Origin of the sequence: Yersinia hibernica (genome assembly GCF_004124235.1) — a bacterium.
GTDB lineage: Bacteria > Pseudomonadota > Gammaproteobacteria > Enterobacterales > Enterobacteriaceae > Yersinia > Yersinia hibernica.
Genome location: NZ_CP032487.1, coordinates 1,093,772 through 1,151,442 on the forward strand (window position 1 = coordinate 1,093,772; position 57,671 = coordinate 1,151,442).

The following is a 57,671-nucleotide window of genomic DNA, read 5'->3' on the forward strand; positions in this document are numbered from 1 at the left end:
TTGATGATCCGGTTATTGGTGAACTGTCGAACCGTTTTGGGCCTGAGGCCTTTGTTGTTCAAGCCACCCGTACCGGGATGCCCGTGGTATGGATCAAGCGTGAACAATTACTGGAAGTAATGTCATTCCTGAGAAAACAACCGAAGCCGTATGTCATGCTGTTTGACCTGCATGGCGTCGATGAGCGCCTTCGGACTCACCGCCAGGGGCTTCCTGCTGCGGATTTCTCTGTTTTCTATCATCTGCTTTCTATCGAGCGCAACCGCGACATTATGCTGAAAGTGGCACTGTCTGAAAAAGACATGCACGTGCCCACAGCAACCAAGATTTTCCCTAATGCCAACTGGTATGAGCGTGAAACGTGGGAAATGTTCGGTATTACCTTTGATGGCCACCCGCACCTGACGCGCATTATGATGCCGCAGAGCTGGGAAGGTCATCCGCTGCGTAAAGATTACCCCGCGCGAGCCACGGAATTCGATCCCTTTGTGCTGACCAAGCAGAAAGAAGATTTGGAAATGGAGTCACTGACCTTCAAACCAGAAGATTGGGGCATGAAACGCGGAACCGAAAACGAGGACTTCATGTTCTTGAACCTCGGCCCGAACCACCCCTCCTCACACGGTGCATTCCGTATCGTGCTGCAGCTTGATGGTGAAGAGATTGTCGACTGTGTGCCAGATGTGGGTTATCACCACCGTGGCGCGGAGAAAATGGGTGAGCGCCAGTCCTGGCACAGCTACATTCCTTATACCGACCGTATTGAATACCTTGGTGGTTGCGTTAATGAGATGCCTTACGTGCTGGCAGTTGAAAAACTGGCCGGTATTGAAGTGCCGGATCGCGTTAAAACCATCCGCGTCATGCTGTCTGAATTATTCCGCATTAACAGTCACTTACTGTACATCAGTACTTTCATCCAGGACGTCGGCGCCATGACCCCGGTGTTCTTCGCCTTTACTGACCGGCAGAAAGTGTACGACTTAGTGGAAGCTATCACCGGTTTTCGTATGCACCCGGCTTGGTTCCGTATCGGTGGTGTGGCGCACGATTTGCCACGCGGCTGGGAACGCCTGCTGCGCGACTTCCTTGACTGGATGCCAAAACGTCTGGATTCCTACGTTAAAGCGGCGTTACAGAACAGTATCCTGAAAGGGCGTTCGGTCGGTGTGGCCGCCTATAATGCTAAAGAAGCATTGGAGTGGGGTGTGACCGGTGCGGGCCTGCGTGCGACGGGGGTTGAGTTTGACGTGCGTAAATGGCGTCCTTACTCCGGTTATGAGAACTTCGATTTCGAAGTGCCCGTCGGTAACAACGGTGACTGCTATGACCGTGTGATGCTGAAAGTGGAAGAGTTGCGCCAAAGTCTGCGCATTCTGGAGCAATGCTATAAAAATATGCCAGAAGGCCCATTCAAGGCCGACCACCCACTGACGACGCCGCCACCGAAAGAACGTACGCTGCAACATATTGAAACGTTAATCACTCACTTCCTGCAAGTTTCATGGGGCCCAGTGATGCCAGCTAACGAATCATTCCAGATGATTGAAGCGACCAAAGGGATCAACAGCTACTATCTGACCAGTGACGCCAGCACTATGAGCTATCGCACCCGGATACGTACTCCAAGCTATGCCCATTTACAGCAGATCCCATCGGTTATCCGTGGCAGCTTGGTATCTGACCTGATCGTCTATCTGGGCAGTATCGATTTTGTAATGTCTGATGTGGACCGCTAATTATGAGCAATCAAAAAGAGACTCAGGTAAGTAACGAAAGCCAAGATGTGGCGAACCTGGCAGTCAATGCGCACCAACCGGCGACCACGACTGAAGCTTTCGAATTGAGCGCTGAAGAACGTGATGCTATCGAGCATGAAAAGCACCATTATGAAGATGCTCGTGCCGCGTCAATCGAAGCACTGAAAATTGTGCAGAAGAAGCGCGGCTGGGTACCGGATGGCGCGATTCATGCCATTGCTGAAGTGCTGGGCATCCCGGCCAGTGATGTTGAGGGGGTTGCCACCTTCTACAGTCAGATCTTCCGTCAACCGGTCGGGCGTCATGTTATCCGCTACTGTGACAGTGTGGTGTGCCATATCACCGGTTATCAGGGGATCCAGGCGGCGATTTCGAAAAAACTCAGTATTCAGCCAGGCCAGACGACCTTTGATGGCCGCTTTACGCTGCTGCCAACCTGCTGTCTGGGGAACTGTGACCGCGGCCCGACCATGATGATCGACGACGATACCCACAGCTACCTGAAACCTGAAGATATTGAGAAGTTACTGGAGCAATATCCATGACAACAACTTCAGGTTTGACCAAAGAAATCGTCCGCACACCGGAAATGCACCCGCTGACTTGGCGTTTGCGTGATGATAAACAGCCGGTGTGGCTGGATGAGTATCGCAGCAAAACCGGGTACCAAGGTGCGGAAAAAGCGTTAAAAGGCATGGCACCACCGGATGTTGTTAGCTTAGTCAAAGACGCTGGCCTGAAAGGGCGTGGCGGTGCTGGCTTCTCCACTGGATTGAAGTGGAGTCTAATGCCCAAAGACGAAAGCATGAATATCCGTTATCTGCTGTGTAACGCCGATGAGATGGAACCGGGCACCTATAAAGACCGCCTGCTGATGGAACAATTGCCGCATTTGCTGGTGGAAGGGATGCTTATCAGTGCTTTCGCGCTGAAAGCCTACCGCGGCTACATCTTCCTGCGCGGTGAATATATTGAAGCGGCCGCTAACTTGCGCCGTGCCATTGCTGAGGCCAATGAAGCTGGCTTGCTGGGCAAAAATATCATGGGCAGCGGCTTTGATTTTGAGCTGATTGTGCATACCGGCGCGGGCCGTTATATCTGCGGTGAAGAAACGGCGCTGATTAATTCGCTGGAAGGCCGCCGTGCCAATCCGCGCTCCAAGCCACCTTTCCCAGCCTCTTCAGGGGTGTGGGGCAAGCCAACTTGCGTCAATAACGTTGAAACGCTGTGTAACGTTCCCGCCATTCTTGAGCATGGGGTGGAGTGGTATCAGGGGATCACCGCCGGTAAAAGTAACGATGCCGGTACCAAACTCATGGGCTTCTCTGGCCGGGTGAAAAATCCGGGCCTGTGGGAATTGCCGTTTGGTATCAGCGCCCGTGAAATTCTGGAAGATTACGCCGGTGGTATGCGCGATGGCCTGAAATTCAAAGCCTGGCAGCCGGGTGGGGCGGGTACTGACTTCCTGACCGCCGACCATCTGGATTTACCGATGGACTTCGAGAATATCGCCAAAGCAGGCAGCCGTTTAGGAACTGCGCTGGCGATGGCGGTAGACCACGAAATCGGTATGGTGCCGCTGGTGCGAAATTTGGAAGAGTTTTTTGCCCGTGAATCCTGTGGTTGGTGTACACCTTGTCGCGATGGTTTGCCATGGAGCGTGAAGATCCTGCGCGCGTTGGAGCGTGGCGAAGGTCAGCCGGGCGACATCGAGACGCTGGAGCAACTGTGCCGCTTCTTAGGGCCGGGCAAAACCTTCTGTGCTCACGCGCCGGGCGCGGTTGAACCACTGCAAAGTGCGATTAAATATTTCCGGGAAGAATTCGAAGCCGGGATCGCAACTAAAGACTATGGCAACACCCGAGCCATAGCCGGTATTCAGCCAAACCTATTAAAAGCGCGCTGGTAGCAGCATTGACGCCCTTGTTGTGTGCAGCAAGGGCCAGAATTTTTGATTAACGCTTGTCAACGAACCGTTTTAAAGTCGCCGAGTCAGATTTTGACGCGGTTCTAACACAAGCCACTTGGAAGCATGCTGATATGGCTACGATTCATGTAGACGGCAAAGAATACGACGTAAACGGGGCCGACAACCTGTTACAAGCTTGTCTCTCCCTGGGACTCGATATTCCTTACTTTTGCTGGCATCCGGCGCTGGGAAGCGTCGGCGCTTGCCGCCAATGTGCGGTAAAGCAATACCAAAACGCGGACGACACGCGTGGGCGTTTGGTGATGTCCTGTATGACGCCGGCCACCGATGGAACCTTTATTTCCATTGATGACGGTGAAGCCAAAGCGTTCCGTGAGAGTGTGGTTGAATGGTTGATGACCAACCACCCGCACGATTGCCCGGTCTGTGAAGAAGGGGGGAACTGTCACCTGCAAGATATGACAGTGATGACCGGCCACAGCTTCCGCCGCTATCGCTTTAGCAAACGGACGCATCAAAATCAGGATCTCGGCCCGTTCATCTCCCATGAAATGAACCGCTGTATCGCCTGTTACCGCTGCGTGCGTTACTACAAAGATTACGCGGATGGCACTGACTTTGGTGTCTACGGCGCACACGATAATGTCTATTTTGGCCGCACCGAGAGTGGCACGCTGGAAAGCGAATTCTCCGGTAACTTGGTCGAAGTGTGCCCGACCGGTGTATTCACCGACAAAACCCATTCCGAGCGTTATAACCGTAAGTGGGATATGCAATTCGCGCCGAGTATCTGCCAACAGTGCAGTGTGGGCTGTAATACCAGCCCGGGCGAGCGCTATGGTGAGTTACGCCGCATCGAAAACCGCTATAACGGCACGGTAAACCACTACTTTATGTGTGACCGTGGCCGCTTTGGTTATGGCTATGTCAATCGCAAAGACCGCCCGCGTCAGCCACAGCAGCTGCGTGGTAATGACTGGATCCACCTGAACGCCGAACAAGCGATGCAAGGTGCGGCAGATATTTTGCGTCAGGCGAAGAAAACCATCGGTATCGGTTCACCGCGTGCCAGCTTGGAAAGCAACTTCGCGCTGCGTGAGTTGGTGGGGGCTGAAAACTTCTATACCGGCATCGCTGCCAGTGAGCAACAGCGCCTGCAACTGATGCTGAAAGTGCTGCGTGAGGGCGGTATTTACACGCCAGCATTACGCGAAATTGAAAGCTACGACGCCGTGCTGATTCTGGGGGAAGATTTGACCCAAACTGGCGCCCGCATCGCGCTGTCAGTTCGCCAAGCAGTGAAAGGAAAAGCGCGTGAAATGGCCGCCGCACAAAAAGTGGCTGACTGGCAAATTGCCGCCATCATGAACATTGGTCAACATGCCAAACATCCGCTGTTTATCACCAACGTTGATAACACCCGCATGGATGATATCGCGGCATGGAACTATCGCGCGCCGGTGGCTGATCAAGCTCGTTTAGGTTTTGCCATTGCCCATGCGCTGGATGAGTCTGCCCCGGCAGTCTCTGATCTGGACAGTAAACTGAAAGGTAAAGTGGACATTATCGTGCAGGCGCTGGCCGGGGCGAAAAAACCACTGATTATCACCGGCAGCAGTGCGGGCAGCGATGCCATCATTGAGGCGGCAGCCAACGTGGCGAAAGCCCTGAAAGGCCGTGGTTCTGACGTCGGCATCACCTTTGTTGCCAGTGCCGCTAACAGTATCGGCCTGTCAATGATCGGCGGTGGTTCATTGGATCAAGCATTGGAGTTGTTGACTCAAGGTGATGCAGACAGCGTTATCGTGATGGAAAACGACCTGTATCGCCATGGCGCAAAAGACAAAATTGATGCCGCATTGGAGAAAACCGCAAATCTGATCGTGGTCGATCATCAGCGCACCGCGATTATGGAAAAAGCAGATTTGATTCTGTCTGCCGCCAGTTTCGCGGAAAGCGACGGTACCTTGGTCAATCAGGAAGGCCGCGCCCAGCGCTTCTTCCAAGTGTATGACCCAACTTATTATGACGATCCGAAAAAACCAGAAAACAACAGTATTATGCTGGAGAGCTGGCGTTGGTTGCATTCCCTGCACTCAACTTATACCCGCCGCCATGTGGACTGGACGCAACTTGACCACGTGATTCAAGCCTGTGTGGCGGCATTGCCACAGTTGCAAGGCATTGTTGATGCGGCACCGGATGCGACATTCCGTATTCGTGGTCAGAAATTGGCGCGCTCGCCAATCCGTTATAGTGGCCGTACCGCCATGCGCGCAGACATCAGTGTGCATGAACCGCGTCAGCCGCAAGATATTGACACGCCGTTTGCCTTCTCAATGGAGGGCAACAACAGCCCACTGGCTGACCGTCAGCAGGTTCCATTTGCTTGGGCCCCAGGCTGGAACTCACCGCAAGCATGGAATAAATTCCAAGCGGAAGTGGGGGGCAACCTGCGCTTTGGTGACCCGGGTGTGCGCCTGATTGAAGCAGGGGAGGGAACGCTCGGTTACTTTGATTCAGTACCGGCTGCCTTTACTGCTCAGGCGGATGGTTGGCAGATAGCGCCTTATTACCATCTGTTTGGTAGTGAAGAAATGTCTCAGCGTTCAGATGTGATTCAACAACGGATGCCTGCACCTTACGTGATGGTCAATCCGGCTGATGCTGCCACACTTGGGGTTAATCTCGGTACGCTGGTGGAATTTAATTGCGCGGGTCAGACATTGCGCCTGCCAGTACGTCTGAGTGAAACCTTGGCTCAAGGTCAGGTCGGCTTGCCGCTTGGCTTACCGGGCATTCCGCCAATTATGGCGGGTGCGCGCGTTGAGAATCTGCGGGAGGCAGTACTATGAGCTGGTTTACCCCTGAATTGATTGAGATTTTAATCTCTGTCCTGAAAGCGGTAGTGATTCTGTTGGTGGTGGTGACGTGCGGCGCATTTATGAGCTTTGGCGAGCGCCGCCTGCTGGGTCTGTTCCAAAACCGTTATGGGCCAAACCGTGTCGGTTGGGGCGGGTCATTGCAGCTGGTTGCTGACATGATCAAAATGTTCTTCAAAGAAGACTGGGTGCCGAAGTTTTCTGACCGAGCCATTTTTACCTTAGCGCCAGTGATTGCGTTTACTTCGCTGCTGCTCTCTTTCGCCATCGTCCCGGTCAGCCCGACCTGGGCGGTTGCGGATCTCAACATCGGTATTTTGTTCTTCCTGATGATGGCCGGACTGGCGGTTTACGCCGTGCTGTTCGCCGGTTGGTCCAGCAATAACAAATATTCGCTGTTAGGGGCAATGCGTGCGTCGGCACAAACTCTGAGTTACGAAGTGTTCCTCGGCTTATCCTTGATGGGCGTGGTGGCGCAGGCCGGCTCATTTAACATGCAGGATATTGTTAACTCCCAAGAGCACGTCTGGAATGTTATCCCGCAATTCTTTGGCTTTGTGACCTTTGCCATTGCGGGCGTTGCAGTTTGTCACCGTCATCCCTTTGACCAGCCAGAAGCTGAACAAGAACTGGCCGATGGTTACCACATTGAATATTCCGGTATGAAATTCGGTCTGTTCTTCGTCGGTGAATACATCGGTATCGTGACTGTCTCTGCACTGATAGTCACTTTGTTCTTCGGGGGCTGGCAAGGCCCATTCTTGCCGCCATTTATCTGGTTTGCGCTGAAAACGGCTTTCTTCATGGTGATGTTCATTCTGATCCGTGCCTCCTTGCCGCGCCCACGTTATGACCAAGTGATGTCATTCGGTTGGAAAGTTTGCCTGCCGTTGACCCTGCTGAATCTGCTGGCGACTGCCGCGGTCATTTTGTACAACGCTCAATAAGGGGTGAATGAACCATGACGTTGAAAGAGTTAGTGGTTGGTTTCGGCACCCAAGTGCGCAGCCTGTGGATGATTGGCCTTCATGCCTTCCACAAGCGCGAAACCCAAATGTATCCAGAAGAGCCGGTTTATCTGCCACCGCGCTACCGTGGCCGCATCGTGCTGACGCGCGATCCTGACGGTGAAGAGCGCTGTGTTGCGTGTAACCTGTGTGCCGTTGCTTGCCCGGTGGGGTGTATCTCATTGCAGAAAGCCGAGCAGAAAGATGGCCGTTGGTATCCGGAGTTCTTCCGTATCAACTTCTCGCGCTGCATTTTCTGTGGCCTGTGTGAAGAGGCTTGCCCAACCACCGCCATCCAGCTCACGCCGGATTTCGAAATGGGTGAGTTCAAACGCCAGGATCTGGTGTATGAGAAAGAAGACTTGTTGATCTCGGGGCCGGGTAAATATCCGGAATATAATTTCTACCGGATGTCCGGTATGGCGATTGACGGCAAGCCGAAAGGCGACGCCGAAAATGAAGCCAAACCGATCGACGTTAAAGGTCTGATGCCTTAGGAGCCAGCGTCCATGGAATTTGCATTTTATATTGCAGCATTGGTGGCAGTGGTGGCGACTATTCGCGTTATCACTCATACCAACCCGGTACATGCGCTGCTGTACCTGATTATCTCTTTGCTGGCTATTTCAGCGGTATTTTTCTCGCTGGGGGCTTACTTTGCCGGTGCGTTGGAAATCATCGTGTACGCCGGTGCCATTATGGTGCTGTTCGTGTTCGTGGTGATGATGCTGAACTTGGGCAATGTTGAACAACAAGAGCGCGACTGGTTGAAACCAAGCTTGTGGATTGGCCCCGGCTTATTGGCCTTGGTGCTGCTGTCGGTACTGATTTATGGCATTAGCTCAGTCACCGATTCAGGTATCAGCGGTGAGATGGTGGATGCCAAAGCGGTCGGTATCAGCTTGTTCGGCCCTTATGTGCTGGCGGTTGAGTTGGCTTCAATGCTGCTGCTAGCCGGGCTGGTCGTTGCCTTCCATATTGGGCGGGAACACAAGCCGGGTGAAGTGCTAGGCGCAAGTGACAGCGCGAAAAGAAAAACGGAGGAACAAGCATGATCCCTCTACAACATGGCCTGATTTTGGCGGCCATTCTGTTTGTGCTGGGGCTGATGGGGTTGATGATTCGTCGCAACCTGCTGTTTATGCTGATAAGCCTGGAAGTGATGATCAATGCAGCGGCGCTCGCCTTTGTGGTGGCGGGCAGTTATTGGGGTCAGGCTGACGGTCAGGTGATGTATATCCTGGCAATTACGCTGGCGGCAGCGGAGGCCAGTATTGGCCTGGCATTGCTGCTACAGCTGTATCGTCGCCGTCATACTCTGAATATCGACACAGTCAGTGAGATGCGCGGATGAACCTATTATATTTAACAATTCTGCTGCCACTGCTGGGCTTCTTGCTGTTGGCATTCTCCCGTGGGCGTTGGTCTGAAAATACCTCCGCCACTGTTGGGGTGGGTTCTATTGGCCTAACGGCGCTGGTGACACTGTATGTCGCAGTGGATTTCCTTAGCCAAAAAGCCACCGGGGTACCGGTGTTTAACCAAACACTGTGGAATTGGATGTCTGTCGGGGAGTTCAACATTCCGCTGACGCTGACACTGGACGGCCTGTCGCTGACCATGTTGTCGGTGGTCACTGGCGTGGGCTTCCTTATTCACATGTATGCCTCTTGGTATATGCGGGGGGAAGAGGGCTATTCCCGCTTCTTCGCTTACACCAACCTGTTTATCGCCAGTATGGTGGTCTTGGTGTTGGCGGATAACCTGATGCTGATGTATTTGGGTTGGGAAGGGGTAGGGCTGTGCAGTTACTTGCTGATTGGTTTCTACTACACCAATCCGGCTAACGGTGCAGCAGCGATGAAAGCCTTTATCGTGACCCGTGTCGGTGACGTGTTCTTGGCCATCGCCTTGTTTATCCTCTACCAAGAACTGGGTACGTTGAACATTCGTGAGCTGATGGTATTAGCACCGCAGAAACTGGAAATGGGCTCCACCGCTATTACCTGGGCGACGCTGATGCTGTTGGGTGGTGCGGTCGGTAAATCGGCGCAGTTGCCGTTACAAACTTGGTTGGCTGATGCGATGGCTGGCCCGACGCCGGTTTCTGCATTGATCCATGCGGCAACCATGGTAACTGCCGGGGTGTATTTGATTGCCCGAACTCACGGTCTATTCCTGATGGCACCGGAAGTTCTGCATCTGGTCGGGGTTATCGGTGCGGTGACCTTGGTATTGGCCGGTTTTGCCGCCTTGGTGCAAACCGACATCAAACGGGTGCTGGCCTACTCCACCATGAGCCAGATTGGCTACATGTTCCTGGCGCTCGGCGTGCAGGCATGGGATGCGGCGATTTTCCACCTGATGACCCATGCTTTCTTCAAAGCCTTACTGTTCCTCTCCTCCGGTTCAGTGATTCTGGCCTGTCACCACGAGCAAAATATTTTCAAAATGGGCGGTCTGCGCAAGACTATCCCATTGGTTTATATCTGCTTCTTGGTGGGTGGTGCAGCGCTGGCAGCATTGCCAATCGTCACCGCCGGCTTCTACAGTAAAGATGAGATTCTGTGGGGCGCATTGGCCAGTGGCCATGTCAACCTGATGGTAGCGGGGCTGGTTGGGGCATTCCTCACCGCGCTGTACACCTTCCGCATGATTTTCATTGTGTTCCATGGCGAGCCAAAAACCAAAGCGCATCCGGTCAAAGGGATAACTCACAGCCTGCCGCTGATCGTGTTGCTGGTGCTGTCGACATTTGTTGGCGCGCTGATAACACCACCGCTGGCGGGTGTATTGCCAGAGCTTCACTTTGGTGAAGAGGGCAAAATGCCGCTGGAAATCTTCTCTGGGGTGATAGTGGTGATTGGTATTGCACTGGCAGCAATGCTGTATCTGGGCAAACGTCAGTTGGTCAACAGCATTGCGCAAAGTGCGCCGGGCCGCTTCTTTACCGTCTGGTGGTTCCATGCGTGGGGCTTCGACTGGCTGTATCACAACGTATTTGTTCGCCCATATCTGTGGATTGCCAGACTGTTGCAGCGTGATCCGCTGAACTCACTGATGAATACCCCGGCGATACTTTCGCGCTGGAGTAATCGCGGTCTGACCGTCAGTGAAAATGGACAGGTGCGTTGGTATGTCGCGTCTATGGGTTTGGGTGCAGTCGTTGTACTGGCTCTGTTGCTTTTCGTTTAATTAGGGACACAAAACGCCATGCTATTACCTTGGCTAATTCTTATCCCCTTTATCGGCGGCTTACTGTCTTGGCAGTGTGAGCGCTTCGGTACCAGAGTACCGCGCTGGATAGCGCTACTCGCGATGGGGCTGACATTGGTGCTCTCCTTGCAGTTGTGGGTGCAGGGCAACTATTCACTGATGAACCCGGCGGGTATCCCGCAGTGGCAGTCAGAATTCACCCTGCCGTGGATCCCACGGTTCGGCATTGCCTTCCATCTGGCTTTAGATGGGTTGTCACTGCTGATGGTGGTGCTGACTGGCTTGCTGGGTGTGCTGGCTATCCTCTGTTCGTGGCGTGAAATTCAGCGCAATCAGGGCTTTTTCTACCTGAATCTGTTGTGGATTCTGGGTGGGGTTATCGGCGTGTTCCTCGCCATCGACATGTTCCTGTTCTTCTTCTTCTGGGAAATGATGTTGGTGCCGATGTACTTCCTGATTGCCTTGTGGGGCCACAAAGCATCAGACGGTAAAACCCGCATTGCGGCGGCGACCAAGTTCTTCATCTATACCCAGGCCAGCGGCCTTATCATGCTGATTGCCATTTTGGGGCTGGTGTTTGTGCACTATAACGCCACCGGTGTCTGGACTTTCAACTACGAAGACTTGTTGAAAACGCCGATGTCCCATCATGTGGAATATCTGCTGATGCTGGGCTTCTTTATCGCCTTTGCGGTAAAAATGCCGGTGGTGCCATTGCACGGCTGGTTGCCCGATGCACACAGTCAGGCACCAACGGCGGGTTCTGTCGACTTAGCCGGGATTTTGCTGAAAACCGCAGCCTATGGTTTGCTGCGCTTTAGCTTACCACTGTTCCCAAATGCTTCCGCTGAATTTGCGCCAATTGCCATGTGGTTGGGTGTCGTCGGTATCTTCTACGGCGCATGGATGGCCTTCTGTCAGACTGATATCAAACGCCTGATTGCTTACACCAGTGTGTCGCACATGGGCTTTGTCCTGATTGCCATCTACACCGGCAGCCAACTGGCATACCAAGGGGCGGTTATCCAGATGATTGCTCACGGCCTTTCTGCCGCCGGTATGTTCATCATTTGCGGCCAGTTGTACGAGCGCCTGCATACCCGTGATATGCGCCAGATGGGCGGGCTGTGGGGGCGAATCAAATATTTGCCTGCGCTGTCGCTGTTCTTCGCGGTCGCGACCTTGGGGATGCCGGGTACCGGTAACTTCGTGGGCGAATTTATGATTCTGTTCGGTAGCTTCCAGGTGGTGCCGGTCATTACTGTTATTTCGACTTTCGGGCTAGTTTTTGCTTCGGTTTACGCGCTAATTATGATGCAACGTGCTTATTACGGCGCGCCAAAATCAGAAGAAGCACTACCGGGCATGAGCGCAAGGGAATTGTCTATCATTCTGCTGTTAGTGGTGCTGTTAGTGTTGCTGGGGGTTTACCCGCAGCCGATTCTCGACACCTCCCATGCGGCGATGAGTAATGTACAGCAGTGGTTCTCAGCTTCATCTATTCCAGTTCCATCTATTACAACAACAAGGCCGTAATTCGCCATGACAATAACTCCTCAACAACTGATCGCCATGCTGCCGCTGTTGATCGTCGGATTGACGGTGGTGGTTGTGATGCTGTCCATTGCGTGGCGACGCGATCACTTTATCAACGCCACTCTGACGGTTATCGGGCTTAACTTGGCACTGCTGTCACTGTATTTTGTCGGCCAAGTTGGGCCGATGGATGTCACGCCGCTGATGCGCCTTGACGGCTATTCGATGTTCTATACCGGGCTGGTGATAGTCGCCAGTCTGGCAACCAGCACCTTTGCTTATCCGTGGCTCAATGGCTACCCAGATAACCGCGAAGAATTCTATCTGCTGGTGCTGATTGCGACTATGGGCGGCATTTTGCTGGCCAGTGCCAATCATCTGGCTTCACTGTTCCTGGGCATTGAACTGATTTCCTTGCCGCTGTTTGGCCTGATTGGCTATGCCTATCGCCAGAAGCGCTCACTGGAAGCCAGTATCAAGTACATGCTGCTGTCTGCGGCCGCATCGTCATTCCTGCTGTTCGGGATGGCGCTGTTGTATGCCGAGTCTGGCAGTTTGTCTTTTGCCAGCCTCGGCCAGAGCCTGAGTGACTCGACTATCCACCAGCCGCTGATTCTGGCCGGTCTGGGGATGATGATTGTCGGCCTCGGCTTTAAATTGTCCTTGGTGCCATTCCAACTGTGGACGCCGGATGTGTATCAGGGCGCACCTGCCCCGGTATCTACTTTCCTGGCAACCGCCAGCAAGATTGCCATCTTTGCGGTAGTGATGCGCTTGTTCCTGTATGCACCTGCCGCCGACAGTGAAGCGGTGCGCATCGTGCTGTCACTGATTGCGGTGGCCTCGATTCTGTTTGGTAACCTGATGGCCATCAGCCAGACCAACATCAAGCGTCTGCTGGGCTATTCCTCAATAGCGCATCTTGGCTACTTGCTGATTGCGCTGGTGGCGGTGCAAACCCATCAGTTGGCATTGGAAACCGTCGGTGTCTATCTGGCCGGTTACCTGTTCAGCAGCTTGGGGGCTTTCGGTGTGGTCAGCTTGATGTCCAGCCCATACAAAGGGCCGGATGCGGAATCCCTGTTCTCCTACCGTGGGCTGTTCTGGCATAAGCCAATTCTGTCTGCGGTGATGACGGTGATGATGCTGTCACTGGCGGGTATTCCAATGACACTGGGCTTTATCGGTAAGTTCTTTGTGGTGGCAATGGGTGTGAGTGCCAGCCTGTGGTGGCTGACCGGTGCTGTGGTGTTAGGCAGTGCCATCGGCCTGTATTACTATCTGCGAGTGACTGTCAGCCTGTACCTCAGTGCGCCGGAAACCTTAGTCCGTGATACGCCAAGCAACTGGGCATTAACTGCCGGTGGCGTGGTGGTGCTGATTTCCGCGATTTTGGTGCTGTTCTTGGGTGTCTATCCGCAGCCGCTGATTTCGCTGGTTCAGTTAGCTCAGCCGCTGATGTAACTGTGTGCTGAAAGCCAAACCAACCCTCTGCAAGCTTCGGCTAGCAGGGGGTTTTTCTTTATGGGCGCATTAAGATTGTTTAAGTGGGGCTGGGGTAAAAAGTGGAGGGACGAGTCTGCTGTACTTTAATATATTTACCAGTGATTTCTCACTGTATTATTAAGGATATCTATATGTTGCAGTCCTCCTCGACTTACTCTTACAAAAAATATCCCTCTGTGGATGATATTATCTCATCACCTAATAATTCTGAGATAATTATGTCTGGCTGCTTTTTTAAAGATAAAGTCACCGTCAACGCCTCGCTTGAGCAGGCGAAAGAAGACGATAAATTTAATGCGATAATGATAGAAAATGCTTGTTTTTCAATAAGCAAAAATTTTCATCACACTAATTATCTATCTATTAATCAAGTGGATAAAGCTAACATTATTGCGATAAAATATTTGCCGATGCTACAAAACAAATTGGACGAAAAATATGATCTTCTGCGCGATTGTTTAAATAAACAGTTAATCATGGCAAAAGAGAGTTATCACACCAAAGGTAAAGAGATATTTAATGAACTTATTGCACGAAACCTAGCTGGTGTGGCAAGTTCAGATATTAATCACCGGAATTGGGTCAATGAAAATCCGCTAACTAAGGCAATGTTAGATTGTATACAAGATAGTCACGATCAGACTGATATTAATGCCGTTATTTCAGATAGAGTCATTCAATTTTTTAACTATAAACTCCCAGACACAATGCAGGAAATCGCGAGTTTAGACACATTCCTAATGAAAGGCATTGATGAGATTATTGACCATACTTTTTTTGCAGAAAATGTGAGAGTGACATATTCAGACGAACTTGCGGCCAGCATTCAAGATAAAATTGAAAACCCGACAAATGTCGCGGTGATACCCTCAAAAAGTGAACGCCAGAATCTTGAGCTGCTGTTACATAGCTTTAAATTGTGATTTTTGTCACATTTCAAATGAAATGAAAGTAATTAATATTATTTTTGTGTGATTTTCATCATAAATAAAATCGCAATATCAGGTAAACTGCGCAACTTTCACTCAATACACATTTCTCTTAATGTTTTTTGCGTAGGTAAATACTGATGAACATTATTCTGATGATTGCCATTACCACCGGCATTCTCTCGGGTATTTGGGGCTGGGTTGCGGTCAGCCTTGGGCTTATCAGTTGGGCGGGATTTTTGGGATGTACCGCTTACTTTGCCTGCCCGCAGGGGGGGCTAAAAGGCCTGCTTATCACGTTGCTAACCTGCCTGAGCGGGGTATTTTGGGCGATGATGATAATTCAGGGAAGTGCCGTGCAACCTGAATGGACGATCCTTGGCTATGTTTTGACCGGCGTGGTGGCATTTTTGATGTGCATCCAAGCCTGTCAACAGTGGCTATCCTTTGTTCCCGGTACTTTTATTGGTGCTTGCGCCACTTTTGCCGCTGATGGTAACTGGAAGTTAGTGACGGCCTCGGTGCTGGTCGGGGTCGTGTTTGGCTACGCGATGAAAAACAGCGGGCTGTGGCTGGCGGCCAGGCGCAACCGCTCAGGTAAGGGCACGGCTTTAGCGCCTTCAGTTGATACAGAGTAAAGATATTTTTACTGTAATCAAAAGCCCACGGAATATAATAAAAAAGGCACTTTTGGGTGTCTTTTTTATGTCCTGATTTAAGTGTGCTGGTGCTGATAATATAGAAAAATCAATCCTAGCATTGAGCCACTTGGGATTATCAGGTAGAGACCTGGTGTGAATGACCAGCGCCTTATGATTATATAGTTGTTACCAATATGATATTGGACTGCATAATGATAGGTAGGTAATAGTATTGAAAATTACTCATGCTGGCATCAATCTTGATGAACTAAAATCAGCGCAATCAGGAAAAAGGACCCCAGAAAAAGAGGTGACTCAGTGGTGCTCATTTAATCATAAGGATTATAAACGGGTGACACTCTCAGAGAAAACCCCCATTGTTTACCAGTGGTTTATTAATCCGGAAGATGAACAGTTAAAAAAAGCAGATATACCGATAGTAAACACCAGGGATAACCCCTATCTAGATAATATAAAGAAAGCTTGTCAGATAGAAAATGAGAGATTCATTGGTGTATTTATTGGCGGCGAAATAACATCAACACAATATGAAAGCATGCATGAGCTGGAGGTAGAATATCCCAATCTTAAGTTCTTATTCAAAGATGACCTTGATTTTAGTATGTATGATATAAAGAAAAGTAAGCACATTACTCAATTAATTGAGGATATGAAAGAAAGATATCCCAATGAAAAGGGTGAAATAGATAAAATGGCGTCTGACTTGAACGAGTTATTAAATGATGGCGACAATGAAACCTTATTATCCGAGCTGGAAAAAGGCTGTTTTCATGTTTGCTTTGATCAATATAGAAACTTTCTTATGCTGAAAGGCAACTCTGTATTTGTCGAAGCGGGTAAGGTAAGGGCTGGTGATCTGGATGATATTAGTGGCATGATTTATTTAGATCTTGATATGGTTATCAATAAAAAAATAGGTGAAGTCTCTTTACCTGATGGCATCGGTTTTTTTATTGATACATGCTCTAAAAATGAGGTGCCAAATATAGAAAATAGCATTATTGCAGTAAGCCAAAGTCACCATCCGGTCTTGCTAAAAGGGCTAGAGGTTATGTATACAAAAACTGACTATCACCCTTACTATGATGGTATTACTGCTGCAGTGAGAGATTATTTTAATTGTACTTATGGTTTATATGATCAAGCCGAATTCTGTCAATTTATTAAATTTCCGGATGATAGCTTTTCCACTAATACCAGTAAACTCTCTCAGAGTTCATGGGATTGATTTCTATCATAGGTATCTCCTGACATTACCGGAGGCTAACATCTCTGGCACACTAAATTAAATTATTGTTGTAACTGATGATGCGCCATTATTACAGCTAAATATGAAATTAACAGCTTAACTTGCCGCTGAAAAACCAAGTGAAACACATGCTCCTGAAACCAAATTGGCGGTATTTAATTTATCTAAGACCGTGTGTCTGGGTTGACTTTTAATAATGGCTATAATCCGTAGCCACAATTTAATATTGATTTATTAGATAAGCCTCTTGACTCCAGAAGGTCACCAAGAGACTTATCGGCCTCTATCACAATAAATGATTGGCAACTTTAACCACTATTTTGCGCAGTGGCGCAACCTCGGTCAATGTTCCCATTGGGCGATGCAACTCACCTGGGAACAGCAGCGCAATATCACCCGGAGCCAGTGTTAATAATGTTTCGTGGCTAATTGCTTCAAACAATCCGTAATCTCGCTCGGTATCAAAATCCATGGTCGGGCGCTGGCCTTGAGCTGAGGGCGAAGCACCAATGACCTCGCGGCCCTCCAATAGAATATGAATATCAATATAATAACGATGTAATTCAGGTGCTTGCTCATACAATGGTTTGGTCGCGGCAATAATGTGATTGAGGTAAATCTCACGGCCTTCAATGTCTTGCTCGCCGGCGGGCAGATTGGCTAAATCCATCTGACTGATAGTGGCCAGTGTGCGGCGGATAGCATCCGGATAAAGTGGGTTATTCACCGCGTTTTTCAATTCATCAAGTATCATAACTATTCCTATATTTCTGTGTATTCACCCTGCTGGCTGTTTAAGCACCGCGGCTGGCATTATTTTCGGCTGCCAGTTGGGCAATGCAGTGTTCAACAACACCGGCAATATCCGGTGAGATATCGATTGGAATGATGTCCGGCTCATGGGCATCAGGCGCTTCCAAGGTTGCGAACTGGCTCTTTAACAGGCTCTCCGGCATAAAATGCCCCGCCCGCCGCTGCATTCTGTGCAATACCAAATCGTAATCACCGGTCAGCCACAGAAAGCGAACGCCTTGATTGCCTTCACGCAGGCGGTCGCGATACTGCTTTTTCAGGGCTGAGCACACTAAAAAACCCACTTCGTTTTTTTGTTGCAAGCTATAGGCCACATCACTTAACCGCTCAAGCCATGGGGCGCGGTCTTGGTCATTTAGCGGCTGGCCGGATGCCATCTTTTGGATATTGGCGCGTGGGTGCAAATCATCGCCATCAATAAATTTGGCGTTAAGTTGTTGTGCCAGCGCCTGACCAACACAGGATTTGCCGGTGCCGGATACCCCCATCACAATAATGCATTTACCTGACATAACTTTCCTCGATGTGAATCAGACAGCAACCAGCATGCCGCCATCAACAAACAACAGGTGGCCATTAACAAAGTCAGAGGCTTTGGCAGACAGATATACCGCCGCCCCGATTAATTCTTCTGGGTCACCCCAACGGGCCGCGGGGGTACGTTTGCACAACCAATCGGTGAAGGCCTCATCATCCACTAGTGCTTTTGTCATCTCAGTTTTGAAATAACCCGGCGCGATACCATTGACCTGAATATTGTATCGCGCCAGCTCAACACACATCCCGCGGGTTAACATCTTCACCGCCCCTTTAGATGCAGCATATGGGGTGATAGTGTCGCGGCCTAATTCACTTTGCATAGAACAAATATTAATAATTTTACCGCGCTGACGTTTCACCATATAGCGGGAGACCGCTTGTGAAACCAAGAATACTGATTTTTGATTTACCGCGATGACATCGTCCCAATCTTTTTCTGGGAATTCGGTAAAAGCATGACGGCGTTGAATACCGGCATTGTTAATTAAAACATCAACGGCACCAATATTATTTTCTATTTGCGCAATGGCATCATTAACAGCATCATGGTCAGTCACATTAAATGCTGCTGCATAAGCAATAAAACCATTGGCACGTAATTCGGCCACTGCTTTTTCTGCGCGTTCGGCGGTAATATCATTAATTATTATTTCTGCACCAAATTCTGCAAGGCCTTTCGCTAATAGAAATCCAATACCTTGAGCGGAGCCAGTAATTAATACTTTGCGGTTTTCTAACGAAAATAAATTCTTCATAGTGAATTCCTGATGGCGCTAATGAAGCGACATATAAAATAAAGATAATTGATAACTGATTAATTTAATGATAACAACAGTGATAAAATCTAATACTTCCAATCTTCCAATAAATATGACCGCTTGAAAACATGGGCTTATCAAACCGTTTTCCGCCCCACTAAACTGTGATGCAGATCACTTTAAATGATGTTACGGCCAGCTGTTACCACTTACGTGAGCGGCATCGCCTTGAGAACAGAAAAATACCACTAGTTAAGATGACTTTGCCCACTAATGGACAGTGATTTCGGTTAACTTATTGATAATAATATAACTAAATAATTGAAAGCATGATTGTTATGTCATTTTTAACCTGTAACATGCTTTTCATTACCGCTGCTAACAGTGCATAATCATCTTATTCATTTCGCACTCTTGTTCTAGGTATATGCCATGAAAAACCAGCGTGTTACGTTACAGGATATCGCGTTACTCGCCGGCGTGACCAAAATGACCGTCAGCCGCTACCTGCGCACGCCGGAAAAAGTGGCCCCCGAAACTGGCGAACGCATTGCCCAAGTCATGGCTGAAGTTAATTACAGTGCTGATTTAGACGGGGAAAGCAACCTTAACCAAAAAAGCCCAAGAATTGGCATCTTAGTTCCCTCCTTTAATAACCAAATTTTCTCCGACTTGCTGGCGGGTATCGAGTCTGTGACGGCTGCCAGTGGCTACCAGACATTGGTGGTCAACTATAACTACAGTAAAGAACGTGAAGAAGAACAAATCGTTAACCTGCTTTCTTGTCAAATTTCCGGGATAATACTCACCGATTCTGAGCATACTTTACGGGCGGATAAGTATTTGAATGCTGCAGAACTTCCAGTGGCACAAGTGATGGACTTAGAGCCACAGTCCAATCGTATTACTGTGGGATTTAATAATTATCAGGCGGCCTATGACATGACGGCGACATTGTTGGCGAGTGGAAAACAAAATGTTGTCTATTTTGGCTCCATGTCTGATGTACGAGATCGCAAGCGTTATCAAGGATATAGCCAAGCAATGAGTGATGCAGGTTTTGCGCCACTGCATATTACGCCGAACAAAGTCTCATCAGTTTCTATTGGTGCCGGTATGTTGGCATTGGCACGACAAATGTATCCTCAAGTTGATGCTATTTTCTGTACCAATGACGATATGGCCGTGGGGGTGTTACAAGAATGCTTGAAATTGGGCCTGGCGGTGCCAGCAGAAATGGCGATTTCCGGTTTTCATGGGTTGGATATCGGCCAGGCAACCACACCGGTGCTAGCCAGTGTCACCACCCCGCGTTTTGAAATGGGTAAAGTAGCTGCTGAAATATTAATTAAGAAAATCAAAAAAATACCGACAATTGAACAGGTTGACTTGCATTATCGTATTTCACTCGGTGGGACTATCTAATATTCTCCAGCAGCTGAGAGAGATGCTAATCATGGGTCACTGCCGTGGTGCAGTGTCATAGCTGCCAATATTCATCTGCTGATGACCTGCAATAATAATATTCCTATGCGCCACAAATAATACCAATTCATAACATTTGGATAAAGGTATTATATAAATCATTAACGCTGGACTGATTAGCTGAAACAATTCAGCTTGAGCAATGATAGCTTGGTCACGTTACCGGTAACATGTTTTCTTAACATGATTTACAGTGACTTGCATCACAAAATAAAACATTGAAAACAGGTCTCATAACGACATTCGCTGAATGGCTTAGTCATCCGATGATTATCCGCCGCCATTCTGGTTTTTGATTCATTGACCATCAGGTACTCGTTATGAAAAACAGCAAACAAGCCGTATTAATTATCGCCCCGGTAATGGATTATTTGACGGAGAAGCTGGAACAGAACTTCACCGTTTACAAACTCTTTCAGGCTGCGGATACTGCAGAGTTTTTGGCAGAACAGGGCAAGAATATTAAAGGTATTGTGACCCGTGGTGATATTGGTGTGAGCAACGAAGTGCTGGCGTTATTACCCGAAGTACAGATTATCTCAATATTCGGTGTTGGCACGGATGCTGTGGATCTGGACACCACTCGCGAGCGCAATATCATTGTCACCACCACCCCCGGTGTATTGACTGATGATGTGGCTGATACGGCTCTGGGACTGATTATCGCGACCTCACGCCGCCTTTGTCAGGCGGATAAATTCTTGCGGGCCGGGCAATGGCCGCACAGCAACTTGCCATTATCCTCTAAAGTGACCGGCAAACGCCTAGGGGTCTTTGGTATGGGCCGTATTGGTCAAGCTATTGCTCGCCGCGCTGCCGGTTTTGATATGCAAATTGCCTATACTGATACCGCGAATATCCAAAGCCTACCATATCAATATGTTCCAGATTTAATCAGCCTTGCCAAGCAAAGCGATATTCTGGTTGTGGCCATTTCAGGTGGCAAAGACAGCATCGGTCTGGTTGATAAAACTATTTTTGCCGCGATGCCCAATCATGCACTGCTGATCAATATTGCTCGTGGCAGTATGGTCAATCAGGATGATTTAATTCGTGCGCTGCAACAGAAAGAAATTGGTGGGGCAGGTTTGGATGTATTTGCAGATGAACCTAATGTGCCTCAGGCCCTAATCGAAATGGACAATGTTGTATTATTGCCGCATATCGCCAGTGCCACGACAGAAACCCGAATTCAAATGAGCGATATGGTGTTTTCAAATATTCACGCCCATTTTTCAGGTGAAAAAGCGCCCACTGCTATTCACTATTAAAAACGTGTTATTAATAACTTAATTATTCGCAATAATAAAAATATTTCGTGAAGTTTAATTAATAATGGCAAATATTCATTATTTGCTTTCGCCATACTCTGCATCATTATTCTTGGTGCAGGGTAATACTTTGCTATTATCATGAGGCGTGTTTATATGGACAGTAAGATCCCTAATGCCCGTTGGTTTCGTGTTATTGTGCCAATAATGATTGCTTGTATTATTTCTTTTATGGACCGGGTTAATATTAGTTTTGCACTACCGGGTGGCATGGAGAGTGATCTGGCGATTACCAGCCAAATGGCCGGTTTAGCGGGCGGTATTTTCTTTATTGGTTATTTATTTTTACAAGTACCAGGTGGTCGTATTGCTGTTCATGGTAGCGGCAGAAAATTCATTGCTTATTCCCTGGCGGTTTGGGCCATTGTTTCCATTCTGACCGGTTTTGTCACTAATCATTATCAATTGTTATTCCTGCGCTTTGTGCTGGGGGTCTCTGAGGGCGGCATGCTGCCGGTGGTTTTGACCATGGTGAGCAACTGGTTCCCGGAACGGGAGATTGGCCGCGCCAATGCATTCGTGATGATGTTCGCCCCTATCGGCGGTATGTTCACCGCACCTTTATCTGGCTTTATTATCAATGCGTTAGACTGGCGTTGGTTATTTTTTCTCGAAGGTTCGCTGTCCGCAGTGGTGTTAGTAATGTGGTGGTTTGTTATCAGTGACCGACCAGAAGAGGCCAAATGGCTATCAGTAAAAGAGCGCGATTATCTGGTCACTGAACTGGCGCGTGAGCGGGCGGATCGCATGCTGGATGCGCCAGTGACCAATGCGCCGCTAAAAGCCGTTTTCTTGAATAAAGGTTTGATGAAATTAGTTGCCCTGAACTTCTTTTATCAGACTGGGGATTATGGTTACACCTTGTGGCTGCCGACCATTTTGAAAAATCTGACCGGTGGCAATATGGCCTCGGTTGGGATTCTGGCCATTCTGCCCTTTATTGCCACCACCGCTGGCATCTATGTTATTTCCGCATTATCGGATAAAACCGGCAAACGCCGTTTGCTGATTATGATTTCCTTATTCTGTTTTGCCGCCGGTCTGGTGACCTCGGTTATTTTCCGCCACAACGTATTGGTCTCTTATCTGGCCTTGGTAGTCTGCGGGTTCTTCCTCAAAGCCGCGACCAGCCCATTCTGGTCAATTCCGGGCCGCATTGCAGTACCTGAAGTGGCCGGTGGCGCACGTGGGGTGATTAATGGATTAGGTAATTTAGGTGGGTTCTGTGGCCCATATTTGGTCGGCGTGATGATCTTTTTCTATGGCCAAAGTGCGGCGGTGTGCATGTTGGCGGGCTCATTGATTATTGCCGGGCTGATTACCTTAACCTTGCCAAAAGAGTGTGATGTTGAAATCACGACTAAAGGGAAGGGTATTGCTGACCAGAGCTTAGCCAAAGTGAAACGCGCTTAAGCCCGGCTGGCGCTATTGGCTGGAAACAGCATTGCCGCCACCCCCTTAACACCGGAGAACCTGATGAATTTACAACAGCAACTTGCCCACTGCCAACAGCATCAACAATTGCTGCAACTGATTAATTTCAATCACGAAACTGCCTGGCAGTTGGGTGAGAAAATAAAGCAATACGCCGAATCACAGGGCGTGGCGCTGGCCATCAATATCACGGTAAATGGGCAAACATTATTCAGTTATGCCATGCCCGGCACCAGTGCAGAAAATCTTGATTGGCTACGGCGCAAACGCAATGTTGTGGAGTTACTGGGCACCAGCTCTTATGCCGCAGGGCTGATGTTGCAACAGCGCCAGACCTCTATTGAAGCGCGCTATGGCGTCAGTTTCAGAGATTATGCAGCGCTGGGTGGCGGCTTCCCGTTGCAAGTTAAGCAAATCGGTATTATTGGCAGCGTGAATGTTTCTGGCGCGCCACATCTGGATGATCACAATTTGCTGTTGCAGGTGCTAGCGGACTTTATCGGCCTGCCTGCGGGCAGTATTGCGCTTTTAGCGCCGCTGAGCGAATAAGGAATGGCGATGAACCCGACTATCACCCGCGTGACGCAGCGCATTATGGCGCGATCTGCCGCGACCCGTACGTCCTATCTGCAACGAATCAGTGCGGCAAAAGAAAATACGGTTTACCGCTCGCAACTGGCTTGCGGCAATCTGGCCCATGGTTTTGCGGCTTGCCAAGCGGAGGATAAAGCCGCCCTGAAGAATATGGTGCGCAGTGATATTGCCATCATAACCTCCTATAACGACATGCTGTCCGCCCATCAACCTTATGAGCATTATCCCCAGCAATTAAAAGAGGCATTGCACGAAGTGGGCGCAGTTGGTCAAGTGGCGGGGGGGGTTCCTGCTATGTGTGACGGAGTGACTCAAGGGCAAGATGGGATGGAACTGTCGCTGATGAGCCGCGATATCATTGCCATGTCTGCGGCTATCGGCTTGTCACACAATATGTTTGATGGCGCTTTATATCTTGGCGTATGTGACAAAATCGTGCCGGGGCTGCTGATGGCTGCTTTGTCATTCGGCCATTTACCGGCGGTTTTTGTCCCGGCAGGGCCCATGGCCAGCGGCTTATCCAATAAAGAAAAAGTGCGAGTGCGCCAACAGTATGCCGAGGGCAAAGTTGACCGGCAGGCGCTGTTGGCGGCGGAATCGGCCTCTTATCATAGCGCCGGTACCTGCACATTTTACGGCACTGCCAACTCGAATCAGATGGTCATGGAGGTTATGGGGCTACATTTGCCGGGCTCTTCTTTTATTCAGCCCAATACGCCACTGCGTGATGCCTTAACAGCCGCAGCAGCTCGTCAGGTTACGCGCTTGACCCAAACCAGTGGCAATTATCTGCCCGTCGGCCAATTAGTGGATGAAAAAGTGGTGGTGAATGGCGTGGTGGCATTGCTGGCCACGGGGGGCTCCACGAATCACACAATGCACTTGGTCGCGATGGCGCGCTCGGCTGGCATTATCATTGATTGGGATGACTTTTCTGAACTGTCGGACGTGGTTCCGCAGTTATGCCGGATCTACCCCAACGGCCCGGCGGATATCAACTATTTCCAGGCCGCAGGCGGGGTGGCACTGCTGGTCAAAGAGTTGCTGCATGGCGGTTTGCTACATGAAGATGTGCATACCGTCGCGGGGTTTGGTTTGCAACGTTACACACAGGAGCCCTATCTGGCCGCCGGTCAGTTGCAATGGCGCAGTGGGGCCGAGCGCTCACTGGATGACGCTGTTATTGCCAGCTTGAGCACACCTTTCTCGCCCCATGGCGGAACTAAAGTTTTGAGTGGCAATCTGGGGCGGGCTGTGATGAAAACCTCGGCAGTTCCTCGTGAACATCAGATTATTGAAGGGCCCGCCGTGGTGTTTGACAGCCAGCATGACGTCGGGACGGCTTTTGAATCCGGTGCGCTGAACCGTGATTGTGTGGTGGTGGTGCGGTATCAAGGGCCGCGGGCTATTGGTATGCCGGAATTGCATAAATTGATGCCGCCGCTGGGGGTATTACTGGATCGCGGATTTAAGGTGGCTTTAGTTACCGATGGCCGCTTGTCTGGAGCCTCCGGTAAAGTGCCGTCGGCCATTCATGTTACTCCAGAAGCTTATTGTGGCGGGCTATTGGCGAAAATCCGTAATGGCGATAGGCTGCGGGTTAATGGCATCACGGGGGAACTTTCACTGCTCGTGGATGAAGGCGAATTGGCCAGCCGCCACCCGCAATTGCCGGATATTTCAGCTTTTCATGTTGGCTGTGGCCGTGAACTGTTTGCTGCGCTGCGCGAACAATTGAGTGGCGCGGAACAAGGGGCGTGCTGCATCAGTTTCTCACCAGACATCAGTGGCAATAGCCCCATGATGGCGAGTTCTCTGCGGGTGACATCGGCCTGATTTATATCACTCAGAGACGTTATTGCGCAGGCACTTTGCCACCAAAAGTGTCATCGTGGCAGCAAAACCATCGGGCAGATTAATCCGGAAAATTCCCTCATCGGGCGGTAATCACTCCGGTGCTGATGGTTTTCGGCTAAGCTTAAAAAATGCCCTTTTTTCACTCATGGAGAATTCACATGAACCGAGATAAAGCACAGCAAACCTCGCTGGATGACGATTTAACCATGCTAACCGACACGCTGGAAGAGGTGCTACGAGCTTCTGGTGATGTTGCCGATGAAAGTTATCAGGAAATCAAAGCCCGAGCAGAGAAAGCATTAAAGGAGGTTCAGAACCGTTTGAGTGGCCGCAGTGAATGCTATATCAAACGGGCGCAAGCGCTTGCGTGTTGTACTGATGATTATGTGCATGAAAAACCTTGGTGCAGTGTCGGGATAGGCGCAGCTGTTGGGCTGGTGGCGGGGTTATTGCTGGCGCGCCGTTAAAATATTGTCGTGATAAATATTCTCATCGTCATTGCTGTTAAAATGGCGGTAACCACTATCGCCGGCCCTTAAACGGGCCGTTTTAATTAACAATCACACAGCGACACTCAGTAAATTGTTGGGCATTGTGCAGTCGCTAAGTTGATTCTTCCCCCGGCCGGTGGCCGCCAGATACCCCTTGTTGAGTATATAAAAACATCAACATCAAATATTAGTGTGATAACTAACAATAACTTTTCAATCAGACTTTTATTATTATTCATGCCCCGTATAATCCCACTCTTTCTGTTGATTTGCCGAGGTGGTCGTGAAGCAACTTTCTGGTTTGTTGGGCGAATTACGGCAAAAATTACGTGCCGATTTCCCTGAGCAGGCCGGTATTCGGCAAATTATCTTGCCCGCGCCAGGGCAGGTGGGCAGTCAATTGCTTGAGTGGCTTGCCGCGCAATGCCATTTCCCGCAATTCTATTGGCATCATCGTGAAGGCTATGAAGAGGCCGCCGTCTGTGGTCAAACACGGCAATTTAATGATGTCCAATCGGCAGATCAATTTATCCAACAGCATCGTGCGCTGGCGGGATTACGTATTTGGGGGCTGAATGCTTTTGAACCCGTCTCTATTGCTGACCTCCCCGCTGACACTCATCCGCAAGCTCAGGCCAGCTTCCTGTTTTTACCGCGCATTGAAATTTTGCGGCGTGGCAATAACACTCATTTGACCCTTAATCTGGTCAGTGACTATTCTCTGGCCCAAGACGCCTTGCTCGCCATCACCTTTATTGACCAACTGCTTAGCGCCAAACCCCTGCCAGCATTGGATGTGGTGGTTGAAAATACCCATCATATGCCGGAATACCCACAGTGGCGCCACCTTATTGAGCAAGCATTGGGCGAGATTGAACAGCAAAAAATGGAAAAAGTTGTGCTGGCGCGCGCTACCCGTTTGATGCTGAATAAACCGCTGTCCTGTGGCGCTTTTATGGCCGCCAGCCGCCAGGTAAATCACCACTGTTTCCACTTTATGTTGCGTTTTGATGCGGCGCAGGCATTTTTGGGCTCCAGCCCTGAGCGCTTGTATTTACGCCACCAGCAAAATCTGGAAACCGAAGCTTTGGCAGGAACGGCCTCTAATGATGAAGATTGCGCCCAGGCCACTGAGTTAGCCAACTGGCTGATGCATGATGAAAAGAATCAACGTGAGAATCTGTTGGTTGTCGATGATATTTGCCAGCGCTTACAAGGTGGCGTGGTGGCTGTGGATGTTATGCCACCGGAGATTATTCGGTTACGCAAAGTCCAGCATTTACGCCGGCGTATTCATGCGCAACTTAATCGCGCTAATGATGCCGACTGCTTGCAGCGATTGCAGCCAACAGCCGCTGTCGCCGGGTTGCCACGCAATGTTGCCCGGCAGTTTATTACCGAAAACGAACCTTTTTCCCGTGGCTGGTATGCCGGGTCGGCTGGCTATCTTTCACTAAAGCAGAGTGAGTTCAGTGTCAGCTTGCGCTCGGCATGGGTGGCGGATAAGCAGATTCATCTCTATGCCGGGGCCGGTATTGTCGCCGGATCTGATGCCGCGCAGGAATGGCAGGAAATTAACAACAAATCAGCTGGATTACGTACTTTGCTGACTAATATTAATCAAGATAATAATCATAAAGCGCAGTAATTAACCGCACTCATTATGTGGGCGGATTGTGGCTCCTATGCCGCAGGTGTAAACTGTCAAACAGAGCTGTAACTTGGCAAATGTCAGCCAGTTTTGTGGTATACCCGGCAAACTTCAAACTGCTTGTGTGCTGACGGCAGGTGATTACCTGAATCACTGACTACCGTGAACTCATCGGGATTGAGCTGATAAGAGATTCACTTTGCGGGGCAGCACAAGCGCGTTCAACAGGGTTGACAGCCAATTGTCATTCGCGAGCCGCTGTCCGGTAATTCGAATTATTTTGGCTAGAGATAACGGTAAAAATTTAACTATTAATCAGTCACTCCGGGTTTTTCAGAGGATAACTTTTCCTCATGCTGATTATCAGGGGCGCAGTGTCTGTTAACTGACTTTTTGGGCGAACCATGTCGACAAGCGTTTTTAACCGTCGTTGGGCGGCATTGCTACTGGAGGCGTTAAGTCGCCACGGTGTGCGTCATATCTGTATTGCGCCGGGTTCGCGCTCGACACCGCTCACACTAGCGGCCGCGGCGAACTCATCACTGGTTTGTCATACCCATTTTGATGAGCGCGGTTTAGGGCATCTGGCACTGGGGTTGGCGAAAGCTTCAACTGAACCGGTGGCCGTGATTGTCACTTCCGGTACGGCGGCGGCTAACCTTTATCCGGCCTTAATTGAAGCCGGCTTGACCGGTGAGCGCTTAATCTTATTGACGGCCGATCGCCCGCCGGAATTGATTGATTGCGGTGCTAATCAAGCCATTCGCCAGCAGGGATTATTTGCCAGCCATCCGACAGTTAACCTTAATTTGCCACGGCCAACGCCAGATATTTCAGCCGCTTGGCTGGTGTCTACGATAGACAGTGCGATGGTGCAATTACAGCATGGTGGCCTGCATATTAACTGCCCGTTTGCCGAGCCGCTCTATGGCGGTGATGAGCAACTTCATGCGCAGTGGTCTGCTACCTTAGGCGATTGGTGGCAAGATTGTCATCCCTGGCTGCGCCAATCGCGTCAATTGCCGCAAATACAGCAAACTGACTGGTTTTTCTGGCGGCAAAAACGCGGTGTCATCATCGCCGGGCGCATGACTGCTGAAGAGGGTGAGCTGCTGGTAAAGTGGGCGGAATTACTCGGTTGGCCACTGATTGGCGATGTGCTTTCACAAACCGGCCAACCCCTTCCTTGTGCTGATTTGTGGCTCGAGCACCCGGGCGCGCAGCGTGTGCTGGCTCAGGCACAAATTGTCTTGCAGTTCGGCAGCAGCCTGACCGGCAAGCGCCTGCTGCAATGGCAAGAGCAATGCCAACCGCAGGAGTACTGGCTGATAGATACCTTACCCGGCCGGCTTGATCCTGCTAATCACCGTGGGCGTCGGATTATTTCTCCGGTGAATGAATGGCTGAAACAGCACCCGGCACAACGCCGTACTCCTTGGGCCACTGAACTCATTTTATGGTCAGAAAATGCTCAGGCCCATGTTGCCGAAGCACTGAACGAACAATTCAGCGAGGCGGCAGTTGCACATCTGCTTGACGAGTTATTACCCGAAAACGGGCAGCTTTTTGTCGGTAACAGTTTGATTGTGCGCTTGATTGATGCATTAGGGCAATTACCTGCCGGCTACCCGGTTTATAGCAATCGTGGTGCCAGCGGGATAGACGGTTTGTTATCGACCGCCGCCGGTGTTCAGCGAGCCACTGCCAAACCGACACTGGCGATTGTCGGGGATTTATCGGCGCTTTATGACCTTAATGCCTTGGCTTTATTGCGCCAAAGCTCGGCTCCGATGGTGTTATTGGTGGTCAATAATAATGGCGGGCAAATTTTCTCTCTGCTGCCGACACCAGAGGCCGACCGCCAGCGCTTTTATTGCATGCCGCAGGATGTGAGCTTTGAACATGCCGCCGCGATGTTTGGTTTAGCTTATGGCCGGCCAGAAAGCTGGTTAATGCTCAAACAGCAAGTGGAGCAATGCTGGCTCCACGGCGGCGTCACATTGATTGAAATACAGGTGCCGCCGAGTCAGGGGGCCGAAACACTGCAACAGTTGGTACAGCAGGTGGCCCAATTATGACGCTGGCTTGCCGTAAACTCGATTCTCATCCCCAATCCTCAGCGCGGCAACATACCGGGCCATGGTTAGTATGGCTGCATGGCTTATTGGGCAGCGGCCAAGACTGGCTGCCCGTGGCGCAATTATGTGGCGATTATCCCTCACTGCTCATCGACTTGCCGGGGCACGGTGAGTCGGTCTCATTGACCACCCGCGGCTTTGACGATATCAGCCAGCAGCTCACACAAACCTTGCAAGCTAATGGTATTCGTAAATATTGGCTGGCGGGCTATTCTTTAGGCGGCAGAATTGCAATGTATCATGCTGGCTATGGTAATCCTGTTGGTTTACAGGGGCTTTTGGTTGAGGGGGGGAATCTCGGGCTGGAAAGTGATGAGTTGCGCGCAATTCGCTTGCGCCAAGATTGCCAATGGGCGCAGCGCTTTCGCACTGAGCCTTTGCCACAAGTATTGGCTGACTGGTATCAGCAGGATGTGTTCGCTGATTTAGACGCGCAACAACGCGAGCAATTGGTGGCGTTGCGCGCCAATAATCAGGGGCCAGCAGTCGCCCAAATGCTGGAAGCGACCTCACTGGGGCACCAGCCTTGGTTATTACCTGCTCTGCAACGACTTAACGTCCCGTATACGTACTTGTGCGGCGAGCGCGACCATAAATTCCAGCAATTGGCTCATCAATATCAATTGCCATTACGCACACTGGCCCGCGCTGGGCACAATGCTCATCGGGCGAACCCCGGGACATTTGCCGCGCAGGTACTGTCATTTTTATCGCAGTCTTCATTTTTATCACTCTCCCGTTAAAGGAATGCTTATTATGCTTTATCCGAGCGAAGAACAACTGTACGCCGCCATCGAATGGCAAGATTGCTCCGCTGGGTTTGAAGATATTCGCTATCACAAATCCAGTGATGGGATCGCCAAGATAACCATCAACCGCCCTCATGTACGTAACGCATTTCGCCCATTAACCGTGAAAGAGATGATTCAGGCGCTGGCTGATGCCCGCTATGACGACAATATCGGCGTGATCATTCTGACCGGCGAGGGTGATAAAGCCTTCTGCTCCGGCGGTGACCAGAAAGTCCGTGGCGACTACGGCGGCTATAAAGATACCAGCGGTGTTCACCACCTGAATGTGTTGGATTTCCAGCGCCAGATCCGCACTTGCCCGAAACCTGTGGTCGCAATGGTTGCCGGTTATTCTATTGGTGGCGGGCATGTATTACATATGATGTGTGACCTCACTGTTGCTGCTGATAACGCCATCTTCGGCCAGACTGGGCCAAAAGTGGGTTCATTTGATGGCGGCTGGGGGGCGGCATATATGGCGCGCATTGTCGGCCAGAAAAAAGCGCGCGAAATTTGGTTCCTGTGCCGTCAATATGATGCTAAACAGGCATTGGATATGGGGCTGGTGAATACCGTGGTGCCGGTCGCGGATTTGGAAAAAGAGACTGTGCGCTGGTGTCGTGAAATGCTGCAAAACAGCCCAATGGCATTGCGCTGTCTGAAAGCGGCATTGAACGCCGACTGTGACGGGCAGGCGGGGCTGCAAGAGCTAGCCGGTAACGCCACCATGTTGTTCTATATGACAGATGAGGGTCAGGAGGGGCGTAATGCATTCAATGAGAAACGCCAGCCAGACTTCAGCAAATTCAAGCGTAATCCGTAATGCGCGCGGCCACACTATACCGCTATAGCCTCCCGATGGAAGCCGGGGTGATATTGCGCCATCAGCGGCTGAAAAGTCGTGATGGGTTATTAGTGAAGTTGCAACAAGGCGGGCTGACCGGGTGGGGGGAGATTGCCCCGCTGCCGGAGTTTAGCCATGAAACGCTGTCAGAAGCTCAGGTTGTCGCACAACATTGGCTGCAAAATTGGGTGGGCGGGGCGGAGCCGGAACTTGAGGTTTTGCCCTCGGTCGCTTTTGGCCTGAGTTGCGCACTGGCGGAACTGGATAATTCCTTGCCGCTGGCGGCAAATTACCGCAAAGCTCCGCTATGTACCGGGGATCCTGACGAATTATTCGCCGTGTTACAAGCTTTACCGGGCGAGAAAGTGGCCAAGGTGAAAGTGGGGCTTTATGAAGCGGTGCGCGATGGCATGATTGTCAATGTGCTGCTAGAAGCCTTGCCGGATTTGACTTTGCGTTTGGATGCCAATCGCAGTTGGACACGGGCCAAAGCCGACGGCTTTGCCAAATATGTCAATCCGGAATTGCGCCCCCGCATTGCATTTCTGGAGGAGCCCTGTAAAACCCGCGCGGAATCCCGGGAATTTGCCCGTGACACCGGCATTGCCATTGCATGGGATGAAAGTGTGCGCGAGGCAGATTTCCAGGTTGAAGCAGAGCCGGGAGTGGCCGCCATTGTTATCAAACCGACACTGGTGGGCAGTATCGCGCGTTGCCAACAATTAGTGCAGCAAGCGCATCAAGCGGGGCTGGTGGCGGTGATCAGTTCCAGTATTGAATCGAGCCTGGGTTTGACTCAATTGGCACGGTTAGCGGATTGGTTAACGCCCGCAACTGTACCGGGGTTGGATACCTTGAGCCTGATGCAGGCGCAATTAGTCCGTGAGTGGCCGGACAGTGGTTTGCCATTAGTGACAGCCGACCAACTGGACGTGCTATGGCACAGCTAGAAGCTGCGGCGGGTGCATACCCGTTGCCGGGGACGCTGATATCTCCATGGCAATACTGGGCCAATCAGCGGCCACGGGCGGTGGCATTACGTTCGGGGCCGCAACTGATCAGTTGGCAACAGTTAGCCACTGATATTGATAGTGTCGCTGCCAGTTTTCAGCAACAAGGTGTGACTCCCGGTCGGGGGATGGTACTGCGCGGCAAAAACAGTTATTCGCTGCTGCTGGCCTATTTGGCGGCCCTGCAGTGCGCGGCGCGTGTTTTGCCCCTCAACCCGCAATTGCCAGCGGCGCTGTTATCGCAACTTTTGCCGCAACTGGATATTGATTTTATGCTGAATTTAGCGGAGCCGCTGCCCGTGCAGCTCAGTTTTATTCCGCTAGATTTCAATCGCAAAAATTGCACATTACAGGCCGTGGCATGGGATAACCAGCGGCTGGCGACCATGACATTGACCTCCGGCTCTTCCGGCTTACCCAAAGCAGCAGTCCACACCATAGCGGCCCATCTGGCCAACGCCGACGGCGTGATAGATTTGATAAATTTTACCGCCAATGATTGTTGGCTGCTGTCATTGCCACTGTTTCATGTCTCTGGACAGGGGATTGTTTGGCGCTGGTTACGCGCTGGGGCGACCTTGGCCGTGCCAGCGGGCGAGCTGTTATCTGCAGCACTGCTTGGGTGCAGCCATGCTTCATTGGTGCCCACCCAGCTCTGGCGTTTGTTGGCGGATTCAGAGCAAACTCTCACCTTGAAAGAGGTACTGCTCGGAGGGGCGGCTATCCCGACAACACTCACTGAGCAAGCCGAAGCGCGCGGAATTCGCTGCTGGTGTGGCTATGGCCTGACGGAAGCTGCCTCGACGGTGTGCGCCAAACGCGCTGACGGTTTGCCGGGGGTTGGCATGGCGTTAGCAGGGCGGCAGGTGCAGTTGGTTGAGAATGAAGTCTGGGTGAAAGGTGCTGGCCTGGCGAGCGGCTATTGGCGGCAAGGGCAGTTGCAACCGCTTACTGACAGCGAGGGCTGGTTCCATACGCGCGATCGCGGCGAATGGCTGCATGACGAACTGCGTATTCTTGGCCGATTGGATAATCTATTTTTTAGTGGTGGTGAGGGGATTCAGCCGGAGGATATTGAGCGCGTTTTATTACAGTATCCAGGAGTGCAGCAAGCTTTTGTTATTCCTGTCGCGGATATTGAATTTGGTCATCGGCCCGTTGCCGTGATTGATGTGGATGAAGCCGTGGATGATGTTATTTTGGCCAATTGGCTCGCCCCGCAAGTGGCTGTATTTCAACGTCCGGTGGCTTTTTATCGCTTACCGGATGAGTTAAAAAACGGTGGGATTAAGGTTTCGCGGCGCTGGGTGGCCGAGTATGTTAAAAATGAATGCCATTTAAACACCGCAAAATAAAAAACCCCTCAAGTGAGGGGCTTTAAGTCAAGGTGTTAGTTTAATCCAAGCGCCTTTTTCACGCCGTTACCATAATCAGGGTGAACTTGGGTAAACAACGCTATTTGACGGCGTTGAATTTCTTCTGGCACTTGCGACAATTCCCCGGCAATACGGGTAAACATCCGCTGATGTTCTTCCGCGCTGAGTAAGTTGAACAATGCCCGTGGTTGTGAAAAATAATCGCTATCTTCGCGGTGATTCCAGTGATCAGCCGCCCCTTCCAGAGTTAACGGCGGCTCGCTGAAGTCAGGTTGTTCCTGGAATAAACCAAAACTGTTTGGCTCGTAAGTTGCGCCATTGCCACTGTTACCATCCACGCGCATTGCGCCGTCACGATGATAATTATGGAATGGGCATTTAGCACTGTTCACCGGGATCTGATGATGATTTACCCCGAGGCGATAGCGAGCGGCATCGCCGTAGGAGAACAGGCGGCCTTGTAACATGCGGTCAGGAGAGAAGCTAATGCCCGGCACCACGTTAGCTGGGTTGAATGAAGCTTGTTCCACTTCAGCAAAGTAGTTTTCCGGATTGCGATTCAGTTCGAAGAAACCAACATCAATCAACGGATAATCGCCGTGCGGCCACACTTTGGTGAGATCGAACGGGTTATACGGGGTTTGTGATGCTTCATGCTCTGGCATCACCTGAATTTGTAAATTCCAGCGCGGGAAATCCCCATGTTCAATGGCTTCATACAGGTCGCGTTGGGAACTTTCACGATCCATGCCAACCAGTTTTTCAGCTTCATCATCCATAAGGTTCTCAATGCCTTGCTGGCAGCGGAAATGGAATTTAACCCAAAAACGCTCATTGGCGGCATTGATAAAGCTGAAAGTATGGCTGCCGAACCCGTGCATATGGCGGTAAGATTTTGGCAGGCCGCGGTCACTGAAATCGATGGTGAGCTGGTGCAGCGCTTCTGGTAGCTGGGAGAAGAAATCCCACTTATAAATTGGGTTACGCAGGTTAGTGCGTGGGTCGCGTTTCACGACGTGGTTCAGGTCTGGGAATTTCAGTGGATCACGTAAATAGAATACTGGCGTATCATTACCGACCAAATCCCAGTTGCCCTCCTCGGTGTAATATTTCATGGCAAAGCCACGGATATCACGCTCGGCATCTGCGGCCCCGCGTTCGCCAGCAACGGTTGAAAAGCGCACAAACATTTCAGTTTGTTTGCCAATTTCAGAGAAAATTTTGGCCCGGGTATATCGGGTAATGTCGTGAGTGACGGTAAATGTGCCGTAAGCACCTGAACCTTTAGCATGCATGCGGCGCTCAGGAATAACTTCACGATCGAAATGGGCCAGTTTTTCCAGGAACCAGACATCTTGCAGTAGCATAGGGCCACGCCGGCCAGCAGTGACAACATTATTATTATCAACGACAGGTGCGCCTGCTGCGGTAGTTAATCCTTTCTTTTTGCTCATCATTTTCTCCAGTATGGCTGTTGAATTGATTGCGTCTTGGGTGTTTTAAAGCATTACATTTTGCCAAAGGTGTAATCAGCAAAATAATAACTTAAACGACATCAGCGGGTTATTCTTTGATCTCCACACTAGTTGTAGCCTTATTGGTGGCATTCAGCAAATAGGCACGCCTTATCATTATCATTGCTCGCATTAGACATATCAATCGCGTAGGTATTTACAATCATTTGAAATACTGTGGTATTTAATCGGTTTTTCAGTGTGTTCATGATGTTTTTTTCGGTTAAACTCGACACAGGAAAAACCTGTCAGCCAGAGTCTGCTCACGGGTGACATCACGAATAATGAGAGAACAATATGAATAAGCATTTAATTGCATGTGCCGCAAGCTTGCTGTTGGTGGCCGGTTCAGCCAGTGCAATGAGTTTTAACGCCGAAACCGGGCGTCACTACACCAATTTAGGCTTTGGTCTGGGTACCAATACTGGCGGCTTGGCCATCAGCGGTAACTGGGCGCGTAGTGATCATGACGGTGATATCTATGGTATGGGGCTGGGCTTCAATCTGCCGATTGGCCCCTTGATGGCCACTGTCGGTGGCAAAGGCATTTATATGTCACCGGAAGATGGCAGCAATGGCGGCGCGGTAGCAATTGGCGGCGGATTAACCTACCCCATCAATAAGTCATTCACTTTATACGGTGAGGGCTATTTTGCCCCCGAGGAACTGACCAGTGGGATGAAATCTTACAGTGAAGCCAACGGTGGCGTGCGCTGGAGTGTCTTCCGCCCACTGACGGTTGATGTCGGCTATCGCTATATCAATATGGAAGGTAAAGAAGGGCATCGCGATAATCGCCTAGCGGATGGTGTGTATATCGGCGCTGGCCTGAACTTCTAATTTCCCTGTGCTTTTGGAGTTACCGCTAACACAGCGGTAGCCCCAATAGCGTTACATGGCCAAAGCTGATTATTGGCAACTTATCCAACAGCGGGTAGCGCGCCAGTAACAATTCCCACCTGAATGCCAATCACCAGCACACCACAAGCAAATACGGCGGCCAATGCCGGTTTCCCACCCCAGACACGATAATTTCCCTGATGGATTTTTCGCGCTTTCCACGCCAGCATCGCGGGCAGAATTAAGGCCAATATAGATAATGCAACGGCGGCGAAGCCCAGTGCCATAATAAAACCGCGTGGGTAAAACAGCGCGAACAGCAGTGGCGGCACAAAAGTAATCGCCCCAGTTTGCAGGCGGCCGCTCACTGAGTTACGGCGTTTAAATAAATCAGCCAGATAATCAAACAGGCCCAAGGCGACGCCCAGGAATGAGGTCGCCAGTGCTAAATCGGCAAATAGGTGAACCGCCAGCTCAACATGCGGCGAAGCCACCACGTCGCGCACCGCTTGCAGTAACCCGTTCAACCCGGCTTGTTGTGCCAGAATCCCGACAAAAGTATGGGAGGATATTGCCCCTAATGTGGCTAACTGCCAGAAAATATACGCAATTAATGGGATAGCACTGCCGATAATAAACACCCAGCGCAGCTTGCGAATATTGCCCCCCATATAGTTGACAATACTTGGCACACTGCCATGGAAGCCAAATGAAGTGAAAATAACCGGAATAGCGGAGAGCGCTAACCCTTGTTCTAGTGGCAACGTTAATAAGTTGGTTTTTTCGATGTGGGGCATCATTAACGACAGCATGACAATCAGGAAAATGATTTTTGCACTGAATAGGATGCGGTTAAACAAGTCCACAGAGTGGGTGCCGATACATACCACCCCACCGGCGACCAGGGTAAACAACAACACCCCGAGAGAGGTTGGGAATGATTGCTGTGTCCATTGGCTGATGCTGGTTGCCAGCAATTCACCCGCACCGCTGATATAGGCGGCAGTGAGCGCGTACATCAAAAACATCATGCTAAAACCGGTGAGCCATTGCCCTCGATGACCAAGATAGCGTTTAGCTAAGGTGCCAAGCCCGGTGTCTGCTGCTTCGTGCTGGTAGACTTCAACCAAGAGTAATGCGGTGTAACACATTAATACCCAAAGAAAAATTAATAGTGCGAGAGTGACACCAAAGCCCACTCCCGCGGCGGCCAGTGGCATCGCCAACATACCCGCACCAATGGTGGTGCCCGCCACGATAAATATACTGCCCAGGGTGCGATTCTTCACGCTTTCCTCTACTACATGACATTTTATTAGCATGATAAAGTGTAGCAGAGTAGAGGATTGTCTCATTTGTGTCAAACCGACGTTACGCGCGATGTAAACTTATCATTACGGTATTCAGTGTGTTGAAATATCGGCTTTTACTATTGTGATTCATGCTGGTAATGGATAACGATTGTGTTTATGCGGTTGGCTTCTTAAAGTGATGGCATAAGCACTGACGGAGAAGAAAATGATCAGAGTCGAGATGTTGAGTACCGGGGATGAAGTGCTGCATGGGCAGATTATTGATACCAACGCTGCATGGTTGGCAGATTATTTATTTAATCAAGGGCTGCCGATCAGCAGCCGGGAAACCGTCGGTGATTCACTCTCGGCTCTTATTGAGGTGTTGACGGAACGCAGCCAAGTTGCTGATGTGCTGATTGTTAATGGTGGCCTTGGGCCGACCAGTGATGACCTGAGTGCATTGGCGGCGGCCCGGGCAGCCGGAACTGAGCTTATTGAGCATCCGGAATGGATTGCGCGGATGGAAGCTTTCTTTAGCGAGCGCGGCAGGGTGATGTCGTCAACTAACCGCAAACAAGCGCATATCCCGGCGAATGCAGAAATGCTGGATAACCCGGTTGGCACGGCCTGCGGTTTTGCTTTACAGCTCAATAAATGCCTGATGTTTTTCACCCCCGGGGTACCCTCTGAATTTAAAGTGATGGTCGAGCAGCAGATTATGCCGCGGTTACGCCAACATTTTGATGTCGCCGAGCCACCCTTGTGTTTGCGTATGACCACCTTTGGCCGCTCAGAAAGTGATTTGGCGCTGGAGTTAGACTCACTGTCACTGCCGAATGGCGCGGTGCTGGGTTACCGCTCGTCTGCCCCTATTATTGAATTGAAGCTAACCGGGCCTGCCTCGCAGCAATCGGCGATGAAAGAAGTTTGGCAGCAGGTCAGAGCCGTGGCCGGTGACAGCACGATATTTGAGGGTACGCAGGGGTTACCGGCATGGCTGACTGAGCAACTGACCCAACGTGGGTTGTTGCTGGCAGTGAGTGAACAATTTACTGGCGGCTTGATGCATTGGCAATTGCAGAGTGCCGCCGCGCCCTTGGCCGGGGGCGAGCTATTACCCGCCCATTGTCAGGAATCCTTAGCCGAAGTTGCTGGTCGCGCCCAATCATTGTCAATGCTGTGTGGCGCGCAGGTGGTCTTGGCCGTGGGGGCAATGCAAAATGATTGTCTGAGTGTGGCGCTGCATACCCCGGAGGGCAGGTTTGCCCAGACCGTGCGCTATCAAGCCAGCCGCCATGGTTTACGTATTCGTCAGGAAAGTAGCGCCATGCTGGCATTAGATATGCTGCGCCGTTGGCTGACCGGGAGGCCGGTTTGTGGTCAACACGGCTGGCTGGAAGTGATTGAAATTCTGTAGTTATCGGCGAGGCGAGCAGGCAGAGTTAATATTCTGCCTGTTGTGTTATCGACTTTATCGTGCGGATTATTTCACCTGTGCACTTCTGATTTCTTTGCCTGCTTCCCAAATCCGGTATTTCACATCAACGCCCTGCGGCACATAAACCACAATCGGCAGACGGCTGTTGTAACGCTGCATCGCCGCATCACCTAGATTGGCGGCGATAAATTGCGGGTGGCGGGTATTATCCGGGCACGCCATCATGGTAGAGGCTGGCTCTGAGATTTTATCCATTACCAGATAATCAAATCCCCAACCAGACAAGGTTCTGGTCTCCAAATTGCCACTGAGCATATGGCGGTTGCAGTCAACGTTAATGGTTTTACCAATCAACAATTCAACTTTGAAGCGGTTTTCATCTTCTTGTGGTTCAAGGAAAATTACCTGGCGGCTCATGCCTTTTTCAGCCTGTGGATAAGGCGCAATTTTCTCTAGCGGCTGCTGTGGATCCAGTGGTTGCTGGCTGGCGGCAAGAGTGTTGGCCGAAGCTACCATCAGCAGGCCAGTTATCGCGATTGACAGTCTTTTCATCTTTTGTCCCTATGGTTTATCAGGTAATACCGGAGGTAAAATATCACACAACCGGAAGTCTGATTATAGGTGAAATCCTAACTTTCTAAATGAGGAATAATCCAAGCTTATGTTTTGCCGACGTAATCTCTCTTGATAAGGGTCAGGTCACTAAAGCTCGATTTCAATATGGCCCTTTGGCTGACAGCAGCAAGGCAGAATTTCACCCGCTTGAATAAAGGCCAGTGGTGGCTGTTGATAGCAAACTTCGCCCTTGAGTAAACGTAGGCGGCAAGAACCACAATAGCCAGAACGGCACTGGTACTCGATGGGGACTTGATGGTGCTCGAGCGTTTCCAACAAATTGCGGCTGTTGGTTGGCGGGGTAAGTTGAGCACCGGTGGTGCTCAACGTCACAAGAAATTTCATGGATTACAGCTCGAAATCACTCAGGTCATCAGCACTGACTTCTGAGTCAATCTGACCGACCAGATAAGAACTGACTTCAACTTCCTGCGGCGCAACTTGTACGTTATCAGAAACTAGCCAGGAGTTGATCCATGGAATCGGATTGGTGCGAATAGCAAATGGCACACCGAGACCCACGGCTTGCATGCGAATATTGGTAATATATTCAACATATTGGCACAAAATATCTTTATTCAGACCAATCATCGAGCCGTCACGGAACAGATATTCGGCCCACTCTTTCTCTTGTTCTGCGGCTTTTACAAACAGCTCATAGCACTCTTTCTGACACTCTTGCGCAATTTCAGCCATTTCTGGGTCGTCTTCACCTGAGCGCATCAGATTAAGAATATGCTGGGTCCCGGTCAAATGCAGGGCTTCATCGCGCGCAATCATTTTGATGATTTTGGCATTGCCCTCCATCAGTTCGCGCTCGGCAAAGGCAAAGGAGCAGGCGAAGCTGACATAGAAACGAATCGCTTCCAGCGCATTGACACTCATCAAACACAGATAAAGCTGTTTTTTCAGCTCGCGCAGATTCACCACCACAGTTTTACCGTTGACTTGATGAGTGCCTTCCCCCAGCAAATGGTAGTAGCTGGTCATCTCAATCAAATCATCATAATAGGCGGAGATATCTTTTGCGCGTTTGAGGATCTCTTCGTTGGTCACGATATCATCGAAAACAATCGCCGGGTCGTTAACGATATTGCGGATGATATGGGTGTAAGAACGTGAGTGAATGGTTTCAGAAAACGACCAAGTTTCAACCCAGGTTTCCAGCTCAGGAATAGAGATCAAGGGCAATAGGGCAATATTCGGGCTGCGACCCTGAATGGAATCCAACAAGGTTTGGTATTTCAAGTTACTGATAAAAATGTGTTTTTCGTGCTCTGGTAGGTTCTGATAATCAATACGGTCACGGGAGACGTCAATCTCTTCCGGACGCCAGAAAAATGATAATTGTTTCTCAATCAGTTTCTCGAAAATGGCGTGCTTTTGCTGATCGAAACGCGCCACATTGACGGATTGACCAAAGAACATCGGCTCGAGTAACTGGTTGTTTTTATTTTGCGAAAAAGTGGTATAGGCCATGATTTCCTCAAGGGATAGCAAAGGGCAAATGAAGAACGGCCCATAACATTTTGTATTTATTGACAAAATGAATCATCCCCCGGTTGGCTCATTATCAGCTACGCGCTTGATTGAACCGGGGGAGAGGGCCGGAACTCAAAATCAGATCTTACATGCACCGCCTTCACAATCGTCATCACTTGGCTGACTTTGGATATCTTCCTGCACATCATCAGCACCATCGCGGGTGTTCTGATAGTAAAGGGTTTTTACGCCAAACTTGTAGGTGGTGAGCAAATCTTTCAGCAACTGCTTCATCGGCACTTTGCCCGATGGGAAGCGGGTGGGGTCATAATTGGTATTAGCTGAAATCGCCTGGTCGACGAATTTCTGCATCAAACCGACCAGTTGCAGATAACCATCATTATTTGGCATATCCCACAGTAGTTCATAAGCATCTTTCAAGCGCTCATATTCAGGGACAACCTGGCGCAGGATACCGTCTTTCGAGGCTTTGATACTGACGTAACCCCGTGGCGGTTCAATGCCGTTGGTGGCATTGGAAATTTGCGACGAGGTTTCGGACGGCATCAGCGCTGACAGAGTGGAGTTACGCAAACCATGGGTCTGGATCTCTTGGCGCAGTGCTTCCCAGTCGTGATGCAGCGGTTCGTTACTGATGGCATCCAAATCTTTTTTGTAGGTATCAATCGGCAAAATACCCTGTGAATAAGTGGTTTCGTTGAACCATGGGCAAGCGCCTTGCTCGCGAGCCAGCGCATTAGAGGCTTTCAGCAAATAATACTGAATAGCTTCAAAGGTGCGGTGGGTCAGGTTGTTGGCGCTGCCATCTGAGTAACGAACACCATTCTTCGCCAGATAATAAGCAAAGTTAATCACACCGATACCCAAGGTACGACGGCCCATAGCTCCACGTTGTGCCGCAGCAATCGGGTAGTCTTGGTAGTCTAACAGGGCGTCCAGCGCACGCACTGCCAGCACGGCCAAATCTTCTAAATCATCCAGGCTGTCAATGGCACCCAAGTTGAATGCCGATAAGGTACACAGCGCGATTTCACCATTTTCGTCGTTGATGTCATTCAACGGTTTGGTCGGCAAGGCAATTTCCAGACACAGGTTTGACTGGCGCACTGGGGCAATTTTCGGGTCAAACGGGCTGTGGGTATTGCAGTGGTCCACGTTTTGAATATAGATACGGCCGGTGGAAGCGCGCTCTTGCATCATCAGAGAGAATAATTCAACCGCTTTTACTCGTTGCTTACGGATGCTGTCATCTTGTTCATATTGGCTATAAAGGCGCTCAAATTCGTCTTGATCAGCGAAGAACGCGTCATACAAGCCCGGCACATCTGATGGGCTGAACAGGGTGATATCTTCGCCTTTCAGCAAACGCTGATACATCAGTTTGTTGATTTGTACGCCGTAATCCATATGACGTACGCGGTTGCCCTCAACCCCACGGTTGTTTTTCAGCACCAGCAAACTTTCCACTTCCAAATGCCACATTGGGTAGAACAAGGTGGCCGCACCACCACGTACTCCGCCTTGTGAGCAGGATTTCACGGCGGTCTGGAAATGTTTGTAAAACGGAATGCACCCGGTATGGAAAGCTTCGCCGCCACGAATTGGGCTACCTAAGGCCCGGATGCGGCCCGCATTGATACCGATACCGGCGCGCTGTGATACATATTTCACAATGGCGCTGGAGGTGGCATTGATAGAATCCAGGCTGTCGCCGCACTCAATCAATACGCAAGAACTGAACTGGCGGGTAGGGGTCCGCACACCGGACATAATCGGCGTTGGCAGCGAAATTTTAAAGGTAGAGATTGCATCATAGAAACGCTTGATGTAATCCATACGGGTTTCGCGCGGGTAATTTGAGAACAAGCAAGCCGAAACCAGAATGTACAGGAATTGGGCACTTTCATAGATCTCGCCGCTAACGCGGTTTTGCACCAAATATTTCCCTTCCAACTGCTTAACCGCAGCATAGGAGAAGTTCATATCGCGCCAATGGTCGATGAAAGTGTCCATCTGTTCGAATTCTTCTGCGCTGTAGTCTTTCAGCAGATGCTGGTCATATTTGCCCATTTCCACCATTTTCGTCACGTGGGCGAATAATTTTGGTGGTTCAAACTGACCGTAAGCTTTTTTGCGCAGATGGAAGATAGCCAGACGAGCTGCCAGATACTGGTAATCTGGGGCATCGCGCGAAATCAAATCAGCGGCCGCTTTGATGATAGTTTCATGGATATCGGCGGTTTTAATACCATCATAAAACTGAATGTGTGAACGCAATTCTACTTGAGATACTGAGACGTTATGTAAACCTTCCGCGGCCCAGTCGATGACCCGGTGGATTTTATCCAGATTGATGCGCTCTTTGCTGCCATCGCGTTTAGTAACAAGTAGGCTTTGGTTCATGTGTTCGTGACCTTTGTTCCCCTTGCTTGGTGTACTCACAGCACAAATTTACGCTCTCCATGATTGCGATAATCATTGAGGCCGTAGTGTATTGTTCAGTATGTAAACACAATATATAGGGGGTGGGTAGTAGATAGATAACAAGATAGTGAGTATTAAGACTTTTGGCAAGTGAACAAAATCACTAAATTGTGTGGATAACTTGGGGGTGAATTGTTACGAAAGGCTCACAGGCAGCGCCATTGCTGGTGCTCACCTCTCGTCACTCTAGGGGATAAGATTCTACCGAAAATCTTAAAAATTTGATCGTTTGCCGATTTATTAAACATTAGAAAAGAACGGCATAACTTATCGCTTTTACAGTGCAAAAAAGCCGTTTCTGCCAAATTTTATGATTGATGGCGTATAAAGCGACAAATTAGTGCGGTAAGCCCCCAATAGGCCCCCCAAAAGAGCAATTTATCGTGGGAGGAGCGGCAGAGCTTGGGCGCTCCTCGATAATAATAGATGAGCCTTACTTTTCATCCCGCTGAGTATGCACCATATAATTCACATCGACATTGCGGCCCAGTTTGAAATGGTCTGTTAGTGGATTGTAATGCAGCCCGATAATATGGCGTTCGCGTAGTGGGGTTTGGTCAACCCAACCAATGAGCTCTGATGGGCGGATAAATTTCTTCGAGTCATGGGTGCCTTTCGGTACCATTTTCAACACATATTCAGCGCCCACCACGGCCATTAGCCACGATTTGGTGTTGCGGTTAATCGTCGAAAAGAAAACATGGCCACCGGGTTTGACTAGCTCTGCGCAAGCGCGAATAACTGAAGCGGGGTCAGGAACGTGTTCAAGCATCTCCATGCAGGTCACGACATCGTAATGTTGTGGCTGTTTTTGCGCGTGGCTTTCGACCGTTTCTTGAACATAATCGAGCTGAATACCTGTTTCCAGAGCATGCAGACGGGCCACTTGCAGCGGCTCATAGCCCATATCCAGCCCAGTCACTTGTGCCCCCTCGCGCGCCATGCTTTCCGCCAGAATGCCGCCACCGCACCCGACATCCAGCACTTTTTTAGCGAAAATGCCGCCAGAGCGCTGCAAAATATAATCAAGCCGCAGGGGGTTGATGCGGTGAAGAGGTTTAAATTCACCCTCCAAATCCCACCAGCGTGAGGCAACAGCCTCAAACTTCGCGATTTCTTGTTCGTCGACATTATGATGGTGGGCTGGGGTATCTACACGCATGATGGAATCTCGCTGTTATGTTTCTTTGCGCGGATTATACATGTTCCCCATTAATTGGCGCAGTTTTGTCGGCGTAATGGGGTTTCTCATGAGCGTAATGTAGTTTCGCCAAAATCGGGGTTTTGTGATATAGTTTCGTACCTTTAAATCCGGTAATTAGTAGAGGGATAGCGGCTCAATGAGCGACCTTGCCAGAGAAATAACACCGGTCAACATCGAGGAAGAGCTGAAAAGCTCCTATCTGGATTATGCGATGTCCGTTATTGTCGGACGTGCTTTACCAGATGTCCGGGATGGACTGAAACCGGTGCACCGTCGCGTACTGTATGCGATGAATGTACTGGGTAATGACTGGAATAAACCATATAAAAAATCGGCCCGTGTAGTCGGGGACGTTATCGGTAAATATCACCCGCATGGTGACAGCGCGGTCTACGACACAATAGTGCGTATGGCTCAGCCGTTCTCACTGCGCTATATGCTGGTGGATGGGCAGGGTAACTTCGGTTCCGTTGATGGCGACTCCGCCGCAGCGATGCGTTATACCGAAATCCGTATGTCTAAAATTGCTCACGAATTGTTGGCGGACTTAGAGAAAGACACCGTTGACTTCGTGCCGAACTATGACGGCACAGAGCAAATTCCTGCCGTAATGCCGACCAAAATCCCTAACTTGCTGGTTAACGGCTCGTCAGGCATTGCCGTCGGGATGGCAACCAATATTCCGCCGCATAACCTGTCTGAGGTTATTGATGGCTGTCTGGCTTATATCGAAGATGAAAACATCACCATTGAAGGGTTGATGGAGTACATCCCGGGGCCGGACTTCCCAACAGCAGCGATTATCAATGGTCGCCGTGGTATTGAAGAAGCTTATCGTACAGGCCGTGGCAAGGTGTATATCCGCGCCCGTGCTGAAGTCGAAGCTGATGCAAAAACCGGCCGCGAAACCATTATTGTTCATGAAATTCCTTATCAGGTGAACAAAGCGCGGTTGATTGAGAAAATCGCCGAGCTGGTTAAAGAAAAGCGTGTAGAGGGCATCAGTGCGTTGCGTGATGAGTCTGATAAAGACGGCATGCGCATCGTGATTGAAATCAAACGTGATGCGGTCGGGGAAGTGGTGCTCAATAACCTCTATTCTCTGACACAGTTGCAGGTAACTTTCGGTATCAATATGGTGGCTCTGTCGCAAGGGCAGCCTAAATTGCTTAACTTGAAAGACATTCTGGTGGCTTTCGTGCGCCACCGCCGTGAAGTGGTGACTCGCCGTACCATTTTTGAACTGCGTAAAGCTCGTGACCGCGCGCACATCCTTGAAGCGTTGGCCATTGCTTTGGCTAACATCGATCCGATTATCGAATTGATCCGTCGTGCCGCTACCCCTGCGGAAGCGAAGGCTGGCCTGATTGCCAATCCATGGGAGTTAGGTAACGTCGCGTCGATGCTGGAACGTGCCGGTGATGATGCTGCCCGCCCTGAATGGCTGGAAGCTGAATTCGGTATCCGTGATGGCAAGTATTACCTCACCGAGCAGCAAGCTCAGGCGATTTTGGATCTGCGCTTGCAGAAACTGACTGGTCTGGAGCACGAAAAACTGCTGGATGAGTATAAAGAGCTGCTGACCTTAATTGGCGAGCTGATCTTTATTCTGGAAAACCCAGAGCGCTTGATGGAAGTTATCCGCGAAGAGTTAGTGGCCATTAAAGAGCAATATAATGATGCTCGCCGCACTGAAATCACGGCGAATACCTCTGACATCAATATTGAAGACCTGATTAATCAGGAAGATGTGGTAGTGACATTGTCCCATCAGGGCTATGTCAAATATCAACCATTGAGCGATTACGAAGCTCAGCGTCGTGGTGGTAAGGGGAAATCGGCGGCACGTATCAAAGAAGAGGATTTCATTGATCGCCTGTTGGTTGCCAACACCCACGATACTATTTTGTGCTTCTCCAGCCGTGGCCGTCTCTATTGGATGAAAGTCTATCAGTTGCCGGAAGCCAGCCGTGGTGCCCGTGGTCGTCCGATAGTCAACTTATTGCCGCTTGAGCCAAATGAGCGTATCACCGCCATTCTGCCAGTGCGGGAGTATGAAGAGGGCCGCCACATCTTTATGGCCACCGCCAGCGGTACCGTGAAGAAAACCGCATTGACCGAGTTCAGCCGCCCACGCAGTGCCGGTATTATTGCCGTCAATCTGAATGAAGGTGATGAGCTGATTGGTGTGGACTTGACCGATGGCAGTAACGAAGTGATGCTATTCTCCGCATTGGGTAAAGTCGTTCGCTTCCCTGAATCGCAGGTTCGCTCTATGGGCCGTACTGCGACTGGGGTGCGGGGTATCAACCTCAATGGCGATGACCGGGTTATTTCTCTTATCATCCCACGCGGTGATGGCGAAATTCTGACGGTGACTGAAAACGGTTATGGCAAACGTACTGCAGTGGAAGAGTATCCGACTAAGTCCCGTGCGACTCAGGGGGTTATCTCCATTAAAGTCAGTGAGCGTAATGGTAAGGTTGTTGGGGCGGTACAAGTCGCGCCGACCGACCAGATTATGATGATCACGGATGCCGGTACATTGGTACGTACTCGTGTTTCTGAAGTGAGTATCGTGGGGCGTAATACCCAGGGTGTGACACTAATCCGTACTGCTGAAGATGAACATGTTGTCGGTTTGCAACGTGTTGCTGAACCAGAAGAGGATGATGAAATCCTTGATGGTGAATCATTAGAGGGTGAAGAGGGCAGTGAAGAAAATACTGCGCTGAACACACCCGCGGATGATGAAGCCGAAGACGGTGATGTTGAAGACGAGGATGACAACGTATAATGCGTTGTTGAACACCAGAGCCAGCTTACGAGCTGGCTTTTTTATGGGCTATTTGTAATGTATTCTGTTACTCACACAGCCTGTCCGGCGATGCTTTAACCATGGTATCAGATTGAAATATCTTTCTTCCTTTCGCACCACACTGAAAATATCCCGTTATCTATTTCGGGTATTGGCCGTTATGTTATGGTCACTGGGTGCACTGCTGACCACTTTTTATATCCTGAACATCCTTAATGAGAAAAAATCTGATATTCGTCAGGAATACAATACTAACTTCGAGCAGGCACAGAGCTACATTAGGCATTCATCCGACATTATTCGTGATATCAAATATATGGCGGAAAACAGGTTAAATCATAATACCGCGAGCAGTGATATCGCAGCCGGGGCATTGATTAAAAATAAGGCCTCAGCCAAATATTATCCACTCAATCCGTCGGCCGATTGCACTGCACTGAATTCTTCTCGTCACTCGTCATTAGATTCTCTCAGTAACCTTATTTTGTATTGGAAAGAGAACTTTGCCGCGGCTTATGATCTTAATCGGATATTTTTTATCGGCAGTGACACCATGTGTTTGGTGGATTTCGATATTCGAAATGTGCCGATGGAGCAAGAGAATCTGCTTAAGTCGTTGAATGAACATATTACAAAATATCGTGAAGCAAATAATCAGGACAAAGACAGCCCGCTGTATTGGGTTGTCCCTGGGGTGCGCCCTGACATTGGCACTTTATATGTGCTCAGCCCGCTTTATGTGGGCAATAGGTTGGAAGCACTGGTAGGGACAGAACAGACCATTCGGCTGGAAGATTTTATTTCTTCTGGGCCACTGCCTGTGGGTGTGACGTTACTGGATCAAAATAATGAGCCGGTATTGCGTTTGGCAACGGGGGAGCGCTATGCCTCAATGCTGGATGATTATCCAGATTCTCCATCCTATTTTGGCTATGTCGATGATTATAATTATCTTGTCCTGAAAAAGAATTTACTGCCATCCCCGCTTAGTATTGCCTATTCCTTACCGGTCAGAACGATAATAGAGATATTCAAGCTATTAATTTTTAATGCATTATTGTTGAATGTTTTGTCTGCTGCCGTGATATTTACTCTGGCTTGGTTGTTTGAACGAAAAATGTTCCACCCGGCTGAAGATAATGCTTTGAGGTTAGAAGAACATGAACAATTTAACCGCAAAATTGTTGCCTCTGCACCCGTGGGAATTTCCATTCTACGTATCAGTGATGGTACGAATATCCTCAGCAACGAGTTAGCGCATAACTATATTAATTTACTGACAAATGAAGATCGCGAGCGAATTACTCGTATTATTTGTGAGCAGCAGGCTAACTTTGTCGATGTGATGACCAGTAATAATAACAATCTGCAAATCAGCTTTGTTCATTCCCGTTACCGTAATGAAGATGTAGCTATTTGTGTGTTGGTGGATGTGAGTTCGCGTGTAAAAATGGAAGAGTCATTACAAGAAATGGCCGCCGCCGCAGAGCAGGCCAGCCAATCGAAATCTATGTTTTTAGCAACGGTCAGTCACGAGTTGCGCACACCGCTGTATGGTATTATCGGTAATCTGGATTTATTGCAAACCAAAGAATTACCTCACGGTGTTGACCGCCTAGTCACCGCGATGAATAACTCCTCTGGGCTATTACTCAAAATCATCAGCGATATTCTCGATTTCTCGAAAATAGAATCTGAACAACTGAAAATTGAGCCAAGTGAGTTTTCTACTGTAGAAGTGATAACACATATCACGGCGAACTATTTACCGCTGGTGGTGAAAAAGCGCTTAGGTCTGTACTGCTTTATTGAGCCGGATGTTCCACGGCTGATGCTGGGGGATGCCGTTCGCCTGCAACAAGTTATTTCTAACTTGCTCAACAACGCCATTAAATTTACTGATACCGGCTGTATTATTTTGCAGGTCAGGGTGCGTGGCTATTATCTGGAGTTCCGCGTGCGGGATACCGGTGTCGGGATTAATTCGCGCGAAATAAATCAGTTATTTGACCCCTTCTTCCAAGTGGGAACTGGGGTGCAACGCCACTTCCAGGGCACCGGCTTAGGGTTGGCAATTTGTGAGAAATTGGTCAACTTGATGGATGGTGATGTTGAAGTTGTTTCTGAGCTGGGCATGGGCAGTATTTTTGCTATCCGTATTCCCATGTATTTGAAAACAGAGCAATATTATCTGCCAAATGCCGTGTTGCCGGAGAGTGATCGCTGGCAAGGGAAAGTCTTGTGGCTGGATATCCGCAATGCTCGTCTGGAGAACTATTTACTCGAACTGTTAAGTCATTTTGGCGCGACAACTCACTGCTATAGCAATGAGGAAGTATTGCAGGATCAAGTGCTTATTTGTGATTATTTGCCGCAAATTAATGCGCCATTATCAACATGGATTCAGTTATCTATTGAACATATTGGTTTACCGCAAGAGACACGGCCAGGTTATTGGTTGCTAAGCACCTCTACGCTATTGGAAATTATCCCGTTATTGGACCGCATATTGCTGGAGCCGCAAGTGGTTGAGGACGCGCCACTTGCGTTATCAGCGCCAAAGCCTCAGCAGGATGATAATGCAGACCTGCAAATTTTGGTGGTGGATGACCATCCTATCAACCGGCGGTTATTGGCTGATCAGCTGACAACGCTGGGTTATCAGGTTATTACAGCGAATGATGGAGTCGATGCTCTGGCGGTATTGAGTGCGAATAATGTCGATATTGTACTGACTGATGTGAATATGCCGAATATGGATGGTTACCGCCTAACACAGCGCCTGCGGCAATTGAATCATTATTTCCCGGTCATTGGCGTCACCGCTAATGCATTAGCTGAGGGCAAGCAGCGCTGTATTGAAGCTGGCATGGATAACTGTTTATCTAAACCGGTAACATTGGACACATTGCGCCAGATGCTACGTTATTATAGTGATAAGGTGCGAAAAACACGTTAAAGCCCGGCTCTGGAAAATACGCGGTTATTATAACGACAGTTAATGGATTGAAAGAGATGGATACAACCCGGTACAACAGAACAATACCGGGTTGGGGGACAACGGTTATTCTTTATCTTGCCCAATAGTGACAGACGAAAGGTAATTTAGCAGGGCAATATCATTATCAACACCCAGTTTCATCATCGCCGATTTCTTCTGACTACTAATGGTTTTAATGCTGCGATTAAGTTTTCTGGCAATTTCAGTCACCAGGAAACCTTCAGAAAATAGCCGTAAAACTTCACTTTCTTTCGGTGATAAGCGTTTGTCACCATAGCCATTTGCGCTGATTTTCTCCAGCAATTTAGCCACACTTTCAGGGGTGAATTTCTTCCCTTTCTGTAATGCTGCCAAGGCCTTAGGTAAATCAGCGGGCGCACCTTGTTTTAATACAATCCCGTCAATATCCAAGTCCAAAACTGAACTGAGAATAGCCGGGTTATTATTCATCGTTAGTACTATTATGGCTAAATCTGGGTAATGCCGTTTTATATATTTTATCAATGTGATGCCATCACCGTACTTATCTCCTGGCATAGAGAGATCGGTAATTAGCACGTTGGCATCCAGTTTAGACAAATTGTTAATAAGCGTCGTGGAGTCTTCAAACTCTCCAACCACGTTTACCCATTCAATTTGCTCAAGTGACTTTCGGACGCCAAACAACACAATTGGATGGTCATCAGCAATAATTACATTAAGGTTGTTCATGGTTATGGGTTACCTTGCTGCAACAGTCTGGTGATGAAAGAATCAATTTGACTGATGCTATTTTCGATCTTCAACCGATCGCCATCTGCGATATGCTGTTCTAATGTTTCACATAGTTGTTTGCCGACAAGCAAATTCAACATAGCAAATACGCCTTTCAATCGATGTGCGGTCTGCGAAAGCGATATGAAATCACGTTGCTTGAGCTCAGTATACAGTTTCTTCAGATCTACCGGTACTGTCTCAACAAATAAGGAATAATAGTCACTGGATTTTAGTTGCTGCTCGTATGCACTTATATCATCAGCAGCAATGGATTCAGACTTTTCGTTAGACTCATCTGATAGAATTTGCTGTTCGATTAATAATAATATTGCATCAATGACCGCGCTTCCTAAATTATAATTTACCCGAATATAATTATCCTGCAACTTCTGCATTCCTACTTCATCAGAAGCCAGTAATAAGGTAAATTTATCATAGTGTTGTGGGTTATCCGTTACCGTTACATCATAGCCTCGTCCCGGCAAACGGTCATCAACAATAATGCAGTTAGCACCAAATGAATTCACTAATGCTGTGATGATAGAACGCACTTCTTCCGACGTGATATCTAATAAGAGCGTAACACCATCCAATAATTTCTCTTGCTCTTCCTCTTGCTCATTTTCTATAGCAATCGTAACCCGGATTGTATAACGCGTACCTATATCAACTTTGCTACGAATCTCTAATTGACCGTTTAATTTTTTACATAATTGGTTACATAAAAAGAATGTTAGCCCCGAACTATGATTGTACCTGTCGGCCAATGTTTGGCTGAGGAAAGGATAATTAAGATTACTAATCTCTTCATCAGTAATACCCGCACCAGTATCTGTTATTTGAATAATTAGTTGTTCGGGGTGCCCTGGTTCATGGTCAACATTAAGTGTGATTTTACCGTAGGCTGTCGTGATAACAGAGTAATGCAGAAGTAACGACAGTATTTTGCGTAATACTTTTTCATCACCAATGTAATCTTGTTCAATATCAACAAGATAATGATTGAATAGAGCTAAGCCTTTTTGATTAATTGCCGGCAGCACTTCCAATAAAAGCTCGTCCATTAATGCCGACAAAGAGAAACGCTGCTGCTCAGGTTGCCAATCTTGGGTTTCCAGGCGAGTAAGCAGGGTAATATTATCAATCAGCTCAATGATATTTGCCGATTGTTCTACCAATTTGGTGGCTAATTTATGCTGCATGACAAAGTCAGTCGTGCTTTGCAAGTCTTTAGCCGTTTGATTGAGGCTATTTATGGGTTGATTGAGTTCAATCCCCAAGTTATGCAACATAAGTTTACGTGCTTGCAGGCTTTTGTCGTATTCACGTCTTGCCTGTTGCAGCCGTTTATTGACCAACACTTCTTTATCCTGATCATGAAGCAGGAAAAGATAGGTTTCAGGAGATATTTTGCTGCGGAACATTCGGATTTCGTAAACTTCATTATTCACAGTGCCCTGAATGACCCCATGGTGCTGTTCTGCCATATGGGCAATTTTTTGCAGATTAAGGTGGGGCATCAGATTGTCGGCTATCTGATTACTGGCGACTACGGCATTGTTGCTGAAATTATAAACCAATAGCCCTTGTGGCAAGTTGGTAATAATTTCCTGACTCAGTGATTTCTGTACCTCGAGCTGATCGACAATATCGGCACTTGGGCGAACGAATTGCCGACGAATAAAGTAGATGCCTAACACAGCCAAAGACAACAGCAAGATATTGGTCAGGATCAGCCAGAAGTTATTTCTCAGTAAATCAATGGCCAGCACGGTCACCGGAACACGATAAACTATCTTCATTGCTGCATTGGTCAGTGGGGCTGAGATTTCAACCCAATAACCATTGAGCGCGATACTGGCAGTGACCGTATCTTCGGGCGTCATACTTTCATTGATGGGCGTCTTATCTGGCTGTAACAGGAAACTCGAACGCGCCATATTAGGCGGAATAAGGTCGTTAATGGGCAAGTCAAAGGCAATCACGGTCGCCAAATGCCCGGGGTGGTTAAAAGTCGTGCGGATCGTGAAGTAGTAGGCGTTCTGGAAGCGTAATTTTCGCAATGGCGAGAAGCTCTCACGCTCATCCAAAGTATTGGCCTGTTGGAGCATTTCTGCTCGCCGCGATTCTGCGGCAGCAGTCAAGTAACTCTCTTTAAAGCGCGACGTCACTTCTTTTAAGGGCTGGGTGGTAATGAGCGCCAAACTATTGTCCTGGCCGTTAAGATAATACATTGAGTAGGTATCATTCTGCGGCCCCCAATGACTGTCGAGATAGTCCGATAGCTGCAAGGTCATGGCGAGTGTTGAGGCTTCATGATTACCAAAAATGACGGCGTCGGTCTTCCTGCGAGGTTTTTCAATATAGTAAATATCAGGGCGCAAACGCACTTCTTGCGCGGTGAGAATATTCTTGTCCGAGAGATTAGGATTATTGGCAAAATCGTATATCTGGTAAGTATGGTAACGATAATCATCGATGCGCTGCTGCAAGCCAGTGGCAATATAGATCAATGCGTATTTTTTCTCGGTCAGGTAAGCATTGGTATAGTTATAGCCATATAGCCCCATGGTGATGAGCAGCAAGACGATAAACAGCCAGAAGCAGCGGGTAATGTTAGCTGAACTGGTAGATAACGAGTTATTTTGCATAAAGATAATGCGTATTCCTTGGTTAGCGCGTGACGGCCCTGGCGCTGGCAGTGACGGTCAGTAATAACAGTGCCACGCAGCCAAAAGCGACGGATAAATTGCTGAACTGGGCGACAAAACCAATTGCTGCAGGGCCCGCCAGAATACCGGCGTAGCCGATAGTTGTAATTGATGCGACGGCTAAATTCGCGGGCATCACGGTTTGGTTACCTGCGGCGGTGAACAAAATGGGCACCACATTCGAGGCACCCAAGCCCACAAGCATAAAGCCAATAATGGCGGCCATTGAGTTAGCAAAGCTTATCGCGATAATAATTCCTACAGCAGCACATAAGCTCCCTCCTAATAATACCGGGTAGCGGCCCAATCCGTTGACAATCCGATCGCCATTTAAACGGCCTAAGGTCATGGCAATGGCAAATACTGCATATCCAATACCCGCCTGTGATGGCTCCATACCGCGTAATGTGGTCAGGAAGACGGCACTCCAGTCAAGCATTGAACCTTCAGCCAGGAACATCACAAAGCATAAAAAGCCGATGAACATGACCCATCCACGAGGCAACACCAAGAGTGGGCCATCATGAGGCGCGCCACTGCCTGCTAACAGATTTTTATTGGCTATCAGTAATAGGATAATCATTAACGCGACAGTGGCAAGAATGGCTGTCAGTGGGCTTAAACCAAGCCACAATAATGCACTCACACCGCCCGCGCCCGCAATCCCGCCGACACTGAATAAGCCGTGGAAACCAGACATCATGGCCCGGCCGCTGGCCTTTTCAACAATTACCGCTTGAATATTCATCGCGACATCTATTATGCCCATTGCCGCGCCGAAGAGTAATAGTGCGAGCGCCATTGTGATGGGGGTATTCATCAATACCAATAAAGGAAGGTCAAGACACAGCACGGCACCTGCCAATAAAATCACCGCCCGGCATCCCCATTTCGCCGTGAGCACCCCCGTTAAGGGCATCGCAAGCATCGAACCGACCCCAATACACAGTAACAGCAAGCCCAGTGAAGCATCATTGAGGCCAATACGTTCTTTGGCAAAGGGGACCAACGGAGCCCAGGCGGCCATGCCTAATCCGGCAATAAAAAATGCGAGCCGCGTCGAGACTTGCTGTGCAACACCTGGCTGCAATGTGGTGTGGAGTGTTTTGGTGGTCATGAAGTATAGAGTCTGCGATTGATATGGATAATGAATATAGACAGATGTTTCTATCACAAATATAAATGTGGGTCGAAGGGATTTATCCGGATTAGCACAATACTGGGTGACATGAAGCCCGGATTAGTGGCAATGATGAAAATAACAGCTTATGACTCACCTGATTCGCGGGTGCTAAGCATATGGCAGCAACGGCAGTGCCGGAAATATTATGCAGCTATTTTCCACCTTTATTTTTGCCTCAAGATGGGCACATGGCCGATTTTATCTGCCGATAAGTATGAAGTAGAATAAATAAATAGTTGGATAATAGTTAGTCGATCAGGATAATTATTATCCCTATGATTTAAGCTATTCGTGCGGAAATAAAAATATGAAACTATATCGTTTGCCTATCATTTCACTTTGTAAATATACCGGTCATTATAAATATAGGTTTTCACTGTCGGCGGCAGGCAATAAAAAAGCCGGTCAAAGACCGGCCGTAACACTAACGAATTATCTGGCTGCGAAGAGCCACAATGAAGGAAATAATAAAATAATGATGATAGCGGATTTATTATAGTTCCAGACGCTCAGATATTCCTTGTCAATTTGTGCTATCTGAATGTCTGTTTATGTTACTGATTTTTATGTGTAAATAATATTTTTTGATTATGAGTGCTATATTTTTTTATGTTTTTAAAATTTGGTAAAGTTCGCTGAAATTAACATTTAGAAATACTTTTTTGTTGTATGAAACATTATCCGAATCTTCGTAGCATTTTCTGTATAGATTAATTTTGAACTTATTACCACAATAGAATAACCCCATTGGGATTATATGCTCGCAAGAGCAGTGGCATAGTTAGACCTAATAATTAGAGGATAATAACGATGAAACTTCGAGTTCTTTCCCTGCTTGTTCCAGCTCTATTAGTTGCCGGCAGCGCAGGCGCGGCTGAAATTTACAACAAAGACGGTAACAAACTGGACTTGTATGGCAAAATCGATGGTCTGCATTATTTTTCTGACGACAAAAGCAAAGATGGCGACCAATCTTACATGCGTTTTGGCCTGAAAGGCGAAACACAAATTACTGATCAACTGACCGGTTACGGCCAGTGGGAATATCAGGCGAATTTAAATAAAGCTGAAGATCAGGATCAAAACAACTTTACCCGTATTGGCTTCGCGGGTTTGAAATTCACTGATTTCGGTTCTTTCGATTACGGTCGTAACTACGGTGTGCTGTACGACGTAACTTCATGGACTGACGTGCTGCCAGAGTTCGGTGGCGATACTTACGGTGCGGACAACTTCCTGTCACAACGTGGTAACGGCATGGCGACTTACCGTAACACCAACTTCTTTGGTCTGGTGGATGGTCTGAACTTTGCCCTGCAATATCAAGGTAAAAATGGCAGCGGTACTGAAACCAACAATGGCCGTGATGTACAAGGTCAGAATGGTGACGGTTACGGTATGTCCTTGTCTTATGACTTGGGCTGGGGCGTGAGCGCTTCTGCTGCGATGGCCAGTTCTAAACGTACTGATGAGCAGAATCAACTGGCATTTGGCCATGGTGACCGTGCGGATGCATACACCGGTGGTTTGAAATACGATGCGAACAATGTTTATCTGGCCGCAACGTATGCCCAGACTTACAACCTGACTCGCTTCGGTAACTTCAATAATAACACCGACTCTGGCTTTGCTAACAAAGCACAGAACATCGAGTTAGTCGCTCAGTATCAATTTGACTTTGGTCTGCGTCCATCCGTAGCTTACCTGCAATCTAAAGGTAAAGATCTTGGCAACGGCTATGGTGACCAGGATCTGCTGAAATATGTTGATGTCGGTGCGACTTACTACTTCAACAAAAACATGTCCACCTATGTTGATTACAAAATCAACCTGTTGGATGAAAACCAGTTCACCAAAAATGCCGGTATCAACACTGATGATATCGTAGCGGTTGGTTTGGTTTACCAGTTCTAATCCTGATAACCGGGTAGGTTCTGATAAAACGCGGTCATTTGGCCGCGTTTTTTTGTTTTTGTGATAGTAGAAGCCGAGTCATCACCCAATCAGAAGTTGGCGTATTTTTAATCATTTCGCCTTTTTTTGACCAGTTTTGGCATGAAGTTTAACCAAACGAACTAAATTCCCATTTTTTTTGAATGAAACACTAGACATATCATTACGCTATAGATGATAATCCCGCTCATTGGAAGGATGGCCGAGTGGTTTAAGGCAACGGTCTTGAAAACCGTCGACTGTAACAGGTCCTAGAGTTCGAATCTCTATCCTTCCGCCAAATTACGCCGGCATAGCTCAGTTGGTAGAGCAACTGACTTGTAATCAGTAGGTCCCGAGTTCGACTCTTGGTGCCGGCACCAATTAAAAGCCCGTTATCTGAATAAGATAACGGGCTTTTTGCTTTACGACAAATTTCAATCGGCGGCAGTTTTTATCACTACCGCCGATTGAGTCAGCTATTCTTCGCTAACTGAGCGACCAACTGATTGACACCATCACTCATATTCGTGAATTTTGTCAGTTGCGTGCGGGTGACGACGACGAAAACCCCAATATTCTTCTCG

At 49.0% G+C, this 57,671-nt stretch carries 45 protein-coding genes and 2 tRNA genes (2 of these 47 running past the window's edge); 33 read left to right on the top strand and 14 right to left on the bottom strand.

Annotation, left to right across the window (positions count from 1 at the left end; translation table 11 throughout):
* From nuoC to D5F51_RS05270, 14 genes are all read left to right on the top strand, one after another.
* On the top strand, nt 1-1,739 hold the 3' portion of the coding sequence (gene nuoC, locus D5F51_RS05205; protein WP_129195797.1) for an NADH-quinone oxidoreductase subunit C/D. The gene continues 58 nt to the left of window position 1, outside the view; 1,739 of the gene's 1,797 nt are visible here — the last part of the coding sequence; the start codon falls outside the window, past its left edge; its stop codon occupies nt 1,737-1,739.
* Between the two features lie 2 nt (nt 1,740-1,741).
* Nucleotides 1,742-2,305 carry an NADH-quinone oxidoreductase subunit NuoE gene (gene nuoE / locus D5F51_RS05210; RefSeq protein WP_025378925.1) on the top strand — a complete coding sequence of 188 codons (564 nt, stop codon included), beginning with the start codon at nt 1,742-1,744 and terminating at the stop codon, nt 2,303-2,305.
* Nucleotides 2,302-3,669: an NADH-quinone oxidoreductase subunit NuoF gene (gene nuoF / locus D5F51_RS05215; protein WP_025378924.1), complete on the top strand. Its 1,368-nt coding sequence runs from the start codon at nt 2,302-2,304 to the stop codon at nt 3,667-3,669. The genes nuoE and nuoF overlap by 4 nt, the downstream gene beginning before the upstream one ends.
* A gap of 131 nt (nt 3,670-3,800) precedes the next feature.
* Nucleotides 3,801-6,545, top strand: coding sequence for an NADH-quinone oxidoreductase subunit NuoG (gene nuoG, locus D5F51_RS05220; protein WP_129195798.1), 2,745 nt, complete (start codon nt 3,801-3,803; stop codon nt 6,543-6,545).
* Nucleotides 6,542-7,519: an NADH-quinone oxidoreductase subunit NuoH gene (nuoH, locus tag D5F51_RS05225; protein ID WP_025378922.1), complete on the top strand. Its 978-nt coding sequence runs from the start codon at nt 6,542-6,544 to the stop codon at nt 7,517-7,519. The genes nuoG and nuoH overlap by 4 nt, the downstream gene beginning before the upstream one ends.
* A 14-nt stretch (nt 7,520-7,533) precedes the next feature.
* Complete coding sequence (gene nuoI, locus D5F51_RS05230) at nt 7,534-8,076, top strand: NADH-quinone oxidoreductase subunit NuoI (protein ID WP_025378921.1); 543 nt, start codon at nt 7,534-7,536, stop codon at nt 8,074-8,076.
* A 12-nt stretch (nt 8,077-8,088) separates the two neighbouring features.
* Nucleotides 8,089-8,634, top strand: a complete 546-nt coding sequence (nuoJ, locus tag D5F51_RS05235; RefSeq protein ID WP_025378920.1) for an NADH-quinone oxidoreductase subunit J — start codon at nt 8,089-8,091, stop codon at nt 8,632-8,634.
* The gene (gene nuoK, locus D5F51_RS05240) at nt 8,631-8,933 is read left to right on the top strand and encodes an NADH-quinone oxidoreductase subunit NuoK (protein ID WP_129195799.1); all 303 of its coding nucleotides are present in this window, start codon (nt 8,631-8,633) and stop codon (nt 8,931-8,933) included. Before nuoJ ends, nuoK begins: the two co-directional genes overlap by 4 nt.
* Complete coding sequence (gene nuoL / locus D5F51_RS05245; protein ID WP_129195800.1) at nt 8,930-10,774, top strand: NADH-quinone oxidoreductase subunit L; 1,845 nt, start codon at nt 8,930-8,932, stop codon at nt 10,772-10,774. Before nuoK ends, nuoL begins: the two co-directional genes overlap by 4 nt.
* An 18-nt stretch (nt 10,775-10,792) precedes the next feature.
* Nucleotides 10,793-12,331 carry an NADH-quinone oxidoreductase subunit M gene (nuoM, locus tag D5F51_RS05250; protein ID WP_087768690.1) on the top strand — a complete coding sequence of 513 codons (1,539 nt, stop codon included), beginning with the start codon at nt 10,793-10,795 and terminating at the stop codon, nt 12,329-12,331.
* Between the two features lie 6 nt (nt 12,332-12,337).
* Nucleotides 12,338-13,795, top strand: a complete 1,458-nt coding sequence (nuoN, locus tag D5F51_RS05255) for an NADH-quinone oxidoreductase subunit NuoN (protein WP_129195801.1) — start codon at nt 12,338-12,340, stop codon at nt 13,793-13,795.
* A 173-nt stretch (nt 13,796-13,968) separates the two neighbouring features.
* Nucleotides 13,969-14,760 (top strand): hypothetical protein, encoded by a 792-nt coding sequence (locus tag D5F51_RS05260; RefSeq protein ID WP_129195802.1) that lies wholly within the window; start codon nt 13,969-13,971, stop codon nt 14,758-14,760.
* A 146-nt stretch (nt 14,761-14,906) separates the two neighbouring features.
* Nucleotides 14,907-15,404 (top strand): DUF1097 domain-containing protein, encoded by a 498-nt coding sequence (locus D5F51_RS05265; protein WP_129195803.1) that lies wholly within the window; start codon nt 14,907-14,909, stop codon nt 15,402-15,404.
* Between the two features lie 235 nt (nt 15,405-15,639).
* Nucleotides 15,640-16,656, top strand: a complete 1,017-nt coding sequence (locus tag D5F51_RS05270) for a non-LEE encoded effector protein NleB (protein WP_129195804.1) — start codon at nt 15,640-15,642, stop codon at nt 16,654-16,656.
* A gap of 307 nt (nt 16,657-16,963) precedes the next feature.
* Here D5F51_RS05270 and D5F51_RS05275 read toward each other — a convergent pair whose 3' ends face one another.
* The 3 genes from D5F51_RS05275 to idnO are packed head-to-tail and all read right to left on the bottom strand — an operon-like array spanning nt 16,964 to nt 18,785.
* Nucleotides 16,964-17,431 carry a NanQ anomerase/TabA/YiaL family protein gene (locus D5F51_RS05275; protein ID WP_129195805.1) on the bottom strand — a complete coding sequence of 156 codons (468 nt, stop codon included), beginning with the start codon at nt 17,429-17,431 and terminating at the stop codon, nt 16,964-16,966.
* 40 nt (nt 17,432-17,471) lie between these two features.
* The gene (locus tag D5F51_RS05280) at nt 17,472-18,002 is read right to left on the bottom strand and encodes a gluconokinase (RefSeq protein WP_129195806.1); all 531 of its coding nucleotides are present in this window, start codon (nt 18,000-18,002) and stop codon (nt 17,472-17,474) included.
* A gap of 18 nt (nt 18,003-18,020) precedes the next feature.
* Entirely contained in the window at nt 18,021-18,785 is a 765-nt protein-coding gene (gene idnO / locus D5F51_RS05285; RefSeq protein WP_025378912.1) for a gluconate 5-dehydrogenase, read from the bottom strand.
* A 435-nt stretch (nt 18,786-19,220) separates the two neighbouring features.
* Here idnO and D5F51_RS05290 point away from each other — a divergent pair, with 435 nt between their 5' ends.
* The 12 genes from D5F51_RS05290 to menE all read left to right on the top strand — a co-directional run bounded on the left by D5F51_RS05290 (nt 19,221) and on the right by menE (nt 33,769).
* Complete coding sequence (locus tag D5F51_RS05290; RefSeq protein ID WP_129195807.1) at nt 19,221-20,213, top strand: substrate-binding domain-containing protein; 993 nt, start codon at nt 19,221-19,223, stop codon at nt 20,211-20,213.
* Between the two features lie 380 nt (nt 20,214-20,593).
* A complete protein-coding gene (locus D5F51_RS05295) occupies nt 20,594-21,544 on the top strand; it encodes a 2-hydroxyacid dehydrogenase (protein WP_129195808.1) in 951 nt (316 codons plus the stop codon).
* Between the two features lie 156 nt (nt 21,545-21,700).
* Complete coding sequence (locus D5F51_RS05300; protein ID WP_025378909.1) at nt 21,701-23,017, top strand: MFS transporter; 1,317 nt, start codon at nt 21,701-21,703, stop codon at nt 23,015-23,017.
* Between the two features lie 63 nt (nt 23,018-23,080).
* Nucleotides 23,081-23,587, top strand: a complete 507-nt coding sequence (locus D5F51_RS05305; RefSeq protein ID WP_129195809.1) for a heme-degrading domain-containing protein — start codon at nt 23,081-23,083, stop codon at nt 23,585-23,587.
* A 9-nt stretch (nt 23,588-23,596) separates the two neighbouring features.
* Complete coding sequence (gene edd, locus D5F51_RS05310; protein ID WP_391592393.1) at nt 23,597-25,468, top strand: phosphogluconate dehydratase; 1,872 nt, start codon at nt 23,597-23,599, stop codon at nt 25,466-25,468.
* A 179-nt stretch (nt 25,469-25,647) separates the two neighbouring features.
* The gene (locus tag D5F51_RS05315) at nt 25,648-25,956 is read left to right on the top strand and encodes an ElaB/YgaM/YqjD family protein (RefSeq protein WP_129195810.1); all 309 of its coding nucleotides are present in this window, start codon (nt 25,648-25,650) and stop codon (nt 25,954-25,956) included.
* A 307-nt stretch (nt 25,957-26,263) separates the two neighbouring features.
* Nucleotides 26,264-27,628 carry an isochorismate synthase MenF gene (gene menF, locus D5F51_RS05320; RefSeq protein ID WP_129195811.1) on the top strand — a complete coding sequence of 455 codons (1,365 nt, stop codon included), beginning with the start codon at nt 26,264-26,266 and terminating at the stop codon, nt 27,626-27,628.
* Nucleotides 27,629-28,035: 407 nt separating this feature from the next.
* Entirely contained in the window at nt 28,036-29,709 is a 1,674-nt protein-coding gene (menD, locus tag D5F51_RS05325) for a 2-succinyl-5-enolpyruvyl-6-hydroxy-3-cyclohexene-1-carboxylic-acid synthase (protein WP_129195812.1), read from the top strand.
* On the top strand, nt 29,703-30,512 hold the full coding sequence (gene menH / locus D5F51_RS05330) for a 2-succinyl-6-hydroxy-2,4-cyclohexadiene-1-carboxylate synthase (RefSeq protein WP_129195813.1): 810 nt from the start codon (nt 29,703-29,705) through the stop codon (nt 30,510-30,512). Before menD ends, menH begins: the two co-directional genes overlap by 7 nt.
* A gap of 13 nt (nt 30,513-30,525) precedes the next feature.
* The gene (gene menB / locus D5F51_RS05335; protein ID WP_025378902.1) at nt 30,526-31,383 is read left to right on the top strand and encodes a 1,4-dihydroxy-2-naphthoyl-CoA synthase; all 858 of its coding nucleotides are present in this window, start codon (nt 30,526-30,528) and stop codon (nt 31,381-31,383) included.
* Nucleotides 31,383-32,354 carry an o-succinylbenzoate synthase gene (gene menC, locus D5F51_RS05340; RefSeq protein WP_129195814.1) on the top strand — a complete coding sequence of 324 codons (972 nt, stop codon included), beginning with the start codon at nt 31,383-31,385 and terminating at the stop codon, nt 32,352-32,354. The genes menB and menC overlap by 1 nt, the downstream gene beginning before the upstream one ends.
* Entirely contained in the window at nt 32,342-33,769 is a 1,428-nt protein-coding gene (gene menE, locus D5F51_RS05345; protein ID WP_129195815.1) for an o-succinylbenzoate--CoA ligase, read from the top strand. Before menC ends, menE begins: the two co-directional genes overlap by 13 nt.
* A gap of 35 nt (nt 33,770-33,804) precedes the next feature.
* Here the strand turns inward: menE and D5F51_RS05350 are convergent, their stop codons facing one another.
* Nucleotides 33,805-35,244, bottom strand: coding sequence for a catalase (locus tag D5F51_RS05350; RefSeq protein WP_186368158.1), 1,440 nt, complete (start codon nt 35,242-35,244; stop codon nt 33,805-33,807).
* A 357-nt stretch (nt 35,245-35,601) separates the two neighbouring features.
* Here D5F51_RS05350 and D5F51_RS05355 point away from each other — a divergent pair, with 357 nt between their 5' ends.
* A complete protein-coding gene (locus tag D5F51_RS05355) occupies nt 35,602-36,144 on the top strand; it encodes a YfaZ family protein (RefSeq protein ID WP_025378898.1) in 543 nt (180 codons plus the stop codon).
* An 80-nt stretch (nt 36,145-36,224) separates the two neighbouring features.
* Here the strand turns inward: D5F51_RS05355 and tyrP are convergent, their stop codons facing one another.
* Complete coding sequence (gene tyrP, locus D5F51_RS05360) at nt 36,225-37,433, bottom strand: tyrosine transporter TyrP (protein ID WP_025378897.1); 1,209 nt, start codon at nt 37,431-37,433, stop codon at nt 36,225-36,227.
* 229 nt (nt 37,434-37,662) lie between these two features.
* On the opposite strand from tyrP, the gene D5F51_RS05365 reads away from it, so the two are divergent.
* Nucleotides 37,663-38,856, top strand: a complete 1,194-nt coding sequence (locus D5F51_RS05365; protein ID WP_129195817.1) for a nicotinamide mononucleotide deamidase-related protein YfaY — start codon at nt 37,663-37,665, stop codon at nt 38,854-38,856.
* 66 nt (nt 38,857-38,922) lie between these two features.
* Here D5F51_RS05365 and eco read toward each other — a convergent pair whose 3' ends face one another.
* The 5 genes from eco to ubiG all read right to left on the bottom strand — a co-directional run bounded on the left by eco (nt 38,923) and on the right by ubiG (nt 44,641).
* Nucleotides 38,923-39,429 carry a serine protease inhibitor ecotin gene (gene eco, locus D5F51_RS05370; RefSeq protein WP_129195818.1) on the bottom strand — a complete coding sequence of 169 codons (507 nt, stop codon included), beginning with the start codon at nt 39,427-39,429 and terminating at the stop codon, nt 38,923-38,925.
* Nucleotides 39,430-39,579: 150 nt separating this feature from the next.
* Nucleotides 39,580-39,837 carry a class I ribonucleotide reductase maintenance protein YfaE gene (gene yfaE, locus D5F51_RS05375; RefSeq protein WP_025378894.1) on the bottom strand — a complete coding sequence of 86 codons (258 nt, stop codon included), beginning with the start codon at nt 39,835-39,837 and terminating at the stop codon, nt 39,580-39,582.
* A 3-nt stretch (nt 39,838-39,840) separates the two neighbouring features.
* Complete coding sequence (gene nrdB / locus D5F51_RS05380) at nt 39,841-40,971, bottom strand: class Ia ribonucleoside-diphosphate reductase subunit beta (RefSeq protein WP_025378893.1); 1,131 nt, start codon at nt 40,969-40,971, stop codon at nt 39,841-39,843.
* A 141-nt stretch (nt 40,972-41,112) separates the two neighbouring features.
* Nucleotides 41,113-43,398 (bottom strand): class 1a ribonucleoside-diphosphate reductase subunit alpha, encoded by a 2,286-nt coding sequence (nrdA, locus tag D5F51_RS05385; protein WP_129195819.1) that lies wholly within the window; start codon nt 43,396-43,398, stop codon nt 41,113-41,115.
* A gap of 514 nt (nt 43,399-43,912) precedes the next feature.
* Nucleotides 43,913-44,641, bottom strand: coding sequence for a bifunctional 2-polyprenyl-6-hydroxyphenol methylase/3-demethylubiquinol 3-O-methyltransferase UbiG (ubiG, locus tag D5F51_RS05390; protein WP_087768696.1), 729 nt, complete (start codon nt 44,639-44,641; stop codon nt 43,913-43,915).
* 178 nt (nt 44,642-44,819) lie between these two features.
* Here ubiG and gyrA point away from each other — a divergent pair, with 178 nt between their 5' ends.
* Entirely contained in the window at nt 44,820-47,480 is a 2,661-nt protein-coding gene (gyrA, locus tag D5F51_RS05395; RefSeq protein WP_087768697.1) for a DNA topoisomerase (ATP-hydrolyzing) subunit A, read from the top strand.
* Nucleotides 47,481-47,592: 112 nt separating this feature from the next.
* Nucleotides 47,593-50,460, top strand: a complete 2,868-nt coding sequence (rcsC, locus tag D5F51_RS05400; RefSeq protein WP_129195820.1) for a two-component system sensor histidine kinase RcsC — start codon at nt 47,593-47,595, stop codon at nt 50,458-50,460.
* 105 nt (nt 50,461-50,565) lie between these two features.
* On the opposite strand, the gene rcsB is transcribed toward rcsC, so the two are convergent.
* The 3 genes from rcsB to D5F51_RS05415 are packed head-to-tail and all read right to left on the bottom strand — an operon-like array spanning nt 50,566 to nt 55,086.
* The gene (gene rcsB / locus D5F51_RS05405; protein WP_129195821.1) at nt 50,566-51,213 is read right to left on the bottom strand and encodes a response regulator transcription factor RcsB; all 648 of its coding nucleotides are present in this window, start codon (nt 51,211-51,213) and stop codon (nt 50,566-50,568) included.
* A gap of 2 nt (nt 51,214-51,215) precedes the next feature.
* Entirely contained in the window at nt 51,216-53,909 is a 2,694-nt protein-coding gene (gene rcsD / locus D5F51_RS05410) for a phosphotransferase RcsD (protein ID WP_129195822.1), read from the bottom strand.
* 22 nt (nt 53,910-53,931) lie between these two features.
* Nucleotides 53,932-55,086 (bottom strand): MFS transporter, encoded by a 1,155-nt coding sequence (locus tag D5F51_RS05415; RefSeq protein WP_129195823.1) that lies wholly within the window; start codon nt 55,084-55,086, stop codon nt 53,932-53,934.
* An 876-nt stretch (nt 55,087-55,962) separates the two neighbouring features.
* On the opposite strand from D5F51_RS05415, the gene D5F51_RS05420 reads away from it, so the two are divergent.
* The 3 genes from D5F51_RS05420 to D5F51_RS05430 all read left to right on the top strand — a co-directional run bounded on the left by D5F51_RS05420 (nt 55,963) and on the right by D5F51_RS05430 (nt 57,467).
* A complete protein-coding gene (locus D5F51_RS05420) occupies nt 55,963-57,066 on the top strand; it encodes a porin OmpC (RefSeq protein ID WP_129195824.1) in 1,104 nt (367 codons plus the stop codon).
* 231 nt (nt 57,067-57,297) lie between these two features.
* Nucleotides 57,298-57,385: transfer RNA gene (locus D5F51_RS05425), tRNA-Ser, on the top strand.
* A 6-nt stretch (nt 57,386-57,391) separates the two neighbouring features.
* A tRNA-Thr gene (locus D5F51_RS05430) sits at nt 57,392-57,467 on the top strand.
* A 92-nt stretch (nt 57,468-57,559) separates the two neighbouring features.
* Here D5F51_RS05430 and ampH read toward each other — a convergent pair.
* Nucleotides 57,560-57,671, bottom strand: partial view of a D-alanyl-D-alanine-carboxypeptidase/endopeptidase AmpH gene (ampH, locus tag D5F51_RS05435; RefSeq protein WP_129195825.1) — the 3' portion only. The gene runs 1,031 nt beyond the window's last position; only the last 112 of its 1,143 coding nucleotides appear in the window; its start codon lies off the right edge, out of view; it ends in the stop codon at nt 57,560-57,562.

Bases quoted from the DNA above. Each gene is read 5' to 3' on its own strand.
- nuoE (WP_025378925.1), top strand. From the start codon at position 1,742: ATGAGCAATCAAAAAGAGACTCAGGTAAGTAACGAAAGCCAAGATGTG.
- nuoF (WP_025378924.1), top strand. From the start codon at position 2,302: ATGACAACAACTTCAGGTTTGACCAAAGAAATCGTCCGCACACCGGAA.
- nuoG (WP_129195798.1), top strand. From the start codon at position 3,801: ATGGCTACGATTCATGTAGACGGCAAAGAATACGACGTAAACGGGGCC.
- nuoH (WP_025378922.1), top strand. From the start codon at position 6,542: ATGAGCTGGTTTACCCCTGAATTGATTGAGATTTTAATCTCTGTCCTG.
- nuoI (WP_025378921.1), top strand. From the start codon at position 7,534: ATGACGTTGAAAGAGTTAGTGGTTGGTTTCGGCACCCAAGTGCGCAGC.
- nuoJ (WP_025378920.1), top strand. From the start codon at position 8,089: ATGGAATTTGCATTTTATATTGCAGCATTGGTGGCAGTGGTGGCGACT.
- nuoK (WP_129195799.1), top strand. From the start codon at position 8,631: ATGATCCCTCTACAACATGGCCTGATTTTGGCGGCCATTCTGTTTGTG.
- nuoL (WP_129195800.1), top strand. From the start codon at position 8,930: ATGAACCTATTATATTTAACAATTCTGCTGCCACTGCTGGGCTTCTTG.
- nuoM (WP_087768690.1), top strand. From the start codon at position 10,793: ATGCTATTACCTTGGCTAATTCTTATCCCCTTTATCGGCGGCTTACTG.
- nuoN (WP_129195801.1), top strand. From the start codon at position 12,338: ATGACAATAACTCCTCAACAACTGATCGCCATGCTGCCGCTGTTGATC.
- D5F51_RS05260 (WP_129195802.1), top strand. From the start codon at position 13,969: ATGTTGCAGTCCTCCTCGACTTACTCTTACAAAAAATATCCCTCTGTG.
- D5F51_RS05265 (WP_129195803.1), top strand. From the start codon at position 14,907: ATGAACATTATTCTGATGATTGCCATTACCACCGGCATTCTCTCGGGT.
- D5F51_RS05275 (WP_129195805.1), bottom strand. From the start codon at position 17,431: ATGATACTTGATGAATTGAAAAACGCGGTGAATAACCCACTTTATCCG.
- D5F51_RS05280 (WP_129195806.1), bottom strand. From the start codon at position 18,002: ATGTCAGGTAAATGCATTATTGTGATGGGGGTATCCGGCACCGGCAAA.
- idnO (WP_025378912.1), bottom strand. From the start codon at position 18,785: ATGAAGAATTTATTTTCGTTAGAAAACCGCAAAGTATTAATTACTGGC.
- D5F51_RS05290 (WP_129195807.1), top strand. From the start codon at position 19,221: ATGAAAAACCAGCGTGTTACGTTACAGGATATCGCGTTACTCGCCGGC.
- D5F51_RS05295 (WP_129195808.1), top strand. From the start codon at position 20,594: ATGAAAAACAGCAAACAAGCCGTATTAATTATCGCCCCGGTAATGGAT.
- D5F51_RS05300 (WP_025378909.1), top strand. From the start codon at position 21,701: ATGGACAGTAAGATCCCTAATGCCCGTTGGTTTCGTGTTATTGTGCCA.
- D5F51_RS05305 (WP_129195809.1), top strand. From the start codon at position 23,081: ATGAATTTACAACAGCAACTTGCCCACTGCCAACAGCATCAACAATTG.
- edd (WP_391592393.1), top strand. From the start codon at position 23,597: ATGAACCCGACTATCACCCGCGTGACGCAGCGCATTATGGCGCGATCT.
- D5F51_RS05315 (WP_129195810.1), top strand. From the start codon at position 25,648: ATGAACCGAGATAAAGCACAGCAAACCTCGCTGGATGACGATTTAACC.
- menD (WP_129195812.1), top strand. From the start codon at position 28,036: ATGTCGACAAGCGTTTTTAACCGTCGTTGGGCGGCATTGCTACTGGAG.
- menB (WP_025378902.1), top strand. From the start codon at position 30,526: ATGCTTTATCCGAGCGAAGAACAACTGTACGCCGCCATCGAATGGCAA.
- menC (WP_129195814.1), top strand. From the start codon at position 31,383: ATGCGCGCGGCCACACTATACCGCTATAGCCTCCCGATGGAAGCCGGG.
- menE (WP_129195815.1), top strand. From the start codon at position 32,342: ATGGCACAGCTAGAAGCTGCGGCGGGTGCATACCCGTTGCCGGGGACG.
- D5F51_RS05350 (WP_186368158.1), bottom strand. From the start codon at position 35,244: ATGAGCAAAAAGAAAGGATTAACTACCGCAGCAGGCGCACCTGTCGTT.
- D5F51_RS05355 (WP_025378898.1), top strand. From the start codon at position 35,602: ATGAATAAGCATTTAATTGCATGTGCCGCAAGCTTGCTGTTGGTGGCC.
- D5F51_RS05365 (WP_129195817.1), top strand. From the start codon at position 37,663: ATGATCAGAGTCGAGATGTTGAGTACCGGGGATGAAGTGCTGCATGGG.
- eco (WP_129195818.1), bottom strand. From the start codon at position 39,429: ATGAAAAGACTGTCAATCGCGATAACTGGCCTGCTGATGGTAGCTTCG.
- yfaE (WP_025378894.1), bottom strand. From the start codon at position 39,837: ATGAAATTTCTTGTGACGTTGAGCACCACCGGTGCTCAACTTACCCCG.
- nrdB (WP_025378893.1), bottom strand. From the start codon at position 40,971: ATGGCCTATACCACTTTTTCGCAAAATAAAAACAACCAGTTACTCGAG.
- nrdA (WP_129195819.1), bottom strand. From the start codon at position 43,398: ATGAACCAAAGCCTACTTGTTACTAAACGCGATGGCAGCAAAGAGCGC.
- ubiG (WP_087768696.1), bottom strand. From the start codon at position 44,641: ATGCGTGTAGATACCCCAGCCCACCATCATAATGTCGACGAACAAGAA.
- gyrA (WP_087768697.1), top strand. From the start codon at position 44,820: ATGAGCGACCTTGCCAGAGAAATAACACCGGTCAACATCGAGGAAGAG.
- rcsB (WP_129195821.1), bottom strand. From the start codon at position 51,213: ATGAACAACCTTAATGTAATTATTGCTGATGACCATCCAATTGTGTTG.
- rcsD (WP_129195822.1), bottom strand. From the start codon at position 53,909: ATGCAAAATAACTCGTTATCTACCAGTTCAGCTAACATTACCCGCTGC.
- D5F51_RS05415 (WP_129195823.1), bottom strand. From the start codon at position 55,086: ATGACCACCAAAACACTCCACACCACATTGCAGCCAGGTGTTGCACAG.
- D5F51_RS05420 (WP_129195824.1), top strand. From the start codon at position 55,963: ATGAAACTTCGAGTTCTTTCCCTGCTTGTTCCAGCTCTATTAGTTGCC.